General features: G+C 46.0%; 54 protein-coding genes (1 of these 54 cut by a window edge). 31 read left to right on the forward strand and 23 right to left on the reverse strand.

The window, feature by feature from the left end; all coding sequences use genetic code 11:
- The 3 genes from PIL01S_RS17115 to PIL01S_RS17125 all read right to left on the reverse strand — a co-directional run.
- Window positions 1-1,562, reverse strand: the 5' portion of a protein-coding gene (locus tag PIL01S_RS17115; protein ID WP_127538542.1) for an ABC transporter ATP-binding protein. 220 nt of this gene lie to the left of the window's left edge; 1,562 of the gene's 1,782 nt are visible here — the first part of the coding sequence; its start codon is at window positions 1,560-1,562; the stop codon falls past the left edge of the window.
- Between the two features lie 60 nt (window positions 1,563-1,622).
- Complete coding sequence (locus PIL01S_RS17120; RefSeq protein ID WP_127538543.1) at window positions 1,623-2,057, reverse strand: MarR family winged helix-turn-helix transcriptional regulator; 435 nt, start codon at window positions 2,055-2,057, stop codon at window positions 1,623-1,625.
- Between the two features lie 224 nt (window positions 2,058-2,281).
- Window positions 2,282-3,433: a DUF418 domain-containing protein gene (locus PIL01S_RS17125; RefSeq protein WP_127538544.1), complete on the reverse strand. Its 1,152-nt coding sequence runs from the start codon at window positions 3,431-3,433 to the stop codon at window positions 2,282-2,284.
- Between the two features lie 193 nt (window positions 3,434-3,626).
- Between PIL01S_RS17125 and PIL01S_RS17130 the strand changes: the two genes are divergently transcribed.
- From PIL01S_RS17130 to PIL01S_RS17145, 4 genes are read left to right on the forward strand one after another with little or no spacing between them, the layout of a single operon-like run.
- Window positions 3,627-4,556, forward strand: coding sequence for an NUDIX hydrolase (locus PIL01S_RS17130; protein ID WP_127538545.1), 930 nt, complete (start codon window positions 3,627-3,629; stop codon window positions 4,554-4,556).
- A gap of 34 nt (window positions 4,557-4,590) precedes the next feature.
- A complete protein-coding gene (locus PIL01S_RS17135) occupies window positions 4,591-5,067 on the forward strand; it encodes an NADAR family protein (RefSeq protein WP_127538546.1) in 477 nt (158 codons plus the stop codon).
- 1 nt (window position 5,068) lies between these two features.
- A complete protein-coding gene (locus PIL01S_RS17140; protein WP_127538547.1) occupies window positions 5,069-5,962 on the forward strand; it encodes a TIGR02452 family protein in 894 nt (297 codons plus the stop codon).
- Window positions 5,963-6,005: 43 nt separating this feature from the next.
- Entirely contained in the window at window positions 6,006-6,428 is a 423-nt protein-coding gene (locus PIL01S_RS17145) for a macro domain-containing protein (protein ID WP_127538548.1), read from the forward strand.
- A gap of 139 nt (window positions 6,429-6,567) precedes the next feature.
- Here PIL01S_RS17145 and PIL01S_RS17150 read toward each other — a convergent pair whose 3' ends face one another.
- The 6 genes from PIL01S_RS17150 to PIL01S_RS17175 form a co-directional block, all read right to left on the reverse strand.
- Complete coding sequence (locus PIL01S_RS17150) at window positions 6,568-7,521, reverse strand: iron-hydroxamate ABC transporter substrate-binding protein (RefSeq protein WP_127538549.1); 954 nt, start codon at window positions 7,519-7,521, stop codon at window positions 6,568-6,570.
- Between the two features lie 73 nt (window positions 7,522-7,594).
- A complete protein-coding gene (locus tag PIL01S_RS17155; protein ID WP_127538550.1) occupies window positions 7,595-8,611 on the reverse strand; it encodes a FecCD family ABC transporter permease in 1,017 nt (338 codons plus the stop codon).
- Window position 8,612: 1 nt separating this feature from the next.
- Complete coding sequence (locus PIL01S_RS17160; RefSeq protein WP_371859971.1) at window positions 8,613-9,635, reverse strand: FecCD family ABC transporter permease; 1,023 nt, start codon at window positions 9,633-9,635, stop codon at window positions 8,613-8,615.
- 153 nt (window positions 9,636-9,788) lie between these two features.
- Window positions 9,789-11,522 carry a helix-turn-helix domain-containing protein gene (locus PIL01S_RS17165; RefSeq protein ID WP_127538551.1) on the reverse strand — a complete coding sequence of 578 codons (1,734 nt, stop codon included), beginning with the start codon at window positions 11,520-11,522 and terminating at the stop codon, window positions 9,789-9,791.
- A gap of 50 nt (window positions 11,523-11,572) precedes the next feature.
- A complete protein-coding gene (locus PIL01S_RS17170) occupies window positions 11,573-12,322 on the reverse strand; it encodes an ABC transporter permease (protein WP_095288786.1) in 750 nt (249 codons plus the stop codon).
- The gene (locus PIL01S_RS17175; protein WP_127538552.1) at window positions 12,304-13,071 is read right to left on the reverse strand and encodes an ABC transporter ATP-binding protein; all 768 of its coding nucleotides are present in this window, start codon (window positions 13,069-13,071) and stop codon (window positions 12,304-12,306) included. The genes PIL01S_RS17170 and PIL01S_RS17175 overlap by 19 nt, the downstream gene beginning before the upstream one ends.
- A 192-nt stretch (window positions 13,072-13,263) precedes the next feature.
- Here PIL01S_RS17175 and PIL01S_RS17180 point away from each other — a divergent pair, with 192 nt between their 5' ends.
- Together PIL01S_RS17180 and PIL01S_RS17185 are read left to right on the forward strand one after the other, a co-directional pair.
- Window positions 13,264-14,268 (forward strand): Gfo/Idh/MocA family protein, encoded by a 1,005-nt coding sequence (locus PIL01S_RS17180; RefSeq protein WP_127538553.1) that lies wholly within the window; start codon window positions 13,264-13,266, stop codon window positions 14,266-14,268.
- A 94-nt stretch (window positions 14,269-14,362) separates the two neighbouring features.
- On the forward strand, window positions 14,363-14,983 hold the full coding sequence (locus PIL01S_RS17185) for a pyroglutamyl-peptidase I (protein ID WP_127538554.1): 621 nt from the start codon (window positions 14,363-14,365) through the stop codon (window positions 14,981-14,983).
- Window positions 14,984-15,542: 559 nt separating this feature from the next.
- Here PIL01S_RS17185 and PIL01S_RS17190 read toward each other — a convergent pair.
- Both PIL01S_RS17190 and PIL01S_RS17195 read right to left on the reverse strand, forming a co-directional pair.
- Window positions 15,543-16,376 carry a 1,4-dihydroxy-6-naphthoate synthase gene (locus PIL01S_RS17190; protein WP_095288790.1) on the reverse strand — a complete coding sequence of 278 codons (834 nt, stop codon included), beginning with the start codon at window positions 16,374-16,376 and terminating at the stop codon, window positions 15,543-15,545.
- The gene (locus PIL01S_RS17195; RefSeq protein ID WP_127538555.1) at window positions 16,373-17,203 is read right to left on the reverse strand and encodes a futalosine hydrolase; all 831 of its coding nucleotides are present in this window, start codon (window positions 17,201-17,203) and stop codon (window positions 16,373-16,375) included. Before PIL01S_RS17195 ends, PIL01S_RS17190 begins: the two co-directional genes overlap by 4 nt.
- 344 nt (window positions 17,204-17,547) lie before the next feature.
- Here PIL01S_RS17195 and PIL01S_RS17200 point away from each other — a divergent pair, with 344 nt between their 5' ends.
- From PIL01S_RS17200 to nikR, 6 genes are all read left to right on the forward strand, one after another.
- Window positions 17,548-17,937, forward strand: coding sequence for a GntR family transcriptional regulator (locus PIL01S_RS17200; RefSeq protein WP_095288792.1), 390 nt, complete (start codon window positions 17,548-17,550; stop codon window positions 17,935-17,937).
- Window positions 17,930-18,829: an ABC transporter ATP-binding protein gene (locus PIL01S_RS17205; protein WP_127538556.1), complete on the forward strand. Its 900-nt coding sequence runs from the start codon at window positions 17,930-17,932 to the stop codon at window positions 18,827-18,829. Before PIL01S_RS17200 ends, PIL01S_RS17205 begins: the two co-directional genes overlap by 8 nt.
- The gene (locus PIL01S_RS17210) at window positions 18,804-20,831 is read left to right on the forward strand and encodes a hypothetical protein (RefSeq protein ID WP_127538557.1); all 2,028 of its coding nucleotides are present in this window, start codon (window positions 18,804-18,806) and stop codon (window positions 20,829-20,831) included. The genes PIL01S_RS17205 and PIL01S_RS17210 overlap by 26 nt, the downstream gene beginning before the upstream one ends.
- A 292-nt stretch (window positions 20,832-21,123) precedes the next feature.
- On the forward strand, window positions 21,124-22,026 hold the full coding sequence (locus PIL01S_RS17215) for a hypothetical protein (protein ID WP_127538558.1): 903 nt from the start codon (window positions 21,124-21,126) through the stop codon (window positions 22,024-22,026).
- A gap of 43 nt (window positions 22,027-22,069) precedes the next feature.
- The gene (locus tag PIL01S_RS17220; RefSeq protein ID WP_127538559.1) at window positions 22,070-23,119 is read left to right on the forward strand and encodes an alpha/beta hydrolase; all 1,050 of its coding nucleotides are present in this window, start codon (window positions 22,070-22,072) and stop codon (window positions 23,117-23,119) included.
- Window positions 23,120-23,171: 52 nt separating this feature from the next.
- On the forward strand, window positions 23,172-23,651 hold the full coding sequence (gene nikR, locus PIL01S_RS17225; RefSeq protein WP_127538560.1) for a nickel-responsive transcriptional regulator NikR: 480 nt from the start codon (window positions 23,172-23,174) through the stop codon (window positions 23,649-23,651).
- 131 nt (window positions 23,652-23,782) lie between these two features.
- Here nikR and PIL01S_RS30135 read toward each other — a convergent pair whose 3' ends face one another.
- Both PIL01S_RS30135 and PIL01S_RS17235 read right to left on the reverse strand, forming a co-directional pair.
- Window positions 23,783-25,732, reverse strand: coding sequence for an ATP-binding protein (locus PIL01S_RS30135; protein ID WP_127538561.1), 1,950 nt, complete (start codon window positions 25,730-25,732; stop codon window positions 23,783-23,785).
- Window position 25,733: 1 nt separating this feature from the next.
- The gene (locus PIL01S_RS17235; RefSeq protein WP_127538562.1) at window positions 25,734-26,447 is read right to left on the reverse strand and encodes a response regulator transcription factor; all 714 of its coding nucleotides are present in this window, start codon (window positions 26,445-26,447) and stop codon (window positions 25,734-25,736) included.
- 203 nt (window positions 26,448-26,650) lie between these two features.
- Between PIL01S_RS17235 and PIL01S_RS17240 the strand changes: the two genes are divergently transcribed.
- Complete coding sequence (locus PIL01S_RS17240) at window positions 26,651-28,021, forward strand: ABC transporter substrate-binding protein (RefSeq protein ID WP_127538563.1); 1,371 nt, start codon at window positions 26,651-26,653, stop codon at window positions 28,019-28,021.
- 214 nt (window positions 28,022-28,235) lie between these two features.
- On the opposite strand, the gene PIL01S_RS17245 is transcribed toward PIL01S_RS17240, so the two are convergent.
- The 5 genes from PIL01S_RS17245 to PIL01S_RS17265 form a co-directional block, all read right to left on the reverse strand.
- On the reverse strand, window positions 28,236-28,592 hold the full coding sequence (locus PIL01S_RS17245) for a YxeA family protein (RefSeq protein WP_127538564.1): 357 nt from the start codon (window positions 28,590-28,592) through the stop codon (window positions 28,236-28,238).
- 26 nt (window positions 28,593-28,618) lie between these two features.
- Window positions 28,619-30,550: an FtsX-like permease family protein gene (locus tag PIL01S_RS17250; RefSeq protein ID WP_127538565.1), complete on the reverse strand. Its 1,932-nt coding sequence runs from the start codon at window positions 30,548-30,550 to the stop codon at window positions 28,619-28,621.
- Window positions 30,537-31,322 carry an ABC transporter ATP-binding protein gene (locus tag PIL01S_RS17255; protein ID WP_127538566.1) on the reverse strand — a complete coding sequence of 262 codons (786 nt, stop codon included), beginning with the start codon at window positions 31,320-31,322 and terminating at the stop codon, window positions 30,537-30,539. Before PIL01S_RS17255 ends, PIL01S_RS17250 begins: the two co-directional genes overlap by 14 nt.
- Window positions 31,323-31,461: 139 nt before the next feature.
- A complete protein-coding gene (locus tag PIL01S_RS17260; protein WP_127538567.1) occupies window positions 31,462-32,505 on the reverse strand; it encodes a sensor histidine kinase in 1,044 nt (347 codons plus the stop codon).
- A gap of 15 nt (window positions 32,506-32,520) precedes the next feature.
- Window positions 32,521-33,204, reverse strand: coding sequence for a response regulator transcription factor (locus PIL01S_RS17265; RefSeq protein ID WP_127538568.1), 684 nt, complete (start codon window positions 33,202-33,204; stop codon window positions 32,521-32,523).
- A gap of 348 nt (window positions 33,205-33,552) precedes the next feature.
- On the opposite strand from PIL01S_RS17265, the gene PIL01S_RS17270 reads away from it, so the two are divergent.
- Entirely contained in the window at window positions 33,553-34,089 is a 537-nt protein-coding gene (locus PIL01S_RS17270; protein WP_127538569.1) for a GNAT family N-acetyltransferase, read from the forward strand.
- Window positions 34,090-34,303: 214 nt separating this feature from the next.
- Here the strand turns inward: PIL01S_RS17270 and PIL01S_RS17275 are convergent, their stop codons facing one another.
- A complete protein-coding gene (locus tag PIL01S_RS17275) occupies window positions 34,304-35,338 on the reverse strand; it encodes a zinc-binding alcohol dehydrogenase family protein (protein ID WP_127538570.1) in 1,035 nt (344 codons plus the stop codon).
- A gap of 136 nt (window positions 35,339-35,474) precedes the next feature.
- Here PIL01S_RS17275 and PIL01S_RS17280 point away from each other — a divergent pair, with 136 nt between their 5' ends.
- Entirely contained in the window at window positions 35,475-35,873 is a 399-nt protein-coding gene (locus PIL01S_RS17280) for a winged helix-turn-helix transcriptional regulator (protein WP_127538571.1), read from the forward strand.
- A gap of 303 nt (window positions 35,874-36,176) precedes the next feature.
- A complete protein-coding gene (locus tag PIL01S_RS17285) occupies window positions 36,177-36,983 on the forward strand; it encodes an aminoglycoside phosphotransferase family protein (RefSeq protein ID WP_246058374.1) in 807 nt (268 codons plus the stop codon).
- Between the two features lie 177 nt (window positions 36,984-37,160).
- On the opposite strand, the gene PIL01S_RS17290 is transcribed toward PIL01S_RS17285, so the two are convergent.
- Window positions 37,161-38,123: a LacI family DNA-binding transcriptional regulator gene (locus tag PIL01S_RS17290; protein WP_127538572.1), complete on the reverse strand. Its 963-nt coding sequence runs from the start codon at window positions 38,121-38,123 to the stop codon at window positions 37,161-37,163.
- Between the two features lie 94 nt (window positions 38,124-38,217).
- On the opposite strand from PIL01S_RS17290, the gene PIL01S_RS29535 reads away from it, so the two are divergent.
- The 8 genes from PIL01S_RS29535 to PIL01S_RS17320 all read left to right on the forward strand — a co-directional run bounded on the left by PIL01S_RS29535 (window position 38,218) and on the right by PIL01S_RS17320 (window position 42,907).
- Window positions 38,218-38,373 (forward strand): hypothetical protein, encoded by a 156-nt coding sequence (locus PIL01S_RS29535; protein ID WP_164764261.1) that lies wholly within the window; start codon window positions 38,218-38,220, stop codon window positions 38,371-38,373.
- Between the two features lie 60 nt (window positions 38,374-38,433).
- Window positions 38,434-38,940 carry a GNAT family N-acetyltransferase gene (locus PIL01S_RS17295; protein ID WP_127538573.1) on the forward strand — a complete coding sequence of 169 codons (507 nt, stop codon included), beginning with the start codon at window positions 38,434-38,436 and terminating at the stop codon, window positions 38,938-38,940.
- Window positions 38,941-39,083: 143 nt separating this feature from the next.
- Entirely contained in the window at window positions 39,084-39,209 is a 126-nt protein-coding gene (locus PIL01S_RS30045; protein WP_281280806.1) for a hypothetical protein, read from the forward strand.
- Between the two features lie 261 nt (window positions 39,210-39,470).
- A complete protein-coding gene (locus PIL01S_RS17300; RefSeq protein ID WP_127538574.1) occupies window positions 39,471-40,037 on the forward strand; it encodes a sigma-70 family RNA polymerase sigma factor in 567 nt (188 codons plus the stop codon).
- Window positions 40,027-40,530, forward strand: a complete 504-nt coding sequence (locus PIL01S_RS17305) for a DUF3600 domain-containing protein (RefSeq protein ID WP_127538575.1) — start codon at window positions 40,027-40,029, stop codon at window positions 40,528-40,530. Before PIL01S_RS17300 ends, PIL01S_RS17305 begins: the two co-directional genes overlap by 11 nt.
- A gap of 240 nt (window positions 40,531-40,770) precedes the next feature.
- On the forward strand, window positions 40,771-41,280 hold the full coding sequence (locus PIL01S_RS17310; protein ID WP_127538576.1) for a pilus assembly protein: 510 nt from the start codon (window positions 40,771-40,773) through the stop codon (window positions 41,278-41,280).
- 156 nt (window positions 41,281-41,436) lie between these two features.
- Window positions 41,437-41,931, forward strand: coding sequence for an RNA polymerase sigma factor (locus tag PIL01S_RS17315; RefSeq protein ID WP_127538577.1), 495 nt, complete (start codon window positions 41,437-41,439; stop codon window positions 41,929-41,931).
- Window positions 41,924-42,907, forward strand: coding sequence for an anti sigma factor C-terminal domain-containing protein (locus tag PIL01S_RS17320; RefSeq protein ID WP_164764262.1), 984 nt, complete (start codon window positions 41,924-41,926; stop codon window positions 42,905-42,907). Before PIL01S_RS17315 ends, PIL01S_RS17320 begins: the two co-directional genes overlap by 8 nt.
- A gap of 341 nt (window positions 42,908-43,248) precedes the next feature.
- Here PIL01S_RS17320 and PIL01S_RS17325 read toward each other — a convergent pair whose 3' ends face one another.
- Window positions 43,249-44,895 (reverse strand): RNA polymerase sigma factor, encoded by a 1,647-nt coding sequence (locus PIL01S_RS17325; protein ID WP_164764263.1) that lies wholly within the window; start codon window positions 44,893-44,895, stop codon window positions 43,249-43,251.
- Between the two features lie 930 nt (window positions 44,896-45,825).
- On the opposite strand from PIL01S_RS17325, the gene PIL01S_RS17330 reads away from it, so the two are divergent.
- The 4 genes from PIL01S_RS17330 to PIL01S_RS17345 all read left to right on the forward strand — a co-directional run bounded on the left by PIL01S_RS17330 (window position 45,826) and on the right by PIL01S_RS17345 (window position 48,542).
- Window positions 45,826-46,092 carry a CD3324 family protein gene (locus tag PIL01S_RS17330; RefSeq protein ID WP_127538580.1) on the forward strand — a complete coding sequence of 89 codons (267 nt, stop codon included), beginning with the start codon at window positions 45,826-45,828 and terminating at the stop codon, window positions 46,090-46,092.
- A gap of 157 nt (window positions 46,093-46,249) precedes the next feature.
- Window positions 46,250-47,332, forward strand: a complete 1,083-nt coding sequence (locus tag PIL01S_RS17335; protein ID WP_127538581.1) for a nucleotidyltransferase domain-containing protein — start codon at window positions 46,250-46,252, stop codon at window positions 47,330-47,332.
- Between the two features lie 286 nt (window positions 47,333-47,618).
- Window positions 47,619-48,143, forward strand: coding sequence for a hypothetical protein (locus PIL01S_RS17340; RefSeq protein WP_127538582.1), 525 nt, complete (start codon window positions 47,619-47,621; stop codon window positions 48,141-48,143).
- Between the two features lie 192 nt (window positions 48,144-48,335).
- Window positions 48,336-48,542, forward strand: a complete 207-nt coding sequence (locus tag PIL01S_RS17345) for a DUF5316 family protein (protein ID WP_127538583.1) — start codon at window positions 48,336-48,338, stop codon at window positions 48,540-48,542.
- A gap of 129 nt (window positions 48,543-48,671) precedes the next feature.
- Here PIL01S_RS17345 and PIL01S_RS17350 read toward each other — a convergent pair whose 3' ends face one another.
- Complete coding sequence (locus PIL01S_RS17350; protein ID WP_127538584.1) at window positions 48,672-49,085, reverse strand: hypothetical protein; 414 nt, start codon at window positions 49,083-49,085, stop codon at window positions 48,672-48,674.
- 330 nt (window positions 49,086-49,415) lie between these two features.
- Here PIL01S_RS17350 and PIL01S_RS17355 point away from each other — a divergent pair, with 330 nt between their 5' ends.
- From PIL01S_RS17355 to PIL01S_RS17365, 3 genes are all read left to right on the forward strand, one after another.
- A complete protein-coding gene (locus PIL01S_RS17355; RefSeq protein ID WP_127538585.1) occupies window positions 49,416-50,636 on the forward strand; it encodes a leucine-rich repeat domain-containing protein in 1,221 nt (406 codons plus the stop codon).
- Window positions 50,637-51,027: 391 nt separating this feature from the next.
- Entirely contained in the window at window positions 51,028-51,915 is an 888-nt protein-coding gene (locus PIL01S_RS17360) for a LysR family transcriptional regulator (RefSeq protein ID WP_127538586.1), read from the forward strand.
- Window positions 51,916-52,009: 94 nt separating this feature from the next.
- Window positions 52,010-52,447 (forward strand): rhodanese-like domain-containing protein, encoded by a 438-nt coding sequence (locus PIL01S_RS17365; RefSeq protein ID WP_164764264.1) that lies wholly within the window; start codon window positions 52,010-52,012, stop codon window positions 52,445-52,447.
- 212 nt (window positions 52,448-52,659) lie between these two features.
- Here the strand turns inward: PIL01S_RS17365 and PIL01S_RS17370 are convergent.
- Window positions 52,660-53,324, reverse strand: a 665-nt coding sequence (locus PIL01S_RS17370) for an exosporium glycoprotein BclB-related protein (protein WP_281280807.1), incomplete at its 5' end; no start/stop codon positions are given.

The raw sequence follows: 53,324 nt of genomic DNA on the forward strand, positions 1-53,324 counted from the left end.
TCGGTCTGCAGATCGACTGCACTCGTACTGTCATCCAAAATAAGAACATCCGGCCGCATGAGCAGGGCACGCGCAATGGAAATACGCTGTTTCTGCCCGCCGGAGAGATTGACTCCCCGCTGTCCAAGCTCCGTGTCGTAACCATCTTTCAGCTTCATGATAAATTCATCCGCTGCCGCTGCCCGTGCCGCTGCACGGATCTCGGCATCCGTGGCATCCGGTCTGCCGAAGCCGATATTATCCCGAATGCTGCCGCTGAACAGAATGGATTCCTGCAATACAATGGACACTCTGCTGCGAAGCAGCTGAAGATCCCAGTTCCGTACATTAACGCCGCCAACAAGTACTTCACCGAGTGAGGCATCATATAGGCGGGGGATCAGCTGCACGAGTGATGTCTTGCCTGAACCGGTGGAACCGAGTAAAGCCACTTTTTCCCCTGCTCGCGCAGTAAGATTAACTCCCGTGAGGGCATTTTCGCCGTCATAACGGAACGAAACGTCCCGGAATTCCACCTCACCTGGTCGGCGATCAGCCCTGGATGCCGGATTGGAGCCAACCTGAGTGGCCTGATTCGGCAATGCATTCTCTCTCTGGGCTTCATGGCCTGACTGAATGTCCGGCTCTGTATGTAGAACCTCGTTGATCCGGGCAGCCGACACCTTGGCCCGGGAGTAACTCATCATCATCATGCCGATGGAGGTGAGGGAGGAGAGCACCACCGTTACATAGTTGATAAAAGCAATCAGATCCCCGGCTGCAATATCGCCTCCTACAACCTGAAACCCGCCAAACCATAATACGGCTACGATTGTCGCATTCAGCATCAGGCTGAGTACAGGTGCATTCAGCGTAACAATGCGCCAGGCTTTCACCGCTGTTCCCGTATAATCCTCATTGGATTGATTGAAACGCTTTTTCTCCGTGCCTGCACGTGCAAAAGCCTTGACGACACGAATCCCAGCGAGATTTTCCTGCAGAACGGCGTTGACTTGATCCAGCTTGTTCTGCACGCTGGCAAACAGCGGGTAGGAAGCGGATATGAGAATGTACAGAATGACAAAGAGAACAGGTACGGTCATCATGAGGATCAGCGCCAGCTTGATACTGATCGTAAATGCCATAATAATACTGCCGATGATCAACATCGGCGACCGGATGAACATTCGCAGAAGCATCTGTACAAAGGTCTGCATCTGCGTAATATCGCTCGTTAGACGCGTGATGAGCGATCCTTCCTGGAATGTGTCCAAATTACGGAAGGAAAAGGTTTGAATATGGTCGAACAGCTCCTGGCGCAGATCCGTACCATATCCAACAGACGCTTTGCTGGAAAAGAGTGTACAGCCTGCTCCGCCAACCCAGCCAATGAGGGCAAACAAAAGCATGAACAGCCCTGTGTGTACAATATGGGGCAGGTCACCGGCAAGCACGCCATCATCCACGATGCTGGACATCAGCTTCGGCTGAAGCAGGTCCATGGCTACCTCCAGCACCATAAGGAGTGGAGCGAGTATGGCGGCTGACTTATAAGGCGTCAAAAATCGTTTTAACGTCCACAATTGGGAAATCACCTCATTCAATGAAGTCTAAAATCATGCTGCTAAAATTCCATGCGTCATTCAGGATTCACGAAGGTTGTGAATCATGCGCTGTGCAAGCGCTGACATGAGTTGCGTTTCTTCTGGCGTAAATCCTTCCTGAGCCTGGAGCTCCAGTTCCTGAAATACCTCACTCAAATCCTTGAGCGCGCTGCGGCCCTGGTCGGTCAGATAGACACGCAGACTGCGCTGGTCATTCGGATCGGCTTCACGCCTTACATATCCCGATGTTTCCATGCGTTTCAGCATGACTGTAACGGTTGCAGGAGCACGGCGAAGCTTCTCGGCCAGACTTTTCTGGGTCTGACCATCTTCACGGTCAAGCTGGAACAGCAGTGGAGGTTGTCCGGGGTACAGCTCGGGGTGGTTAACCAGCTTCTCATGAACTTTATAGCGATGCAGCTTCACAAGTTCGGATAATTGTCCGAGCAGCCGTTCGTTGCGGGCTGAATGCATATGCTATCCTCCTATTAATTAGTCGACTAACTAAATCATAAGTTTGATCTTACATACCGTCAAGGCATTTGTAAGGTGGAATTTAAAAATGCGAGGGCAACGTATCCCCAGCGCGGAGCGATACAGGTTTTGCAACATAAGAAAAAGAGCTCCGGAACGGATCCGCAGCTCCAACTGAAGAGGGAGAAATACTGTGGTGCTCTTACAGGTAACCCTATTTCATATTACATCGGTTCAGCCCGTGACTGTGACTTGACTGCAGGAGAGATGGAGAGCTTGCGCCATAACCATTCGACCGGTCCCGATTTAAATTTGAGCAGCCATGCATGGGAGAATAACATCATTACAATACAGATGCCGGCCCACAGTAACAGGATCACAAGTGAGGACGGAGAACCACCGAGTCCCAGACCCCATCCATAAAAGATGGCGGAAGCCAGGATGTTTTGCATAATGTAAGAGCTTAGTGCCATCTTGCCAATCTCTCCGAACCGCCTGAAGAGACCGGCGAACCTATTCCTTTCCAGCATGTAAGCGATCAGCCCAAGATAGCCGAGCGTAAGGATCGGTGCACTGATGTACCGAACAAATAAGTCCATGCTGCCTCCCGGCACCAGCAGGAGCAGATTCAGAGGAATGCCAGCGGCAAGCCCGAAATTCATCCATTTGCGGCGTCTAAGACGCCCGGATGCCTCGTCTGAGAATAGGTTTGCACGCATGAGCATGGAACCCAGCAGGAACAGAAATATATTCAGCGGAATGATAACGATGGACTCTGTTCGAAAGAAAGCAAAGTTGTCCAGCCGGAATAGAACCTGCTCCCACCATGTTCCCGAGGCGTATAGCTTGGTAATCGTGTCCATGCCATTGAAGGTGGAACCACTCTCTGAAAGGGCCAGGAGTGCGGTAATTCCGCCCACTCCGATGAGGTGTATACCGCCCATGAGCCCCATCACAATCAGGATAAAGCGGCGGGAACGGTTAATGATGAAGGACACGATGACGCCTGTAATCGCATAACTCATCAGAACATCGTATTCCATGACCAACGTGTAGTGCAGCAATCCATCAATGAGCAGCAGCACACATGTCCATATGTAAACCCCTGGCCAGACATATCCTTCACGAAGTGCTTTTTGCCGCTTTAATTCCATGCCTGCCCCGAAGAGAAGAGTAAGCAGTCCGAGGAATTTTCCATTAACCAGCATAAGCATCAGTGTTTGCACTGCACGATCACCTGAGGACCACCAGGGCTGATGCGGATCTCCAAACATTTTGTTCAGATCGCCCAGATAAGCAAAAAGCCAAATATTCGTCCCCAGTGTACCGATAATCGCAAATCCTCTAAGAACATCCAATAATACGATCCTTTTCATTCCAGCGATACATCCTCCTTTAATAATACGAGTGAATTAAAATCAATATAACACAATTGTATTAAAATAAACAGCAAACGCAGTTCTTATTTTTTTAGATATGGGAAATATTGACGAAGGATAACAGATGTGTTAACTTCTTATTATCTAATTGTTAATAACATTATGTTAATAACAGAACGGGGTTTTAATTATGACAAATGAAGGTTATTCGGAGGGGCGACCATTGGACCATCTGAATCATGGAGATATTAGCGAGCAGCAGTTTCTGGAGACATATAATGCAGGCGATTATGAGCGTCCTTCAGTGACGGTAGATATGCTTGTCTTCACGATAAGGAGCGAGGCTCAGTCCAATTATCGCAAACTTGCTGAGCCGGCACTGCAGCTGCTGATGATTCGCCGCGGTGGTCATCCCTATATGGGCAAGTGGGCATTACCGGGTGGATTCGTGTCCATGCAGGAATCCCTGGAGGATGCAGCACGCCGCGAGCTGGTTACAGAGACCGGGCTGGATGATATCTATCTGGAGCAGTTGTACACGTGGGGCGATGTGCACCGTGATCCTCGTACAAGGGTGATCAGCTGCTCGTACATGGCGCTCGTTGATAGCAGCGAGCTTGAGCTGGAAGCAGGCGATGATGCGAGTGATGCAGACTGGTTCAGGGTAGAACAGCGGCTCCTTGAGGAGAAACGTCATATTCATGAACGAGGTCGTACGACGGAACGAAGGGTGCAGCTGACGTTGTCGAACGGAACAGAGGAGCTATCGGCTGTCATTGAGGTGAAGGAAGCTGTGGAAGGCAGCGTTCGAAGCAGCAGTATGACCATCTTGGAAGTGAAGGGCATAGCGTTTGACCATGCCAAGATTATGTATTATGCGCTGGAACGATTACGATCCAAAGTGGAATATACGGATATTGCTTTTAATCTGATGCCGGAGACATTTACGCTGACTGCCCTGCAGAAGGTCTATGAGATTATTGGTGGCAAAAAGCTGCTGGCTGCAGCCTTCCGGCGCAAAATCGCGGATTGGGTGATCGAAACCGGAGAGTTTACGGGCAATGCAGGACATCGTCCTTCTCGTCTATACAGACTGAACCCGGAGCGTATGACGACATAATTTTTTTTGTATTGAAAGGAGGGCATCTGGAATTATGGAGAAGTTTACTTTCTTTTGGCGTACCGCATCACCCTTTTCCCAGTGGCATCCGGCAGATTTTACGGTGAACGGAATCGGTTATACGAGTGCCGAACAATACATGATGCATCAAAAAGCACTGCTGTTTGGCGATCAGGCCATGGCGGACAAGATTTTGAAGGCAACCTCAGCTTCAGTGCAAAAGAAGCTGGGCAGACAGGTAACCGGATTCGACCAGACGATATGGGAAGCGAGCTGCAAACGCATTGTTTATGAAGGTAACCAGGCCAAATTCATGCAAAATGAAGACCTGCTTGCCGCATTGCTCGACACCCGTGGCACGACCCTTGTGGAAGCAAGCCCGGATGACCGGATCTGGGGCGTTGGGCTGGCAGAGGAAGATCCACGTATCCGCCATCGCAGAACATGGCGAGGAACCAACTGGCTCGGTGAGATTCTGACCCGGCTAAGAGATGAGATAGGAAGTGATTAGAATGAATGCTAACCAGCATAAGAAAAATAACCAGCTAAAAAGCACGAATCAGCGCTCGGGCCGTGCTCGAATTGCCCAGGAAACACTGGCCATCCTGGAAGAGGGGCAGTACATCAACGGATATGACCGCAGGGTATCGATTGATGAAGATTTGAAACGAGCGATTCAGGGTTCCGTTTTATACCGTCCGGATGAGCTTCCGGCACTTCGGGAGCAGGTGCGCCAATTACAGCCAACGCCTAAGTCTGCAGCTGCCAAGATTGAAGTCACCGGTGAGACGACGCTTGCCGCAGCTTCACGTCTTGTGGTAGATGAGGGGAGAACGGATGTCGTTTGCCTGAACTTTGCCTCAGCGAAAAATCCGGGTGGAGGTTTCCTGGGTGGAAGTCAGGCACAGGAAGAGAGTCTCGCCCGGGCTTCCGGGTTATATCCTTGTATTTCTCAAATGAATGAAATGTATGATCATAATCGTAAGCTGCGCACCTGTCTGTATTCAGACTATATGATCTATTCACCGGATGTACCGGTCATACGTGATGATGAGGACCGGCTGCTAGCCCAATATTACACGACCGCCTTTATTTCGGCTCCTGCCGTCAATGCTGGCGTTGTGAAGGAACGGGAGCAGGCAGATGACCAGCAGATCGAATCGGTCATGAAGGAGCGGATTCGGTATATTTTGGACGTGGCGGCGATGAATGGTCATCGTACCCTTGTTCTGGGTGCTTATGGTTGCGGGGTGTTCCGGAATGACCCGGTGGATGTGGCGAGGTATTTCCATGATGTCCTGGTACAGGAGAATTTCAGGCAGTCCTTTGAGCGGATTGTATTTGCTGTGTTGGATAGATCAGCTGGACAGAGAATAATCAAGGCGTTTCAAGAACAATTGCTTTGAACAGCAAGTAAGTCATTTTAATATGTGAAGAAGGAGGATTAAGATGCAATTTCGTGAGATCCAACAGGATTTGTTTGCAATGGATGAAGCTTATACGCTCGCTCATTGTATTTCCGCTGATGCCCGCATGGGGGCGGGAATTGCAGTACAGTTTCGGGAAAGATTCGGGCTTCAGGTTTTACAAGAGCAGGCGAAGCAGGAAGCGCTTGAGATTGGACGGTGTTACCCGGTAGGGCGTACGTTGAATCTCGTAACCAAGGCGAAGTTTTCGAATAAACCAACCTATTCATCGTTTACCCGCGCGGTGCAATCGATGCGAGACGTCTGTGTAGAACAAGAAATCAGTAAGCTGGCCATGCCGCAGATTGGTTGCGGGCTCGACAGACTGAAGTGGGACAAAGTAAGCGGTATTATTCAGGATACGTTTGCTGACACGGATGTTGAGATTGTCGTTTGTACCTTATGAGGATGAGGAATGACAGGCTTTTATTGAAATATAGAAAAAACCTCTGCTTCGGACGGAGGAGAACAGGACAGCAAGTCTGCCGTTCCCTCTCCAGTTCGTAAGCGAGGTTTTTTGGTGATTTCTCCAGTGTGCTACTGGTTTATTTTTGGGTAAACATCTCTTTGGCCTCATCCAGTGCCATTTTATTGCCGATTGCGGAATAGTCCAGCCAAGGCTGCGCGCCGATGGTGTACACGTGACCGGCTTTAACGGCTTTTAGCCCTTGCCAGATCGGGTTGTTTTGCAGTTCTTTGAACATGTTCTCCGCTTCCTCATCCGAGTTCACCACTACGAAGATGGCATCTGCATCGAAATCAGGCAGTACTTCACGAGAGATCACCTGGTAAGGCTTGGTGGAATCAATATCCGTTATGTCTTTGGCCGGGGTCAGTCCAAGATCATCATACAAGATCGGCCCCATAGGGCGGCGTGTGCTGAATACACGCAATTCTTTGGCAGTTACACGGATGGCCATCACGCTACCATCACCGATCTCGTCGTGGATTAATGATTTTACCTCTTCGGTCTCTGCTGCATAATCCTGAATATATTGCTCTGCTTCCTTCTCGCGATGGACCAGCTTGCCAATGTCCTTGAGGTGATCACGCCATGTACCGTCATCCAGATTAAATACATGCACAGGAGCGATTTTCTCAAACTTGGCAATGTCCTCACCGGAATATTCTTCATCGAGATAGATCACATCAGGCTTCAGGGCAAGCAGGGTTTCCATGTCGGGATCTTTCACCGGACCAAGCGGTGTCGTGTTTTGCAGGCGATCTGCAACATGGGACAGGAATGCTTTGGCCTCGCCGCCAATAACGGAACCAACGGGTGTGATGCCAAGCGCCAGCAAGTCATTCGTCAGGTGGATGGACATTGACGCGATGCGTTGTTCTCCGGAAGCCGGACTGCTATCCTGCTGCTCGGAAGTGCTGTCCGTGGAAGTGCTGCCAGCAGCGGATGAAGAGCCAGAATTGCTGGCAGTTCCGCAAGCGGCAAGCACAAATATCAGGCAAATGCTCAGGGCGAGCAATACATTTTTCTTTAACATGAATATTCACATTCTCCTTGAACATCACTTGGATGTTAATAATTAGATGAATAAAGTAGATCACCGGCTTCGATCATTTGGTTCGCACCAGTAGATATAAAAAGTAAGGTGCACCAATGGCAGCCACCACAATGCCTGCGGGGATGGCATTCGGTTGGAAAATCGTTCGTCCCATCGTATCGGCAGTAACCAGGATGACCATGCCAATGAGACCCGCCGCCGGAATCAGGTGGCGATGCATCGGACCGACAAGTATGCGGGCGAGGTGCGGCGCGGCCAGTCCGATGAATCCGATCCCTCCGGCCATGGATACACTTATGGCTGACAGCGCCACAGTACATAAGAGAAGCCATATGCGCTGGGATCGGACGGGTGTACCAATCCCCGTGGCGGCTGCATCTCCAAGACCGAAAGCGTCCAGCGTTTTGGAACGGCTCCAGATGTAGGGAACACAGACTGCAATCCATGGAAGCAGAGCCTGCACGTGAATCCAGTCCCGACCCCACACACTGCCGGCGAGCCAGCGGGCAGCGAAGGAATACGTATCTTCATCCAGCCGAAGAGACAGATATAACGTTAGCGCATGAAACCCTGCGGCGACAGCGATACCGACCAGGATCAGCTTGATGGGAGATACCCCGTTATGCCGATCATAGGCGAGCAGCATAATGATCAGTGCTGAGATGACTCCGCCTGCAAAAGTAAACAAGGGGATCAGCAGGGCAATCGAGCCATCCATGGAATAGGACAGACTTACGAAAACCATCAGCCCCAATGCGGCTCCTGCATGAAGGCCAAGAATGCCGGGATCGGCAAGCGGGTTGCGCGTAATGCCTTGAAGGGCCGCTCCCGAGATGCCAAGACCTGCTCCAGCCAGGACTGTAATGAGAATGCGAGGCAAACGGTAATCGAACAACACAATCTGATCGTCCGCAGTACCATTACCAAGCAGGGTTTGCAGTACAGCGAGCGGAGAGAGACGAATCGTACCCGTATTCAGGCTAATCACGATAACCGTGCATGCAATACAGATCAGCGTAACGCTGACTGCGATGGATCGTTTTCCCCGTGAAGGCATCATGGATCTCATGTTACAATGCCCTCCTTTCCTTGCGGGCCAGATAGAGGAAGAACGGTACACCGACAAAAGCAACCATGATGCCTACCGCCAGCTCCTCCGGTGGATTTACGATGCGTGATCCCAGATCGGCCAATACCAGAAGGATGGCTCCGAGCAGGGAGGACATGGGAATGATCAGACGATAATTGACACCGACGAGTTTACGGGAAATATGCGGAATGACTAACCCGACGAATCCGATCGAGCCAACGGCGGATACGGACACGCCTGCCAGTATGACCACAGCCGTGAGGGCAAGGAATCGGGTCATGCGAATATGAATCCCCAGGCCCAGGGCAACTTCCTCTCCAAGCGACATGAGGGATACTCTCCGGGCAAGAGGCATGGTCAGCAGCAACGTGATCAGAAGCACAGGAACAATGAGTCTCAGATGCCGCCATTCAATACCGCCAAAGCCACCGGCATACCAAAAGGCGAGATCCTGACTCAGGTCAAAATAAATCGCGACACCTGTACTTAGCGAGCTAAGCATGGCTGCAACGACAGCACCTGCAACCGTCAGCCGCATGGATGTCAGTCCCCCCGGCGCAGCCGACCCCAGCAGGAAAATAAATAGGGTGCTCAGTACGGCACCAACGAAAGAAAGGCTCATGAGCCAGGCATAAGGCAGTCCCGGCCAGATGGCAAAGCTCAACGCCACCATGAAGGTGGCGCCTGCGTTGATGCCCAGCACTCCCGTATCCGCCAGCGGATTGCGCGTAATTCCTTGCATCAGCGCTCCTGCAACTGCAAAGGCTGCGCCTACGACAGCGGCAGCAACTACGCGGGGGAGACGGAGCTCATGGATGATCTGATGCGGTGTCAGAGCCGGATTGTACTGAAATATGGCAGCCCACACCGTTTCGAGTGTTAACGATTTGGCACCAAGCGATATGGCGACAAACAGACTAATCAGCAGAATGGCGATGGCTGACAAAAACATTAGACTAATTGTCACCGGGGATTTTCTTGAATTGGACGGACGATGTGGCAGTCCCGGATGTTGAATGGGGGTCACTCCTTTTGTTGCCAGCAAGATCAGCTCTGCTGTTATTGATTATCATTATCAATTAGAGTTCATTATAAAATCTTAATTCAGGCCCGTACATGGCATAAATTAAGATTCGGGTGATGGACATTTTTTAGATTACAAAAAGGAACATTTGTTCGTCAATAACATAACGGCCTCATCCAGCTGGATGTTGATGGAATAGGGTGCGTATACAACCCACGAATTCCAATCAATGACATGAACATGCCCGTTCCGGACGGCCGGATACTGATTCCAACGCGGATCAGCATGGATTTGATGCAGCAGGGAGGCGCGTTCTTTCACCGAGGTTACAGCCAGCAGCAGAACATCAGCCTCCAGTCCATCCCATTCTCCTGGAGTGATGGACATCCAGTTGAAACCTACACCTGGAGGTTTGCCAGCGAGCTCGGATTGAATGCGTGCAGGTGGAGTCAGCTGCAGGCTGCGGTAGAACACATGACCGAAGTTACGGGTGCTGTACATACGCGGCCCCTTCGCAGTTAATGTGCATACCGCAACCGTTACCTGTCCAATCGAATCCCTGATCTTTTTGCGTGCACGCTCAACCTTGCGTTCGTGCCGTTCCAGCCAGTCATTCGCTGCCTGGGTGCGATCCACAATGGATGCAATCGTATGAAGATGACAGAACATGTCGGTCTGATTCCAGGGGATGGTGATGATCGGAGCGATATCCCCGATATGTTCCATCGCTTTTGCGGCTGCATTGTCCTTGGTCAGAATCAGGTCGGGGTTCACATCCAGGAATGCCTGACGTCCTTGCTCCCAGGGCTCATAGGCATGAAAGGGCAGACGGAGTGATTTCGGGATATGGGGTAGATGTCCCTGGATCTGAGCCGCACAAGGCGTTATGCCGAGCGTCATCAGATGATCGGTGTAGGGGTATGAAAGCGAAACAATATTGCGGTGCACCTGCTTCGCATAGGACGTTGGCGCGTAGCCGGCATGGTTTCGAAAACGCCGGCTGAAATAAAATTCGTCCCGGTAACCTACACTTCGAGCCACATCGCGAATGCGCATGTCCGAGGTCATCAGCAGTTCCTTGGCACGGTTCATGCGCAGATGGGTTACGTATTCAATTGGATTTTTGTACATCCGGCTCTTGAAAAGCTGCGAATAATACGATGGATGCATGCCTGCCAGTTCGGCCAGTTTCTCCAGTTTGATCTCATGCATATAGTTGTCGCGCATATATTGCGTCGTTACCTGGAGCCACTGGTTCGGGTCTTCCTCTGAGCTATCGTTATTTATCTGCTCTTCCTGAGGCCAGAGCATGTGCAGCAGCTCGGTCATGAGCATTTTCTTTTTATGAGAGGTTGGTCCGTCATCCAAAGTCAGCTGTGCTGCAATGCGCTGTATGCCGTAATAAGGGCCCTGAATCCAGCCCTGTACCGGGAAGCTTGATTCACGCTCATAAATCATTCGTGTTTTGCTTTTCACCGCTGCCCGGAACAGATCATAATTGATGATATACAGCTCGGTCTCATGGCCTGCGTCAGTGAATAATTCCAAGGCAGTGCCTGGATTGCAGAGGAAGGCTGATTTGCGGCTAACAAGGTGCTCGGTACCATTCACTATCAGTTTACCCGTAAATTTATGCATGTATATAAAGGTATGGTGGTCAATATCGGGTTTACTCCAAGTCCATTCCTTGCTCGTGAACCTGATCAGGTCTGTTTGGTGAAGTTCGAGCAGGGTATCTTCTAGGAACAGCCCCAGATCACTCGGTGATCCAGCTTCCTTGCCCGTGGCCGTAATGGTACGGTTCATGTTGTCGGACGCAGAGGGATGGGCGTTCGGATGATGAACCATATCTGATTTGCTTATCATGGAGGGGCCTCCTTTCGTTCTATAGATTCAATAAATGAATTCAATTCTTTCTATAATGAGCGTAGACGCATATCTGAGGTAAACCATTGTCTGTACGTCAGCAGACTCAGTATGATGCTGGTTATGGCAGCCGAACTGGTGAAGGCAAACACAATCAGAATCTGGTAACGGACAGCTTCGACGGGGTCGGCGCCTGCGATAATCATGCCGGTCATCATGCCTGGAAGCTGAACGAGGCCTACCGTTTTCATGCCATCAATGGTCGGAATCATGCTGGATTTGACAGAGCGTTTCAATACATCCTGAAATGCACGTCTGGGCGCAGCGCCCAGAGAGAGCAGTGTCTCAATTTCCCCTTTGGAAGCTTCAACCTCACGTTTCATCTGATTCAGGAAGAGCCCCGAGACAACCATTGCATTGCCAATCGTCATTCCGCTGAGTGGAATAATGTATTGCGGAGTTGGCTCGACAATGTGAAGACCCAGCAGGAGTCCCATCATCAATAATTCGGTCACCGTAATGGCTGCTGCGATATATAGGGTGATTCGGCGTAGTCCCTTGCCTCGCTTGCCCGCGTTGAAGGATGCCACGGTTATCATAAAACCTACAATCGCAATGATAAGTGCAGGGTGGTCCGAGTTGAAGATAAATTGAAGTACATATCCGACCAGCAGCAGCTGAACCGCCGAACGAACGGTACCTACAGCAATATCTCTCTCCAGACCAAGCTTCTGCCATACAGAAATAAGCATGGTCAGCATAATAAATATGATGGTGAAACTCAGTGCGAGGATGGACATGTGTTCTCCTTATCTGCCTTAGGGGCAGGACGCAGAATGTATTGACGGGCCAGTTCCGAATGCGGATGGGCAAAGAAAAGGGAGGTGGGCTGGCGTTCCAGCAGGGTCTGTTCACCCATGAACCATGTCGTTGTGCTGAACGAGCGTGCCTGATCCTGATCATGGGTGACCCATACGAGTGAAATGCCCTCTTGCTTGCTCCATTCGGTCAATTGCTGTTCGACAAGCTTGGCATTGGTCCGGTCCAGAGAAGCGGTGACTTCATCCAGCAGCAATACCTTGGGACGAAGCATGATGGAACGGATCAGCGCTATGCGCTGCTTTTCTCCGCCAGAAAGATCACTGGCCCGCTTATGTATATCCAGTTCTTCCAGCCCCACTCCGGCCAGCAGACGGCCAGCCAGATTCGAATCATAGGGTGTTCGGTGGAGGTAATGAACGGTTTTCAAATTATCTTCAACGCTGCCTGCAAGCATAATGGGTTGTTGTGCAACATAGGACATGCGCATGCGCCAGATCCTGGGATCGGAATTGAGGTAAGAGGTGCCTTGCCACAGAATATCTCCGCCATCAGGCACATCCAATAAGGACAGGATACGGAGCAGCGTGCTTTTGCCCTGACCGGACGCACCCAGTACGGCAATTCGCTCTCCTTCATCGACAGAGGCATCCACTTTCTCGAATAAGAGACGCTGCTCGGCCGCTCCAATATGTTTGGTGAGTTGTTGAATGGTTACGAGAGTAGACACAGCGGGATCTTCCTTTCATCCGTGATCTGCTGATAATCTTAGCAAAAATGCTCGAGAATTGAAATGAAAGCAGCTCTGTACAAGCATGCGGGGCAGGAGGTGAAACCAACGTCTGACGCCAGAGGTTCTTTTTGGTAATATAGAGGAGAGTCAGAATTGGTTCTACCAATAGGGTACAAGGGAGGCTTTCATATGACAGGAGTTACGGGACGACAGGACAAGGTAAAGTGGGGCATTATGGGCACAGGATGGATCGCATCCCAGTTTGCCAGAGATCTGGAGCATGCCGGCAATGCCGTGAAGGCAGCTGTTGGTTCGCGTACACGGGAAAGTGCGGAGAAATTTGCAGCTGAATATGGTTTTGCAAGCGGATACGGATCGTATGAAGAGCTGCTGCAGGATCCAGAGGTGGACATTATTTATGTTGCTACGCCGCATCCTTTTCATAAAGAAAATGTAATGGCTTGTCTGGAAGCAGGAAAAGCAGTGCTGTGTGAGAAGCCGTTCACGATGAACGGACGTCAGCTGGAGCAGCTGGTGGAGACTGCTCGCAGCCGCAAGCTCTTCCTGATGGAAGGCATGTGGACACGTTTTTTGCCTCCGATTGTTCAGGCGCGGAAGTGGATTGCCGAAGGAAGAATCGGTGAAGTGCGGCTTGTCAAAGGAGACTTTGGTTTCCGTATCGGCTGGGAGCCTGAAGGAAGGCTGCTGAACCCGGATCTGGGCGGGGGTGCTCTGCTGGATGCTGGCGTGTATCCTGTCTCATTCGCGTCCATGATCTTTGGTGAGCAGCCGCAGCATGTCTGGAGCACAGCGAACATCGGGGAGACCGGTGTAGATGAACAGTTCTCCGTACTGCTCTCTTACTCGGAAGGACGCTCGGCATCATTGAACGGGGCAGTCCGTCTGAACCTGAGCAACGAAGCTGTCGTGTATGGTACAGAGGGGTATATCCGTTTGCCGCTGTTCCTCGCCGGGAAAGAAGCTTATCTGCATGTGAATGGTCAGGACGAGCCCGAGAAGTTTACGGATGATCGGACAAGCATCGGCTATGCATTTGAGGCTGAAGAAGCCGGGCGCTGCATCATGGAAGGCAAAACAGAAAGTTCGATTATCCCGCTGGACGAGTCCCTTGAGATCATGAAGCTGATGGATACCATTCGAGGACAGTGGGGCTTGCGATATAAATTTGAGTAATGATATCCAACCATAACCGGACGGTTCTATGTAGGTACGTGTACAGAGAAATCATACTGGAGATATGAAATGATTGGATGGGAGTGGGACTAGGATGAAAATTCTGATTTCGGGGTTTGAGCCTTTTGGCGGGGATGCCGTGAACCCCACGGGAGAACTGATGGAGGCTCTCGCAAGGGAAGTGGTGGAAGGTGCAGAACTGAAAACCGTGCTGCTGCCGGTACATTTCGATGAATGTGCGGATCTGCTGATTGCCGAGATGGAAGCATACGGCCCGGATGTCGTGATTGCCTGCGGGTTAGCCAAAGGCCGGACAGCCGTAACGACTGAGCGCATCGCCGTGAATGTAAAAGACATTCCGCCTGGCTCCTATGCGGATAACCAGGGACAGCGTCCTGTGGACGAGCCCATAACCGAAGGCAGTCCGGACGGCCTGTTCTCGACATTGCCCATCCGCGCGATGGTGAATCATATGACTGCGGCAGGCATTCCGGCAGCGGTGTCCAATACCGCCGGAACGTATATTTGCAACAATACGATGTATCGAGTGCTGGATTACATTCGATTGCAGCAGCTGCCGATCCGGGCAGGATTTGTCCATTTCCCGGCTTCAACGGAGATGTCATTGCTGCAGCCGTCGGTGCCTTCGCTGCCGATAAGCACAATGCTTGATGCCTTGCGGGTAATGATACGCACCGTAGTGGCGGAAGCGTAAATCATGTTCTTCTTGTATGTAAGGTAGTAGCTAAGTTAAGGGTAACTTTGACTGTACCTAGTGAGTAACCTTCGTTGCAATAGGGACTGAATGGGGTAACTAAAACGTTTTCCGGAATATGTATTGTTCTAACTTGTAATGTGCTGGGTTGAATTGTAAGTTACGAAAATCAGATAGAAGGGGCTGTCCCATGAAGTCATGTTGATGACTATGGGACAGCCCCTTTTGTGATGCATAATTAGTGCCGCCATACAGGCAACCAGTATTGCTGCTTAGATGAGTAGATCTGATGAGTAGCTAACGAACTCAGTATCTCTTATTGGAAGAGGTACCAGAGGTTCATTGATTGTAAAGCATCGTAGATGGCTTATTTCATCGGTTCACTTGGTCAGTCCCAGGTTTCTGTCCGAATAACGTGTCTAATGTTCATCAACCTGTCCATTACGTCTGAATTCTCCGAATAGGTTGCGACAGGTTCGTTAGCGGCTAAAATAACTAAAAACCAAGGTAAGCAGGCTCCGTTCATCCTAACGAACGGCTTGCTGTTTGCTGGCTCAGATCAGATCCGCAGCAGATTCAGGTCGAATTCAGGAACAAGGCCCTCTTTCATCGCTCGTCCAAGCAGGGCTGTGATTGCCCCATAGCCGTCATCGCCCAGATGGGCACTGAACTCGTTCACGTACAGATCAATATGCTGTGCTGCAACATCCGGGTCCATTTCCTGTGCATGCGCCATGACGTATTCTTTGGATTCATCCGGGTGTGCCCAAGCGTATTCCACGGATGCACGTGCCCATCCAGCGAGTGCATGAGCGTCCAGGTTGCGGCGTGCAATGATTGCTCCGAGCGGGATCGGCAGGCCGGTATCGCTTTCCCACCAGCTGCCGAGGTCGGTCATCAGCTTCAGATCGTAGTTTTGGTACGTGAAACGTGCTTCATGGATGACCAGACCTGCATCGATTTTGCCATCCCGCACCGCCGGCATGATCTGATCGAACGGCATCACAACAATCTCGCCCACGCCTCCTGGAACATTCTGCGCTGCCCACAGACGGAACAGCAGATAAGCTGTTGAGCGTTCACTTGGCACGGCAACCCGGCGTCCGGACAGATATGCCGGATCGGTGGTGCCGTTAGCCGTAAGAACGAGTGGTCCGCATCCTCTTCCCAGCGCTCCGCCGGAAGGCAGCAGGGCATACTCGTTCAGCACGTAAGGCAATGCTGCATAGGAGATTTTCAACACATCCGGTCCGCCGGGATTGGCAGCCAGGCCATTCGTAATATCGATATCCGCATAGCGGACATCCAGTTCCGGAGCACCCGGAATCCGTCCGTGTACCCAGGCGTGAAAGATAAATGTATCGTTAGGACAAGGGGAAAATGCAATTTTCATGATGTAAGTACCTCCCGTAAAATGGAACTTGCCGCCTGGAGCGCATCCAGGGCATCCTTGATGCGCCAGGCATCGCGGTCGCGTGGACCGACCGCGTTGGATATGGCCCGCAGTTCGAGCGCAGGTACGCCGAACTGCTTGGCCGCTGTTGCCACGCCGAAGCCTTCCATGCCTTCGGCGGTGGCATCAGGCACGCGGCGCAGCAGCTCCGCGGCCGTTTCGGCTGTTCCGGTCGCCGTGGACACGGTGACCGCTGTGCCTCCGCTGACAGCGTGCCCGGCCCGCTGCAGCTCATGGCGCAGGCGAGCGGCAAGCGCTGCGTCCGCCGCCACACGGGACGAGCCGAATCCGAGCTCGTCCACAGAGAGGAAGCCGTCTGGCGTCTGCGAGCCCAGATCGGCAGCCACCATGGCGTCGGCCACCACGAGTGAGCCGACGTCCGCCCGGCCGGGGAACCCGCCGCCGATGCCGGCGCTGATCACCAGCGTGTACGCTGGGGTCAGGCCTGCTCCGGCAAGGGGCCCCGTGGATGCGGCAGATGCCTGCGCCGCATCCGATCCAGCTGGCGCGGTGGAGTCCTGCGCCAGCGCCTTCCCGCCAGCCGCTGCGGCGAATGCCAGCTTGGCTGCCGTGCTGACTGCAACCGCTGCCGGGCCCACCCCGCCAGCGATCACGTCAAACATTTCCGCGGCTTGGTCACCCAGACCGCGAAGTACGGCATCTTTTTCTGCATCCACAGCGGTTACGATTAATACGCGTGGAACTGCTTGGTTCGATGCCGAGCCGTCTGACTCTGTATGATTTAAAGCCTGATTTTGTTTGTTCATCGGAGTTCTCCCTTATAAGGTGTAAGATTCAACGCTATATTTGGTCATCTCCATCATAACGGAATGGGAAAGAGAGGAACAACCTTTCCGTGTATTTGTCTGAACATGATCCACTTACGTGTGCTGCCTCGTTAACCGGGCTTGGATGGCATATATGTCACTTCATATATATAAAGGTATCGCGTATGAAGAGTGAAGTCAAAGTTACCGTTGACAATCCAATTCAACTGTATTAATAATAATAGTACAGTTAATACACCTAATGTTTAGAAAGCATACACTTCATATACAGTCATTCAATTCGCTTATGGGGTATTACATCAATTGGGGAGAGGAGGTGCGGGATGTTCGAATTAGATGTACGCAGCCGTAAGGCGATCTACGAACAGCTAGTGGACAAAATCAAGGAAATGATCGTATACGGTGTTCTCCAACCTGATGAGCAGCTTCCTTCGGTGCGCACACTGTCAGCGCAGCTGACCGTCAATCCGAATACGATTCAGAAGGCATATCGGGAGCTTGAACGCGAAGGGTATATCTACTCTTTGCAGGGAAAAGGGAGCTTCGTATCATCGTCTGTGGAACATCCGAATGCAGCCATGAGAGATGAGATTAGAGCGGCACTGGTGAAGCTGATTGCAGAAGCGACGTATTCCGGTCTGACCAAGGCGGATATGACGCTTTTGTTCCAGGAAGCGATGGCCCGTATCGAAAAGGGGGAGCCGAATGATTGAGCTGAATCAGGTCATTAAAGCGTTTGAACATGAAAAAGCGGTGGATGGCGTTACGATGCACATACATAAGGGATCGATCTACGGGTTGCTCGGTTCCAACGGGGCAGGCAAGACTTCGCTGCTCAAAATCATCGCAGGCATCTATCGTCAGGACAGCGGGTCCGTTCGCATTGACGGGGCTGAAATCTATGAAAATATGGACCTTAAGGGCCGCACGATTTTTATGGCGGATGCGCCTTACTTTTTCCCGCAATCCTCCATTGCCCAGATGGCTGCCTTTTATCGTTCGGTATATCCGCGCTGGAATGAAGAGCGATTCGCGCAGCTGGCCACTGTATTCAAGCTGGATGTAAAACGCAAGCTGCATCGCATGTCCAAAGGCATGCGCAGGCAGGCAGCTGTATGGCTTGGGCTGAGCTGCATGCCGGAAGTGCTGCTCATGGATGAGCCGATTGACGGCCTTGATCCGGTGATGCGGCAGCAGATCAAAAATTTGCTGTTCCAGGAAGCCGCTGAGCGTCAGGTGACCATTATTATTTCGTCCCATAACTTGCGCGAAATCGAAGATCTGTGTGACCACGTCGCCATTATGCACAAGGGCCGCATTATTGTAGAGAAGGATCTTGATGATCTGAAGGCCGATACTCATAAGATTCAGGTGGCTTTCCGTCATCCTGACGATGCCAAGGCGATGGATGAGCTGAATATTTTACATGAAGAGATGCGGGGAAGTGTCTCGCTGTACATTGTCAAAGGCAGTCGCGAGGAAGTGACGGAACGGTTCCGGGCCTTGAATCCTTATCTGCTGGACGTGCTGCCGCTGACGCTGGAAGAAATATTTATTTATGAAATGGAGGATGCAGGGTATGATATTCAACCGATTATTCTGTAACCGGGGCATCCTGTTCCAAAATTTCAGGCAGCACGGTTGGCTCGGAATACTATTTCTGCTCACATTGCTATTTTCGCTTCCGCTCTACATTGCAACAGAGCGAAGAGGTGGTGTAACGCAGCAGATTACCAGCTTGTTTCAGGCAAATGGGGAAACCCATATTTTGTTTGCGATCACGTTCCCGGTCGCGATGGGCATTTTTCTATTCCGTTATATGCAATCCGGAGCGCCGTCGGACTTGTTCCACGGTTTGCCACTGAAGCGCAAACATCTGTTAACGGTCAATCTGCTTTCCGGCTTTGGAATGATCCTGATCCCGATCTGGCTGACCACGGCGATTACAGGTTGGGTGTGGGCTGTGCAGGATCATATGGCCTTCATCTTTGACGGTAGTGAGATCTGGATGTGGGGCCTCAGCATGAGCATTTATTCGCTGTTTATGTTTATGCTGACTGTAGCTGTGGGCGTGTGCATCGGCCAATCTGTACTGCAGGGACTAACGGTTTATGCAATCCTGTTATTGCCTGTTGTGTTTTGGTTTATCTTTACACTGCACCTGCAGCATTATCTGTTTGGATATCCATATGGTGATATGAACAGCTACGCAGAGAAAATATCCCTTGTCCTTCGGATGGCTTCAATTAGGAACTATCCAGTGATCGGCACGGAACTCGTAATATATGCAGCTTTGGCCATCTTGTTCATCCCACTAGCTTATGTCTTATATGCCAAGCGTAAAGTGGAATCAGCTACCCAGGCGATTACGTTTACCCTTGTAAAACCCATATTCCGCTTTGGCTTGATGTTTACGCTGGTTTTGATTGGCGGAGCCTACTTCACTATGATTGCACCGCCAGGATCCACCGGGTGGACCATCTTCGGATATGTTCTAGGCGGCATTGTCGGTTACATTGTGGCCGAGATGATTATTCGCAAAACGTGGCTGATCTGGAACGTCAGATTACTGCCTAAGCTGGCTCTATATGGCCTTTTGTCCGGGTTAATTCTGTACGTGCCTGTCGCCGACTGGAACGGTTATGCTAGCAGAGTACCGGAAGTGAATGATTTCAAAAGCATTAAGCTTGGAGGAGATCGTTACACTTACGTAAACGGAGTGAATCAGAAAATCGATGATCATCCATTTTACTCGGATAATCCTGAATTTGTGGGGGCAGTCCTTGCTCTTCATCAGAAAATTATTGATTCCGATCTGCCCTTGCAAGACCCAGTAAATCCGAATGATGATTATGACGAGTATGTGTATATCAGCTATAAGCTTAATAACGGCAAGGTCATGAAGCGGAAATACCAAATTCCTGAAACGGAATTCCGGCAGGAATTAATGGCCTTGAAACAGTTGGAGGATTATAAAAAGGTAGCCTATGATACGTACAAACTGGATGAGGATATCCTCAGTATTGGTATCCGTTCCACCATCAGTTCGTATCGCAAAATATACATTGGCAGTCCTGACCAGGTTCGGGAGTTCAAGGAACTGCTGAAGCAGGATATTCTTGACCAGACCTATGAGGAACAGCGTTCCCCTTGGCAGTCGTTTGCATATGCAGAATTAAATCAGGAATCCTCCTCCAATGATCCGTATCAACCGAGAGATATGTGGAGTTACGAAATCAAACCGAGCTATGACCGGGTGATTGGATGGTTAAAAGAGAACAAATTATATGATCAACTGCTTGTCACGGCAGACGAAATTGCTTCGGCGCAGTTCGTGAAGCAGGAGATCGACAGTCCGGGTAATCCTCAGTGGGTATATGCTCAGCCGGAATATATTGATGGAAGCCTAAGCGGCAACAAGCAGGTTGCGACTAAAAACAAAAAAATAATTAGCGACCTGCTAGAACGTCAGCGATCAGGAGAGCGGACAGAGAAAGCAACCGTTTATCACATCAAGCTGAATGCCGTTCGTGGAGAAAACATCTATATGATGCTGAAGGAAGAAGATTTAACCGAAGAGATGAAAGCTATTTTGTCCGAAAAGTAGATCAAATGGTGAGCGGGAAGGGTTCTCCTGCTGCCGAATGTTTAGCCCGTAAGGCTTGCTTGACGAAATGATTGTGTTGGAATATATTAGAAAAGGTTGAGATTCGCGCTAAAAATAAGATATAACCGCGAATCATATAGGGGAACGGTTAATAAGGGAAGCACCCGTAGAATCAGGCAATAGTCTGATTTTGCGGGTGCTTTTTTTGTGTTTTTTTCGGCCGATTCACCTTGGATCAAGTGGAGAACGAAGAAGCTGCACTACATTTTGAGTAAACGAGGAGGATGGTTCAATGAACACGGTGGAAGATCACCAGACCATGGATGGTACTGCGAGTTCCGGCAGCGTAAGTGGCAGAATGGGGAGAGGCTTATTCGCTCGATTATGCATCGCACTGCTTCTGGTAGCCAGCATGGGTTCCATGCATCTTTTTACGTCGGCTGCCGAGGCGGCTGGCCCGGATCTTGGCGTAACTGCTCAGAAGTCGTGGGAAGCTCTGCTTAAGAAGGCGGATGCCCAGACGAAAGCTTCTCTTCAACAAACGTATCAAAAAGTGGGCACATGGACGACGCAGGAGCAGAGCTGGGAGCAGAAAACCAAAACCCTTCATACAGCGAATACGGCTGAGTTAGCCAGGCTTCGTCAGGAAATACGAAAAACGGATGAAGCGAAACTGGCTGCACTGGCCGATACGCTGAAGCGTGCCCAAACCCGGTATGAGCCGATGTTTACATTGTACACGGCGGTCAACAAGCAGCTCGCTGCAGCCAGAGCAGCCAAAAACAAGGATTGGACTGCCGCGCTCCGTGCTCAGGCAGACACGCTGAAACCTGCTGTACAGCTGGCGAAGGCAGACATTCGCATCAAGAAACAGCAGTTGGCCGATGCCCGCAAACGCAAAAGTACAGAGGATAAGCATCTGCGCACCATGCTTGCGGCTGCAGACCCGTTCAAGAAACAGATTCAAACCGCCAAAAAACAGGCAAGCCTGTCCAAAGAGCGATATACGAACGCATTGAAATTGTTCAAGCAGAATATCAAAGACGGCCAGCCTTCACGTGTATTAAGTTCACTGAATCAGCTCTCTTCTGCTACGGAGAAGTGGGCTGGATCCAAACAAAATATCTACACATTGGAGCAAAAAGTTGCGGATACCTACCTGAAAGTGAAAAAAGAACTGGCCAAGAAGTCGTAATAAATGGAAACCCTGCCAGTACCCCAGGCGTACACCACTTTAGATGCAGACAGACGAAGGATCAGAGGTGACCCTGTTGCAGTTAAATTTAAACACCGAAGGTACGGCGAGGCCGTGGTACAGACGCAAGCCATATTGGATTCCGGGCGTGATCGTAATGGTAACTATACTTACTCTTTATATCGGCGCACAGATTACACCCAAAATTCCTATTTTCTTTTTGAAAACACTAATCAAGCTTGCTCCATCTGATTCAGATGTCGTTATGGCTGAAGGGGTAAGCCATCTAAAGGACGTCGCCTATATTGATGGGGGACGCAGCAACAGTACGATGGATATCTACTATCCGTCAGCAGCGACTGAATTGCTGCCTGTTGTCTTGTGGGTGCATGGGGGCGGTTGGGTCTTGGGTGACAAAAAAGACATAGCCGACTATGCGATGCAGTTGGCTGAGCGGGGGTTCGTGGTCGTCAGTATGAACTATGCACTTGCACCAGATGCCACATATCCGACGCCTGTATTCCAAACCAATCAGGCTCTGACTTATATCCAGAATCATGCCACCGAATTTAAGGGAGATCCCCATAATATTTTTCTCGCAGGCAATTCCGCGGGTGCTCAGATTGCCAGTCAGACCGCAGCAGTGGTAACCAATCAGGCCCTTGCTCAGATAATGAACATACAACCCTCGATTCAACCGGAAGCGCTGCGAGGTGTCCTTCTATACTGTGGCCCTTATAACATGAGTACCGTTGGTGAAAGCGGGTTTCCTCTTATCCGGACATTCCTCTGGTCTTATACGGGGATCAAGGCTTTTGAGGAATTTCCCCGTCTGGATGAGATGTCGACCGTGCTGCAGGTTACGCCGAATTATCCGCCTTCATTTATTACTTCAGGCAATCATGACCCGTTAACCGGGCAATCGGTTGAACTGGCACAGACCCTGAAACGACTGGATGTTGAAACGGAAACGTTGTTTTTTACCGCTTCTGCGGAAAAGCTGGGACATGATTATCAATTTCAACTTCAGACCGATGGCGGGAAAAGGGCGCTGGAGGAGGCTGTCCGATTTTTGCAGAAGCATCGTCGATGAAGCAGCCGGACTATGGTACACTCAGGTGTAAACGATGTGCAGGAGGCTATGAATGGCTGATAAAGAAGATTTGACCCGATTCGGCGTGGCATTCCCTACTCCGCTGATTGAACAGTTTGATGAATATATCGAAGAGCGTGGGTACAAAAATCGGTCCGAGGCGTTTCGTGATCTGGTTCGCAAAACTTTACTGGAGCCTTCCCGTCTACGGTCCGAGCAGGATGTGGCAGGAACGATTGTCATGGTCTATGACCACCATATCAGCGATCTGCCTGTCCGTTTAATGGAACTGCAGCATCATGCACATCATGACATTATCTCCAACATGCACGTTCATCTGAACCACGACCAATGCCTGGAGGTTATCGCCGTAAGGGGGAACCTCGGACGCTTGCGACATCTGCATCAACAGATTCAGGTGCAAAAAGGAGTGCTCTATGCCGAGCTCTCTGTTACATATGTGGATGAGCTGAACGAACTCGCAAGCCGCCACAGCCATGATCACCATCACGGCGAACATCATCATGAATGAGATCAGGGACTAAGCTAATGGAAAACGCTTTTCAATAGAATCAAGAAAACAGCCGATAGAAGTGATCGGCTGTTTTTGTTTAATTAACTGGCAGTATAAGTTGAATTTTGGGGTTTCAATAAATGGGTCTGCTACAATGCTGTTGAATTGGATAAGGGCTCGCTTTGGCCGTTCGCTTTTCGTTTATAATTTTTCTCCACAGGGATTTGGAAGCTCCAGTCTCCGATGAGCAGATCCTGCTGAGCCTGGTCATCGGACAGGACTAACTGGTTTACATTGACACTCAACAGGAAATGGTCTGGAGGAGGCGAGGATTCAATAAAATAATATTTAATGGTCCCGTTTTTGGCTAACGTTACACCTGAATCCGTGGCGATGCCGGGAACAGCTTTTATCGTTGAAACATCCAGAGTAAAATTAGGCTTGACCGATTGTTTCACCCACTGCGACTCTGATATCTGGTTAGTATGTTTCATGGAGTATTGGATGTTAAGACTCTGACCGTCGAAATAGTAATTATGAATGAGAAGTGTATAGCCTTTGTCTGTTTTACCGGTTATTAAAGCCATCTCGTTATTTCCGCTTCTTGACGTCATCGCTGAATCACCAGCTTCATTGAAGAGGGAAGGCAGCTTTAGCACGAGAGCGGAGGTGAATGAATTGTTAACGCTGAATAGTACCACCGCACATACGAGTAACACCATCATCGGTAACGCAGCAATCCTGAAGTGTAAAAAACGTCGCTGCTGCATAAATAATCTTTGTTTCTGAGCCTGACCTTGTTTGGGGAGCTCAGTGGGGAACCTCTCGATTTCATTCTCATTATGAATTCCTTCTAATGCTGTTGCATGTGCCCGATTGGGGCCGTAAATCGAGAACCGCGTCTCAAATAGGGTAGCTTTCCTGCTGCTGCGCGCGGTGATGTATCCTCCGTGTACCTCAATAATACTTTTCGTAATGGCTAGACCAAGACCGGTGCCCCCGGTCTGCTTTGACCTAGAGTTCTCTACCCGATAAAAACGGTCGAAAATATAAGGCAAATCCCTTTCCGGAATGGGGGGGCCATAATTTTGAATCCGCACAATCAACACATCTTCATCCTGTTCGATATCAATATCGATATATTTTCCTGTTTGCCCATACTGGATGGCATTAGCGATTATATTCTCGAACGCCCGTACCAACAATCCTCCGTCCGCTTGGGTCTTGAATTCGCCTTCTTGTATATTCAGTCTGATTTCCATACCTGCTTTCTCCGTGATCGGCACGAATTCCTCGGCAAGCTGACCGATTAACCCGGCGATATCAAGCTCTCCGAGCTCCAGAGGCATGCCGTTGTTAATACGCGTATATTCGAACAGTTCGTCGATTAATCGACGAAGCGACAGAGATTTCTCATAGGCAATGTTAACAAAATAACGCATCTCCACTTCATCTTGATACCGATCCTTTTCGATCACTTCGAGGAAACCGAGAATTGAGGTGAGTGGAGTACGCAGATCATGGGAGACACCGGTAATCAAATCGTTTTTAGTCTTTTCTGCCTTCCGTTCCTCCGCTATAGAATGCTTCAATTGCATACTCATCTGGTTAATGCTGCGCGCGACCTCACCCAATTTATTACCGGCAATTTCCGGAATTTGATGGTCGAACTGGCCGCTCGCAATTTCCTCCAAACCACATGTGATCTCCGCCAAGTAATGATCCCATTCGGTGCTCAAATGATTCATACTCTCAGCGATCACGCTTAGTTCATCCTTGCTTTTGATCGTTACCACATTTCCGAAACGACCTGCCGATATTTCCTGCAACCCTGCATTGATCGCGCGCAAATCTCGAACCAAACGTAGGCTGGCAAGGAAAAAAGTGACGGGAAACAGAATTATACCGGTTATGATCATCACGCGAATGGACCCGGCTTGCTCGATGAACCAATTGATCGGGACAGCCGCGTAATCCATTTTTTGCAGTGCACCTGCCATGACATACCCCAAAAAAATAGCTGCGCCTGTTAAAGCCAGGCTTGCAACCATGATCAGCATTAATCTCCAACGAATCGTATATAGCCACTGTGGTTGCATATTACTCACCCCTTACTTTTTCATCACTTTCTATTTTGTATCCAATTCCCCATACGGTTTTGATGATTCGCGGTTCGCGTGGGTTAGATTCTATCTTCTCACGGAGCTTTCGGATATGTACCATAACGCTATTTTTTGACTCCATAAAGGGCTCGTTCCAGACCTCTTCGTAGATACGATCCATACTAAGCACCGTCCCTCTATTAACTGCCAACATATGAAGGAGTGCGAACTGGCGGGGAGTTAACTTAATTTCCTGCTGATCGACCTTTACCGTATGGGACGCAATATTAATGGTAACATTTTCGATGTGTATTTCGTTCGCATTAGCCGCAATGGCGTTGAACTGGTTCATCCTTCGAAGCTGTGACTTGATACGTGCGATCAGCTCGAGTGGGTTGAATGGTTTGGTTACGTAATCGTCAGCGCCGATGCTGAGACCTGATATTTTATCGATATCTTGGCCTTTAGCCGACAGCATGATGATGGGTATAGGATTCGTTTCTCGTATTTTCATACATGCTTGCAACCCGTCCATCTCGGGCATCATGAGATCAAGTACAATTAAATCGATTTGTTGCGAATTCAGAATCTTCAGTGCCTCCACGCCATTCGACGCTTGCAGGAGCTTGTAGCCTTCGTTATTGAAATAGATACTCATTAATTGGATGATTTCCGCTTCGTCATCCACCATCAAAATCGTACTTTCCGCCATAGGTCCTCCTTGATTCTGTATCTACCTTACATTGGAAGGCAGCAAGATAATTATAAGCGATTTTTTTTATGCATTGAGTAACGTCAGTATTAATTAAGGAAATGATAAGAAGTACGGTAGTTCGATGATAAGCTTTCACCTCTATACTTAGTTCAACACAAGCGAATAATCGTTTGAACAAAAATGGAGTGGAGGTTTTATTTTTGAAGCACAATTTTTTACAGAAGGCCATGCTTGTTAGTCTTAGTGTTATGTTAATCGGTATTTCAGCAGGCCTTGGTACAGGTAAACAAGCTTCTGCAAATTCAGACAATGAGGCAGATACGAAACGTACTTTAAAAGTGTTGTACTGGAACGAAGACGACTTCAACCAGACGTATGGAAATTTGTTTAGTCAGAAGTACCCTAATACAGACATCGAAGTGGTTGCACCTGCAGGTATGGAAGCGATTAAGGATTATAATGGGGCTATCCAAAAGTACTCACCGGATCTTGTTATGCTGCCCCCATACCATTACAAACAACTGTCTACAGATAAGAAGCTGGTCGATTTAGAACCGTTAATTAAGCGAGATAAGTATGACACGACAACGATATACCCTGGCTTGCTTGATGAACTGAAAAAACAAGGCGGTGGCCAACTTTACGGGTTAAGCCCAAAAGCAGATTCGTACGCTCTTCTGTATAATGCTGATTTATTTAAAAAGTACAATGTTAAAGTACCAAGTGATGGAATGACATGGAAAGAGATATTGAATCTTGCTCAAAAATTCCCTATTAAAGGGGATAAGAACTCCCGGATCTGGGGCTTAAGCTCCTTTGGATCCAGCAACTTGGTTATGGATATCGCCAGAACAGAAGGGTTAACGTATATGAATCCGAATACTCTAAAGGCTAGCGCGAATACCGCTGCGTGGAAAAATGCTTATCATCTGGCGAGCGAGGCAACGAAGTCCGGAGTGCTTGACGAAAGGATCAGTCTGTCGGGCAAAAGTTACTTGGAAAGCAGCTCGTTTATTATGGGACGATCAGCCATGATCGTAGCACCGATTAGCCAGTTGCAGTCCTTAGAGGCAGCAAAAAGTGGTGTGAAGAATTATAAACCTTTTAAGCTCGGTATTGCTGCCGGTCCTGCGGCTTCTAAGAATCAAGAGTCAACAGGGAATGTTTCCATTAATGAGATATTTGCGATTCCAGCGGGAGCAGCTCATGTCGATGCCGCTTGGGATTTCATTAAATACTTCAATGGAGATGACTATGCTGCCGAATACTATAAACCCAAGAGTTCTAATAATAGTATTGGTGCTCCTCTATCTCGCATGATGAAGGAGTACTCCGGTTACAAGTTGGATGCTTTCTATAAATTAAGACCTAATCTGGATTCAGCGATAACAAGCTATGCTCTCATGGAAAAGTCACCCAATTTTGAATTAAAATTTCGTTCGATTCTATTAAAAGAACTGACACAGGTAGTAAACGGGAAGAAATCACTAGCCAAAGCAACTGCTGCTATTCAATCAGGTACTCAAGCTGCTGCTGATAAACTGAAAAAGGCTCAGACGACAAAGAAGTAAAATAGTAAGGCCTGTCTTTCTTATGAAGGGCGGGTCGTATTTTTTTGTGCGCAAGGGAACCATTTAACCGGATCTCGCAACCATGCTGCTTAAGAATAGAGTGGAACACCCCAAATACCTATCTGCCAGTGGCCAGCTCATCTCACAATTGAAAAAAGAGCAACTCAAAAGCAGCATCACTTGCTGTCTTTGGAGTTGCTGTTCAGGCATGTGCTCAATGGGAGCGTAACTGGTTCAAAACGTTCCCGGGAATCATTTTCTCCTCTATTAAACTCCACTCTTTGGTATAGGCTCCCTTGGCAAGCACCTTGACATAGCCTTCCGGTTTCTGTTCTTTGCTTGAGGAGAAAGTGATCTTTTTCTTTTCTCCCTTGCCTGTGTACCCTGTCAGATTATATCTGTAGCGAATCCATTCATTTTTACCTTCCTTCTTGGCTGGTTCATTGATTACTGCGTATACATATTGTTCCTCGTAGAATGGATTGAACTGATCAAAATCCCGTTTGAATGTTAAATACAAGGCTGAGCAAACAATCATTGCGGTCAGAATAAAAATAACGGTTTTTTTCATGCTACATTACCTCCCCGTAGTCGTTGTTATAACATAGCGTTCTGGACGATTTTTTTGTAATACCCAAGCGTGAAGAAAGCGAACAGGAAGTAGATGGAGGCATAAGCTCCCATCGAAATCATCGCAGGGATGGTATCATCCGAAAGAGTTATGAAGTAACTTGCCTTGACTGCATAGACTGAATGCAGTATCCCAATGAACAGCGGTAGCAAAAACACCAGCATTTGCTTTCGCAAGATGCCTTTCATGATCATCTTTTCATCAAAACCAAGCTGACGCAAAGTTCTAAAGCTCTGTTTTTCCTGTTCGGCTTCGCTCATCTGTTTAAAGTAGAGAATACTGCCGGTTGAAGCAAGAAAGGCAAGTCCCAGAAAGGCAGCTATAAAAATTAATAATCCGGATTGCTGGAGCAAACTTGTGTAGCGGGAATAAAAGTCTGCCGAATAATATTCGTCCGTATTATATTTCTGATAGAGAGAGGAAGCCAGTGCAAGTTCCTTATTGTCCGGGACTAGAAATGTATCTATCTCAACCCGTTCAAAGCCGTCCATATTGGACATTCTCCTCTCAATCTCTTCAAGGGTGGCTTCAGATACTAACATTTGTCTTCCTGATATTCCGGCGTTCACGATATTCTCCAGCAATATTTCATTCAAGGGATAACTTTTGGTCTGTGTTTCTGAGCGCAGTTCAATCATAGTTGGATAACGTTTGGTGAGATCAATGTCATCATATGCGCTCAGAGCAGAAGCATTATATTCTATTGCCTCGCCATAGTCAGGTACAGAGACATCTCTGCCGGATTTTTGCAACTGTTCTGCCGACAGCCATAATAGCATGCCTTCTCTAAACCCGGATTCAGTTAAAGGATCCAAAACAACACCGTTAGTCCTGAACGTATTGATGGTATAGTGGTTGTAGTTAATCCCTTTGCTCTCCAGCTCGGCTGTAAACGCATCTGAATCCCGCTGGTTATTCTCAATTGCGAAATCATATGGATAATCATTGCGGGTAACTTGCTCAACGGAGTAGTAGATAGAATACGCCATGGTAACAAGTGTAAGGGTTAAAGCCGACAGCACAGTAATTATTGTAAGCGAGTTGGCATTGGCTTTCATGCGGTGCATTAGCGGGGCAAGCGACAGACTGTTGTACAAGCCCAGATGTCCTTTTTTACGTTTGCGGAACCAGTAGAGACACAATCTGATCGTCACCCTGAATAAGATATAGGTTCCTATTATGGTAGATGCCATTACCAGCATTGCATTAAACACTAATTGTTCATCTACCATACGGCCCGATAACTGATACCCGTAGCCAATTAATATAACACCAAGTACAGCGATTATAGCCGTAAAAATAGAGGGCCGCTTGCTGATAAGATCAGGCTGCTTATCTGCCTGGAATAGGCCGAGCAGGGTTCTGCGATTGATCATTACTATGATCTGAATAGAAGTAATAACGATGACAAGAATAAACACTACGGCTGTTTCTAACGCTGCCAGTACAGAAAAGTCTATCGAAGGCAGACCGTTCAAGTTGAGCAGATTCATTAAAATCAGGACAAACAAACGGGATACGAGTGCTCCGCAGATGATCCCTGTGATTAGAGCTCCTAAACCTAGCAAGATATTCTCAAGGAGCAAATAACGGATAATCCAACCTTTGGAAAGCCCTATGAGCTGATATAATCCAAATTCCCGGCTGCGTCTTCGTAGGAATATGCTGTTAGAGGAAACAGCGAAGACCCCTATGATTACCATGAGCAGGACCGCTGCAGACTGAAAGGCTGTAGTGAAGTTCACACTTGAATCCAGCATATTCTGTACCTGCTGATCATACTTGAGGGATGCAAAGATGAAGAACAGGCTCATGCTGAAAATGAGTGCGAAGAAATACAGATAGTAATGCTTCACATTTTGCCGCATACTTCGGAATGCCAGATCAAATACCGTCAATATTATCGCCCCCTAGTACAGCCTGCACATCAATGATTTCCTTAAAAAACGACTGTCTGGATTTCTCCCCCCGGTACAGTTCGGAATAAATCTTCCCGTCTTTTAGAAAGACCACGCGGTTACAATAGCTGGACGCCACCGGATCGTGTGTGACCATGATAATGGTGACCTCTCTGGTTCGGTTCACCTCATCCATTACGGACAACAGCGATGACGCTGACTTGGAATCTAGGGCCCCCGTCGGTTCGTCTGCAAAGATGATAGAAGGCTGATGGATCAATGCCCGTCCGGCTGCAGTGCGCTGTTTTTGCCCTCCTGATATTTCGAATGGGTATTTCTCCGACAATTCCCGAATGCCCAGTACGTCTGCAATCGCTGCAAATTCTCTCTCCGCCTGCTTCTTGCTTAGCTTGCTAAATGATACTGGCAGAAGGATATTTTCCTTTACCGTCAACGTATCAAGAAGATTGTAATCCTGGAAGATGAAGCCAAGCTTGTTACGGCGGAACGCGGAAAGGGCAGCGTTTGTCATGGCGGATATATCTTCATTATCAATTAAAATTGTACCGTCAGTCGTTCGATCAATTGTCGCAAGTACATTTAGCAGAGTGGTTTTACCGGAACCAGAGGGACCCATGATACCGACGAACTCTTTACGCAGTACGCGTAAATCAATGCCTTTCAAAACATGTTGGGTACTGCCCCTCGAGCCATACGCTTTTTGAACATTGCGGGCGTGCAAGACTGTATCTTGTTCATTTATTTCATTCATGATGAACCTCCCATATGTGTTTATAGGTTAAGTTTACGTGCAAATATCCCTGGTGTCGCACGCTTTGGGTGACGAGTTGAAGCGGAAGGTGACGAATTCGTCAGGTTAACAAAAAAACAACCAAGTTTACCTTGGCTGTTCATAACGGGATATGGTCCACTTGTCCTCTTCTAACAGTCTCAAATGCATTAGAATCTGTAAAAGTCAACCGCATTGTTGTACCTTGCGACTGGCTGGAGTGGACTTGAAGTGTAATTCCTATTTTGGCTGCAACAGTTTGGGCAAGATAGAGGCCGAGTCCAGTAGCGGCATTATGAATCCTTCCATTCCCGCCGGTAAAACCTTTATCAAATATACGCGGCAAGTCATGCGGCTGAATACCCGGGCCCTCATCAATGATGTCCAGATAGACATTTTCTTGTTCCGTAACCGCTGTTCTGAACGTGAGTGACGTATCGGAAGGACTATATTTGATGGCATTGGTCAGGATCTGTCTGATGATGAAGCGGCACCATTTACGGTCTGTAACAACAGCGGCATCATTGCCTTCCATATTGACTGCCAGATTTTTCTCCATACACCAGGGAGCCAACTCCTGGATTTCTTCTATGGCGAGACGTTGTACAGACAGCCGTTCAAGGACGTAGTCCGATTCCAGCGCAGGTAGGCGTGTCATGTACAGCTGCCGTTCAACAAGCAGATGAATCCGCAGCCACTCTGTTTCAATTTTACTTATATCCGGGTTAGCTTGCGCGTCCATAATTAGCTTCATAGCGGTAAGAGGAGTCTTGATTTCATGAATCCAGGAGGCGGTAAAATCATTCTCAATCAGTTGGGCTTCTTTCACTTGAGAAAGCGTTTGTTTGAAATGGGATGAGGCCTCTCTTAATACGTTGTCCGTTATCTGATCTAATTCATTATCAGGTTGAGGGAGACTCTCAAACCAGTTAGTTTGCATGTCTTTCTGTAGTTTAGCAACTGCTTCCAGATACCTGGTTTCTTTCCTGTACCGCCAAATGAAAAATACAACAAACACAATAATATAAAGCGCATTTAAATATATGAAAGAGGTGGGTGTAACACTTACTCCCTGATCGAAAATGATAAGCAGATCAGTCACACCAAGCAAGCTGATGAACAGCAGAATCCAGCTTTTTTTTGAACTAACGTAACGTACTAACATATCATGTATTTCCTCCTATAAAGTCACTGCCATATAACCCATCCCTTTCTTTGTCACAATAGCGTCTGAAAGTCCAAGCGGGTCTAACTTCTGTCGCAAACGGGTGATATTGGTTGTAAGTGTATTATCATTTACAAACTGTTCATCCTCCCATAGCTTACGAATCAGATCATGACGTGAAATGACGGAATTGTTGGACTTCACCAGCGAAATCAGCAAAAATAATTCGTTTTTGGTCAAATCTGCTTCCGCGGCTGATTTTCGGATAACCCCTCGTTTTAAATCAATTAAGGCACCGTTCCATTCGAGTGTATCCGCCTGGGTTTCACCGTAAGCATACGTCCGTCGAAGAACCGCTTGAATCTTGGCATATAGTACATTCGTATGAAAGGGTTTCTGGATAAAATCATCCGCACCCATATTAAGCGCCATTACCATATCTAACGGGTGATCGCGGGAGGATAAGAAAATGATGGGTACTTCGGATACAGAACGAATTTCCCTACACCAATGAAAACCGTCAAATTTAGGCAGCGTGATATCCATAATTACCAGATGAGGCTCTTGATCAAGAAACGAACGCATGACCTCATTAAAATCATCCGGTTTCGTAACCCGAAACGCCCATGCTTCCAGTCCTGTTTGTAGCGCTTCAAATAATGCCGGATCATCTTCAACTATAAATATATTAAATTCCATAGAGTGAACGTTCTCCCTTTTGTAATGTATATAGTTCATACTACTACATTATATGGATGGAGTGGAGTAAGCAGCGTTTGTTGGTGCATGGGGGACATAACTAGCGTTTGCTTTGGTGGAAGCGAAGAAAAAGGCATTAGCTCGATACAACCAACAAGGGCAACCGGTCAAGAGGATCATTAGTTTTTATTCAACTAACGGGCAGAATCGTTTTTGATTCGACGAGGTTACATTTTTGAGTTTGAAAAGTACATATGCTATCATTTACATTACTTTTATTGCTAGATTAACAGCGGAGCTCAAGCGCTCAATCATTTACACTAATATTTATAAGAGGAGTGGCTTACATTGAGAAGCGTCAACATACATATTAGGGAAATTTCCGTAGATGATGCTGCTGGACTACTCCAGTTGCAGATAGAAAATCGTGATTTTTTTGAAAGCTACGCACCGACACGCGCCGACGAATTTTATACGATGGAAGGACAGCTTAAGCGTATCCAAAAGCAGGCAGAAGATCGAAAAAATGACCAAGCATATAATTTTGGAATCTTTACAAACACCGATAATATGTTAGTGGGGACGGTAAGCCTTTTCCACGTGATGCGGGGCCCTCTTCAAAGTGCATATATCGGATACGACTTAGATCAAAAAAGTAACGGTAGAGGCTACACGACTGAGGCTGTTCGGTTAGTCGTTGACTATGGCTTCAATACATTGAAATTACATAGACTTGAAGCAGGGGCCATGACGCATAATATCGCTTCAATTCGAGTGCTGGAGAAGGCTGGTTTTCAAAAAGAAGGCATTGCTCGACAGAATGTTCATATTAATGGAAAATGGGAGGATCATCAGATTCTCGCGATTCTTAACCCAGACAGTTAGTTCTGTAGAATATGAGTAGTACTGCGTCTAAATCGAGAAGCAGCCGACCATAGTGATCGGCTGCTTTTGTTTTACCAACGGACGGAACAGCCAATATCGCAAATAATAATATACATAAACTGACTCTTCCTATGGTTCGTTTACGGAGACGTTTTAAGCAGTACTTTCGTTTCGAGTACAAACGTTCCTGCCTTGGCGTTTAGCAATCGATTAGTTACTCGAAGTTCTCAATCACGATTTTACCTGTCATACGTCCTTCTTCCAGTATGGCATGGGCTTTACGCAAATTGGCTGCATTGATGGGAGAGAGGATCTGGGCAACCGTAGTTCGTAAGCGTCCTTCATCGATCATACGGGAAACTTCGTTTAACAGGTTGTGCTGTTCAATCATATCCGAAGTCTGGAATAATGGTCTGGTGAACATCAGCTCCCAGGCAAAAGTGACGCTTTTGTTTTTCAGTAAGGTCAGATCGAGCAGCTCATCCGTCTCCACAATGGAGCAGATTTTCCCTTGGGGAGCAATGGCTTCAGCCATATTGACCCAATGCTTCTCCGTACTGTTCAAGCAGAAAATATAGTCAACATATTCTAAACCTAGTGCTTTGAGCTGAGGGAGAAATGCTTCGTAATGATTGATGATGTGGTCGGCTCCCATGCTTTTAGCCCACTCAGCAGATTCCGGACGTGAAGCTGTGCCGATGACAGTCAAACCAGCGTGTTTGGCCAGTTGTGTCGCAATAGAACCAACACCACCCGCTGCCCCGATGATCAAAATGGTTTTACCTTCGTTGCGCTCGGTGGCAGCAGGCACACCCAAACGATCAAATAATCCTTCCCAAGCGGTGATGGCGGTTAACGGCAGAGCGGCAGCATGCGCAAATTCCAGTGTTGCTGGTTTAAAACCGACGATTCTCTCATCAACGAGGTGATATTCACTATTCCCACCAGGACGGTCAATGCTGCCGGCATAATATACTTCATCGCCGGGTTTAAACAGTGAAGATTCCGGTCCGGCTTGTTCAACGACACCTGCAACATCCCAACCGAGAACCTTTGGCGTGTTTTCGGTCCGATTTTTGGGAGCGCGCACTTTAACGTCGACGGGATTAACAGAAATGGCTTTGACTCGGATCAGCAAGTCTCTCCCTGTAGGTTCAGGTACATCCATCATAACGTCCAGCAAGCTCTCAGGTTGATTAATGGGTAAATACTTCAGCAAGCCGATGGCTTTCATTTGTCGGTTTGACATGGTCGTTTCCTCCTTGAATGTACATCACTTATTGCTTTCTGGTTGTAATATAACGTATATTAACTATCGTGAATAGTACGCACAATAGTGTGATGTAGTATCAATTTGTATACTGTTAATAGAGGAGGATAAATACATGCGTGACCGCAAATCGGGATATGGCCATTGCCCGAATGAAGAAGGTTGTCCCGTCGAGTATACGTTGGATGTCATTGGCGGCAAGTGGAAGGGTGTACTTTTGTATCATATGATTGAAGGCCCTGTACGATTTAACGAGTTTCGCAGAATATGTCCGACCATTACGCAGAGAATGCTGACGCTACAGCTTCGAGAGCTTGAAGAAGACGGGATCGTGCACCGTGAGGTGTACCCGCAAGTTCCTCCCAAAGTGGAATACTCGCTATCGGAATTCGGACGCACATTAGTGCCGATCATTATGGAAATGAAAATCTGGGGAGAAAAACACAAAAATTTATCAAATGCTGCTTCTAGACAGACAGAAAACGTGGTTGAATCCGTAGTGGATTCGATGTGACCTTCGATGGTCAATTTGATAAGTACCTTATAGTGTTACTATTTAAAGTGTTTAATTAATTACAATCTTCGTTATAGTTCATTGAACTAACGGGTAATGATAGCTCAATAATAACCATGAAAGCAGCTGATCCATGTGATCGGCTGCTTTTGTTCAGTTTACGTGCAAAATATTACTCAAAACAAGAAGTACTCGGCCTATATAAAAGGTTCCTTAAAAGATATAAAGAATAAAAAGATATTCAACCAAATCTCATCTAAGTGTGGTGGCTTTGAAAAAAAATAATAAAAAGGGGGAGACAAAGTGACTCAGGAAGAAGTATTGAAGGGTGGAAATGTGAACCACATTATACGAAAGGAGAATATGGTTCTCCGTCCCACTGGTTATTGGAGTCCGAGTGTTCATGAGCTCCTCAAACATTTAGAGAAGCAAGGATTTGAGGGAGCACCAAGATTTCTCGGAATCGACGACTCTGACCGTGAAATATTATCATTTATTCCAGGAGAAGTCCCAGGAAACGAGTACCCTGAGCTTGAACCCTACATGTGGTCAGATGAAACGCTTGTGGGTTTAGCATGTCTTTTACGCCGTTTTCATGATGCGACTGAAGGATCAACTCTCTTGGCTAATGGCGAGTGGCAGCTTAGTTATGTCGACGAGCGTGAGCACGAAGTGATATGCCATAATGACGCTGCGTTGTATAACGTTGTCTTTCAAAATGAGAATCCTGCAGCGCTGATTGATTTTGACATGGCTGGCCCCGGTCCCCGCATGTGGGACATTGCGTATACCCTTTATACATCGGTTCCACTTGCCAGCTTCCAGCCTAACCATACCTCGGAAAAAACGGTAGTATACCAAACGGATTTGCACTCTAGAGAGCGAAGTCGACGAATCCATCTGTTTTTCGAATCATATGGAATTCCCATCCCTAATGAACTGTGTCAGTGGATTATTCAACGATTGACAACGATGTGTGATACGTTAAGGAATGGTGCTGCCGAAGGGAATTTGGCCTTTCAAAAAATGGTGGATGAAGGACACTTGGCTCACTATGAGAGCGAGATTGGATTTGTAACAGATCATTTCAATGATTGGATGAAGAATTAAGTATTCTACTAACGGGAAACTTTAGTTGAAAAGCTACGAGTAGTCTGCGAATTAGCAGGCTGCTTATTTTTTTGCGGTAATAAAAGTTAGTTTTGAAGCATTTTGAGTTGGTGTATTTGTTGATTGCTTGGAAATAGCCACAAAAGCAGGTTGGAGGGAACTGCCAAAGTTTTTTAACTATACTGTGAGTCGTTCAACTAATTTAACTGCTATTTCTTCGCATGAAAGAACTTCATCACTAATTGCCCGAAGTAATAACTTTCTTCCCATTTCCACTAGAGGTATTTCAATTGTAGTAATATTCATAATTTTAGCTATTGGTTGATTGTCAAACCCTATAACTGCCAGGTCATCTGGTATTGAAATTCCCTTTTCCTTACTGCATGTAACTATTCCTGCAGCTACTTGGTCGTTTGAAACTAATAAAGCTGAGGGAGGATTATTCATATTTATTAATTTTTCAACAATCTCCTGCCCATTCTCGAAATCATAGTTGTCTGAGAAAATATATTCACTTTCAAATGGTTCGTTGAGCTTTTTAAAAAAGTCCCTATAGGCTGTTATCCTTTGCACACCGTTCGTTCCCGCTTTTCTCCCCACGCAAATGCCTATCTTTCTATGACCTTTAGAATACAAATACTCTAAACCCTTGGAGAAACTTTTATAGTGATCCATATATACTGAAGAAACTTTTCTGTCTCCCGTATTTTCACAAAAGATGATTGGACCATAATCTAAATAGGTATCTATAACATCCCATTTGCAAATTCTGGAACATATGATCAAAGCGTCGATTTGCTTTTGTTTTAACATATCTAATGCTTCAATTTCCCTATTTTCTTCATAATTAGTCTGGAACAAAACCATCTTATAGTTAGAATTCAATGCCTCGTTTGCGATACCCTCGACGATTAAAGCAAAAAATGGATGATTAAAAAATGGGATTGCAACACCGATTAGAAAGGTTTTTCCTTTACTTAAATGGACGGCATTTATGTTTTTTTCATATTTGCTTGTCTCAATAGCTCGTCTAACCGCTTCTATTTTTTCTAAGCTTACATACGGCTGATTATTAATTACACGGGATACGGTTGTAATTGAGACGCCTGCCATTTTTGCGATATCTCTTATGTTTGCCATTTGTTCTCCTTTTAAATTTTTTGCGCTTGCTCTGAAACGCTTTCCATAATCTAAACTTTTATCAATATGTATATAAAGTTTAGGAGGTACTTGTATGGTTATCGTGTTGGGCTTATTGAGTTTAATCTCTATGTGTGCTTGTATCTTAATTTTAGCATCATTAGCTATATCACTACATGAAAGAAAGCAGGAAACAGATAACAAGAATGAACCTTTCAGTTATTTATTTGAAGTATATAATGAAAAATAATTACTTGAATAATGTCAATTTATATTTACTAAAAATATTTTTATGAAAAGAGGAAGAATAATGAGCGATAAACAAGTAACTCTACATGCTTTTGAAACAGAATACATTAAAGAACTGCATCACTGGTTGAATGACTCCGTTTCTATTTCCATGGTTGGAAGAACTCCATTGACCTATGAACAAACTGTGAATCATGTGGAGAAAAAACGTCAGGACGGAGATCTTTTATTAGCTATAAAAAATGAAGAAAAGCGTCTAATTGGATGGGTTTTTCTTCAAAATATAGAACTTGAACATGGTAGAGCAAGTATTGGTATCTTGTTAGCTCCAGAAGCACGTGGACAAGGTTATGGAGAACCTGCTATGAAGCAAATGATTGACATTGGCTTTAAGCAGCTACGTTTAAATAAAATTTACTTAACAACTAGAGGTGTTAATAAACAAGCTATTCGTTTGTATAAGAAAGTGGGATTTATTGTGGAAGGGGAGTTAAGGAAACATGCTTTTTTTGAGGGGGAATTTCACGATACATATATTATGGGGGTTTTAGCGTCTGAATGGGATTGAGTTTTTTGTGTTCAGACATGGGTACTTTAAGCACATATCCAATAGTTGAGTTACTCGTTAAAAGTGGACTGTATCCCAATTGATAGACGCCATCTAGCAATTAAGGTGGTTCATTGAAGCTCTAGAAGCTGGATTAGAGGGTTATGCTTGAAAAACGCCTACTAAAAAGGTTGAATACCTTACGCTGCATTCATCTGCAAAAACAGTTTATCGAAGCTATGGATGGTGCTGCCGAAGGAAATTTGGCCTTTCAAAAAAATGGTGGATGAAGGACACTTGGCCCACTATGAGAGCAAACTTTAGATTAATATAAATAGAGCGACAGTTGGTCTTTAGGATCGACTGTTTTTTGTTGAGAATCCATTTACACAGCCTAGCTATGTTTCTTCCATATACACCTTGTTACTGCAGAGGAACAGCTTTGACGAAGAAAAGCTAATATTAAGGGCTATTGAAAAAGTTTTTTTCTACTGAACCTTTTCCCGCACGGGAGCGAATTAAGATTTGTATCACGTTCAGGAGGGGCCCCCATGAATGATAAAGAGTTAATTCAATCGCTTGAAAAAGCAATACTTGGTGATGAGTCAGCTTTCCAGCTGGTCTATCAGGCGACTCACCAAGATGTCTATCGGACCGTTGCTTTTCTCGTCTACAACAAACAGGACATTGAGGAAATTGTGAATGAAGTATACATGCACATGTGGCGGTCATATCAGAAATACGACCCTAATCGACCGTTCCGGTTTTGGTTGCACGGGATCACAGTCCATCTTGTACAGGATTGGAAAAGAAAGACCTGGAGACGAATTCGCCTTTTTGAACGAAATCGCCAGATGACTTGTGAACAACAGTTCGACTGGACGGACAAAGTAGTCTTGCAGTCCGAAACGCAGCATGAGCTCTTTAGCCTTGTCCGCCAGTTATCGTACAAACTACGTGTGGTCGTCATCCTGCGCTATTTTCACGATTATACCTTGGAAGAAATTGCGGACATGTTGCAGATCCCCGTTGGCACAGTTAAATCCAGGCATCATCTAGCCCGGAAAGAACTCCGGAAACGATTTACAATGACAGGAGGAGACGTGTATGTCCATTGACAAAGAGTTGAGTGATGAACTTCGCCAAGTGGCGGATTCGATGCAATGCCCACCGGAGTTGTATGGACGTGTACGACAGTCCTATCAACACTATGTTAAAGAGAAGAGAGGTAGATCTCCTATGAAAAAACGCATAATCGCCGGTATTGCTGCAGTAGCAATCCTCATTCCGTCAGCCGCATTTGCTGCTTCCTATTTGGCCGATGATATTTTTGGTTCTTCTTCGACCATTGAACAGAAAGGTGGTACAGAAGAAGACTATCAAGAAATTGAAGGGATGCTTCAGGCAGCAAAAGGCAAGCTTACCGAAGATGAGTTTAAAGAATATATGGAACTGACAAAGCAGTTGATGGTATTAAAGCTGAAGATCACTGATGAAAATGGGGTCAGTCATGAGGAGAAATTGACCCAAAAAGAGCAGCAGCAATTTGAGCAACTAGCCTCCAAGTTGTCCCCGTATTTCGAGAAGATTAACGAAACGGTCAAGCCGTAATAATGAAAGCAGGAACCCGTTTGTATTTAGCATTCAACTAACGTAGAAACGAGAGCTCATAAGACCAAGGAAGCAGCTGATCAATATGATTGGCTGCTTTTGTTCAACTAACGGGCAGGTTAGCTCAATGCCATATTGTAAAAACTGATGTAACTTTTGTTGACTGTGAGGCGTTGTTAATAACGAGAAACATTTTATAGGTTTTACAATAACTAATTAAGGGATACGAGGGATTAAACTGTGAATAAAAAGGGTCATATTTTTGCTGTTTTATCTTTAACTTTAATAATAGCGACCGTAACTGCCTGTGATTCATCAAGTCCAGCTCAAGAGAATACATCTAATCCAAAGTCTGGTGAACTATCAAGTAAGTCGGCAAGTACAACCCTTACTAATTCTTTAAGCGAAGAAGAGAATAAACCCTCCCACTACATTGCTTCTGGAGGAGCAACTGTACAGCAACCTTTTTCAGTAGATCCGGGATTTGTACATATAAGACTTCTAATGAAGAACAATAGTAGCCATGAAGTCAATGTTAGTTTAACGCACTTAGATACCAGTAATCTGTATTTCGCTAGAACAATTGCTGCCGGGGAATCCCTTGATTGGATAAATTTTAATGAAGGTTTCGAACAAGGCATGCTTAATGGAGGTTATGTACTCCAATGGAGTGGTGGTGGTTATAGTGTTGATGGAGAAGTATGGGGATCAGCTGGTTCAGAATCGGAATTTGTTCATCTATCTTATTGACCTAACGGGATATTAGCAAAATAAATAATAAGAAGGGCAGCTGGTCTTAGTGATCGGCTGCCTTGTTCAGCTAACGGGCAGTGTACTCAATAGATTGATGACTCTTGTATACATATGACCCTTCAGAACGTTGTAAAGATTGAAGGGAGGTTGGAAGTGGATAATGAGCGGATGTTGCAGCTAATGCAGAATAAAATGAAGCATATTCAGCAGTACTTGATTCGCTTGGGAGCGAGCAGGGCTGACGCCGAAGATATTATTCAGGACACGGTATATAAAGGGCTCCTTTATCTTGATTCCATCGTGCCAGAAAAGTTCTCAGCCTGGCTATACCGGGTAGCGCTCAATCGATATTATGATATGCTTCGCAAGCGAAAAAGAATTGAGTGGTTAGATCAAGAGCCAACCGTGGAAGGTAATGAAATCCCGGAGGAAATCCTGTTGCGTAAGGAACGGAGAGAAGAGATCGAGCATGTGATGGATGCACTGAATCCAATCTATAAGCAGTTGCTCATTATGAAATACGAGCTTAATTTCAGTTATCGAGAAATCTCCGATCTGGTAGGTATGCGAGAGGAGATGGTAAAGACATATTTATTTCGGGCGCGCAAGCAATTTCAGAAAAAGTATGGAGGATTATACGATGAATGATGAAAAGTCAAACTTTGATGATGGAGCTGAGCTGTCGTTACTAGTTAGAAGGGCACGACGTCGAACGATTTTAAGAAACATTAGTATTTCGTTTGCAATTACGCTATTTATTCTTACCGGAGGGTGGTTTTTAAATTTACAATTGCAGTACAGAAGTTCAGACAATGCACTGCGTGACATTGAGAAGCTCAAAGCAATCAGTGGTCCCAACCAGTATGTTTTAGGTTCTCAATTTGACTACGGCTTTCTTCATGGAACCCTTGACTATCGAACGTATAAGCTTGTAGAGGGAGTACCGGTCATCTGGGGTGAGGAAACATACGAATTTAGTTCATGGGGTAGTTTTTCACGCCCACCTGGAGATTATTCTTACTTGCAACTTCCAGACCCGGTCATGAAAGAAAAGGGATTTAAATATGAAAGACCCTTTAATCGCTACAATGGTGAACGGGAGATGATGTTCTACCTTCCACTTGTGAAGTACGAGAACTATCTTAACGAGCTTCCAAAGCTTAATGAGATGAGTGAACAGAAGTTGGTTGAGTTGGGTATCTCCCTCGACACGAATTATACTGTAAAGCAGATTGAGTCTATGCTACCAAATGGTGTGCATCCAGTGTGGTATTGGGTAGATACTTATTCAACTTTAGAACCATATACTGGCGATCGGATGCTCGATGGAACCATGCCACAAAGGGCAAGTAGCGTCTATGGATTCGGAATTCATCCAAAAGATAATGATGTCTCTGAAAAGAATTTTCTTGAGGGACTGGAAGACGGAATACAAACCAATGGAAAATACCAACATGAGTTTGAGCGCATTTACGATTATTTGCGTAAAGACAAGGAGAAACCAGATACAAGTGACGTACGAATATTAGGCGTCGTAGTAACAGGGACGGCTGACAGCCTGAAGGCACTGCAGGCGCAAAAATATGTGAAAGCAGCCGTACTAGGGGCAATTGTCGATAAGTGACGTAATGACTATGTCATGAATAGCAATATTTATTACGCTAACGGGCAGTTTTGCTAAATAGATCTGCTGAGTAGTGGAGCATCTGGCCTCTCACGGTTGGTTGCAGACAAGAAAGATTAAAAATTGTAAGGTAAAGGAGAAATCCGGCAGATACGATTGCGATTAAAAACTACCCATGACGCACATGCGTCATGGGTAGTTTTTAATCATTTTCATACGTTCAGGAGGGGGATGTGGTGAAATAGCAATGTCCTAATCACTTCGTAGGACAGACAGAGTTTTGTGTAAAAATGTCCACCGCCCGGGAACGGCCATTCTTCGTATACATTTCTCGAACCGACTTACTTGACCGGCCCCATCCAGGTTGAAATCGTCTTCTGCTGGTGCGGCAACGGCGGTTTCAACTTCCCGTTATCGATCAAATGCTTCAAAATATAAGCGACCAGCCGGCCTCCGCCGGTGTTGCCTCTCACCATGTAAGCAAGCTGCGGCTCCAAATGCTTCGGCTGATTTTGCAGGAACAGGTTGAGCATTTTGTCGTAGAGCTTGCCGACAGCAGGCGCATACAGAGCGGACAAATCCGGCATTGCCTTGTTCAACCGATCCAACGTTTGCGGAGAGTCGATCCAAACCGCATTGAACTTGTACCCCTCTTCGGTCTTGCGGATGTACCCCTTCTCCAGCAGGAACGAATATTGCTCGGCGTTCTCTTCGTTGTCGGGCAGTTCCCCTTGTTGGAACGCATGACAAATCTCGACATTCCGGTATTCCAGGAAACGCCAATCCATCTCGCGGTCGCTCCAGTACGTACTGAATTGCCACAAATATAAGGGAGTGTCTTCGACGTAGCGGAGCGACGGACCGAAGGTGACGTAACTACTCATATCAAAACCTGGATCGGTATAGTGGCTCCGATTTAACGCTGCATAGGCAATATATTGACCTCCATCCTTTCGTATTGGTGCGACTGCGTCGAAGTTTTCGCCCGCTGGCATGCTCCGCCAAGATTGCTCCTCGATGTTCTTGGGCAGCAAGGTCCAGAGCAGGAAGTTATAGTCGCCGTCCGGAACGTACACCCCGCTATCCTCAACTTGCCGGCGAGCTTCCATTAACGCGTCAAAATGAACATCGGCCACTTCGGCAGCGCAATCTTGCCAAAATTGATGACCGGCTACGGCCAATTCGAAGAGGTCCCAGATGATGGTGTTGCTTTGATATTTGCCGGGAGAGGTTTGGATGAGAAAATTGTAATCGGCCAGGTGCCGGACTTCGTCTTCCAACAAAGACGGCGGCATACCCAGTTCCTCCGCGATTTGATGTACGGTCCGCGCCTTGTGATAAGCCGCGTAAACGATATTTTGCGCCAAGGCGCGTCCAAGAAAATCGTTGGTTTCGCCCAGTTTGCCGGCCGAACCGGTATGGCCCATTTCCCCCATGCTGACCGGATTGACACTTAAAGTTCCTGTTGTACGCATACGTTTCATCCCTTTCCGTAACTTCTTTTTAGCCTCGCTCAAATGCCACTTCACCGTGCCTACAGGAATGTTCAGAGCAATCGCGATATCGCCGATTTTAAGCTCGTCGTAGTAATGCATGACCACGATTCGGCGATGGATGTCGGACAGAAACACGACTTCTCGGCGGAGCTCGTGGTAAGCTTCGGTTACCAGCAGCCGGTCAAGCGGTTCCCGGGAAGGGGAAGCAGACAGTTCAGACATGCCGTTGATTTCGATCGCTTGGGGAGCATGCGCACGCTTTTTCAACCAATTTACCCAAGTGTATCGGGCAACCGTCCAGACGTAAGCGTCAAGGCTTCTAATGTCCCGCACCCCGGAGAAGGATTTCAACAACTGCAGCATAATCTCCTGAGCCAGATCCTCTGCCTCGGCCCGGTGCTTGACCCGGTTTAACGCAAAACCGAAAATCGGTTTGACATAGCTCCGAATCGCTTCCGCGGCTTCTTTTCCGTTTTTACTAATTGAATCCATTTTTTCCTCCATATTTGCATCTGTAATTCCTGACAATTATATAGTGTGCCAGGCGAAATAAAGGTTGGGATTATTTTTTTATAAAATTGGACGTCCTACTGAATCACTTATACATATGTAATTACAAACTTCATGAATAGGTCATTTAAATGGTTGAAGAGACGTTATGAACTTTTTGTTAAACAAGATGAAGATTACTTTAGATGTAAAGGTCTCACTTCTAGTATATAAAGATACTTCTTTTCCGTTCAACTATGGGAGGATACAAACTAGGAGCACGAGCCGAAGTTCTTCTACGGGTACTTGGTGTGCTCTTTCGTTCCGTAGTTAACCAGGGGTGGTCTCGATTAATTATTTAAATGCACAACAGAGGTTCATTAAAGTAACGAGAAACGTTAGCTCATAACAACAAGAAAGCAGCTGATCAAAGTGATCGGCTGCTTTTGTTCAACTAACGGGGAGGTTAGTTTAATTTTTTGGAGAATAATTAAAATAGTAATTCGTTCCAAACGTCATCAAAGGTATCTGTCTACAAGTGTATATCTTAACGCTGTTACTCCACCGAACCCGTCCAACAACTGGCGACTCATCTGAAGCTCTTGAAGACTCGGTTCAAGCACCTCTCTCAGGAAAAAAACGGCTGGTAATTCAATGTAAACGAACAATCGTGTTAGTCCAAAGACATGGTAAAACACTTGAACAACAAGCTTTGATATAATATCAGATAGCAACAATCTGTTTTATTGGAGGTGAGGCTATTGAAAACAATTGGGGTAGGATTCTTACATGCATCTCTCTATGCAAAGCCAGTGAAGAATATGGCAATGCTTTGCATAGAGTTTAGAAACAATTACATTGCCAACGACGAATCGTAATATTCTACTAACTGGCTTTGCACCTTATTGATTTATTTAATAAGGAGTGAGGTCCATGAAATATTCAAAAGCCGAGTCTATTTTTCCGGAAGAATTGCTACGTGTCATTCAAGAGTACGTTCAAGGCGAATTGGTTTATATCCCAAAACCCAAAGAGGCACACTTAAAATGGGGCGAGAAAACCCTAAGCAAGGATAGGGTCTCTGCTCGAAACGCGGAGATTAAATCCTTATTTTGTAATGGCGTCAGCATAGAGGAATTGGCGGGACGATACTTCTTGTCCTGCGAAAGTATAAAGAAAATTGTCTATAAAAAGAACTAACGAATTCCGCTAACTCGTCATATAGACGGTTTAGCGGATTTTGTTCAAAGATGAATTAAATCAACTTATACCTAGTTACCGCACCTCTAAATCGATAGACTCAAGTTAAGGTTGTTGGAATGAAGAACGGCCGGATCATACGAAGGCGGTGTAACGAATGGATGAAAACATAAAGGAGAAGCTGCTGAGCAAAAATGAATTGCTCATTAACATGGTGATTGAACGGGTGAAAAGAGATTTTCTAGACGATATCGCAATTATTGGGCTTACGGGTTCATTTAGCACGGGGGACTTTCATGAGAAGAGCGATCTTGATTTAGTTATCATTAATAATACAGAACGGGGATGGGAAATATCCGATTGTTTCATCTTGGATGACGTTGGATATGACATCTACTGCACGCCATGGGATTCAAAAATACAAGAGCAATCCACCTTGGAGAGCCCCAATGTTTCGAGTCTAACCGAACTCAAAATACTCTACTATGCAAAGCCTGAGGATTTGGAGAAATTGAACGACTTCAGGCAAAAAGCTCTAAATGCACTTGCGAACCCAATAGGAGAAGCATGTCTTAATCGAGCAAAAAAATGGATCGACTTGGCTAAGCAGGCATACAGCGATACGATGCTGGGGGAAGATATCGGTTCAGTGCGACTTGCATCTGCTGGCGTTCTGTACAATCTAGTCAATGCCTTGGTCAACATGAATAACACGTGCATCAAACGAGGAATCAAGCGATATTTGGAAGAGATACGCTCGCTTCGCTATATTCCAGATGATCTCGAATCCTCATACATGTCCATCATCGAAGCTCATACCATTGAAGATGTCCGAATCGCATCTTTTAATATGTTGAATAGCGTTACGAGGTTACATAGCACGATGTGTGATAACTTCATGGTTAAACCTGCTCCGACCTTTAATAATCTGAGGGGAACATACGAAGAATTGTGGTGTAACTACCGCAATAAAATCTTGAACAGTGTTATAACGAATGATGCCTCCTACGTCTTTCTTTCGGCCTATGGAGCACAAGGGTATCTTGATGAGATGACTGTGGCCAAAGGAACCAAGAAATTTGATCTTATGCAGTACTTTGATGCAAGTGATTTATCAGTGATGAAAGAGAAGTTCCTTGAAGTGATGGATGAATATCTAGACGAGTATGATAAAGTCGGCAGAAAAGTCGAATGTTTTACAACCTTCGAGCAACTATATGCCCATCATATGAGTCTTTGACCCTAGATATCCCAGTCCGTAGGATGTCCGTAGAAACGGGACTGTAGACAATCTATCTGATAAAATAGGATTTCTTAAAGGGCCCTGAAGAATTAGTTTCTTTACGGTCTTTTTTATTTGGAGGTTTGCACTATGATGGGTATATGGATTACACTTTGATGGCAAATGATTTGTCTACAAATATAGATAAATTGCAAAAGCGAATTATTAAGGTGATTGCAATAGCTTATGAAAATTTATCGTCTAAAGAAGCCTGTCTAATCTCAGGTAAAAGACTTTCAGGTAGGTGAATAATATTCAAACAATATATGTCCAAGTCCGACATTCGTCATTCTGGTATGGGGTTTACGGATTCTGCAGCAAGAGTCGAAATGATGAGATTACGCTTTATTCAGATCAAGATCAAAATAACTTTTTAGGTTATTTTGAACTTACAACTGCTATAGCTCTAACTAATCTTTTGAAATATGATATAGATATTATTGGTGACGATAAAGAATATTGTAATGAAATTAACCGTTTCATAAACGGTGAAGAGGATATTTATTATAGTTACACATACCCAAGAGATTTAGAAGATGTATCTTCTCAAGTTACTCATTCTGCTCCGACGAATATAGATGGGTATAAACCTATCTATATTGATATGTGGTCAAAATTATCTCAATCTTGGGACTTGGATGAGATAAAGAAAAGTGTGAGAATCCTTGCAAAAGATTTTTTAGGCTTGCATACTGAAAATATTGAATTTATAGAGATTCCAACGTTTGAAGAAACAAAAGTGTCGTACGAACAAGATTATAAACCTTAAGTAAACGAAAATTGAACAAACGGAAGGGAAGAAATGGCACAATAAGAACAGAGAAGAAGCCTATCATTGTGATCGGCTTTTTGTTTAACTAACGGGCAGGTTAACGTAAATAGGACTTCACTTTTTCGCATGCAACCTTTCCTATAATATACGTTTTATTAAGAACTTGGGTAATGGGAAGGAAGATGAAATATGAATTTTTTTATTTATCTAGGGATCATTCTAATTTTTGTTTCTGGAATTTGTATTGGAGCATGGACGACTGGTAACCAACAAAGAGGTAATTTTTATTCAGAGTCTAATGAAGACCGTAAAATAAAGAAGAAAGTTGCTACATGGTCTGCTTTAGCTGGTGTATGCTCGTTTACAGTTGCTGGATTGATTTATTTGTTAAACTAACGGGCAGGTTAGTTGAAAAAAATAAGATAGCTACTGATACATTCTGAATATAATTGTTGAGATATTATGTTACTTATTTTTGGGGAATTAATAAAAAAAGCCCTTATAAAAACTAAGGACTTTTTTGCTTCAGTTACCAATAGTGTAGGTATATGTTGCAGAAGATTCGTTATCAGAATCTTCTAAATGAACTCTCCACGATGTGTTTGCTCCCTGGGCCCAAGATCCTGGCCTCTGGCCCTTTTCATCAAAATTATCCGCCCAAACTTGTTGGGTTACATACTTACCATTAACAAGTTTTTGCCATGTTACAGTAAAATTATGTCCTGGCTCCCCATAAAAATCATAATAAACAGAGCTCCGACTTGTCTCTATAACGGAAGAAATATTATCAGTTACGGGAATCTTACTGTTTGTTTTGTCAACAAGTTCGACTGAGTTTGCAGTTGCATTCGGTACTTTGGTAGCGGTGGGTTCGGCATTGGCTGTTGAACTAATAAGCAGAATTAAAATAACAATTGAAGCATTGAATATCTTTTTCATAAGCACCATTCCTCTCCTATAATTAGAGACTATTTATTAGTAATAGGATGATCCTAAACCCTCTTTTGTATACCTCTTTTTTAATTAGGAGCATAGAAGAGTACTATAATTTGTTTATATTAAAGTAACGAAAAAGGCTCACTTGAAATTTTCAAATCATTAAACTAACGGAAAACGTTAGCTCATAACAACAAGAAAGCAGCTGATCATGTGATTGGCTGCTTTTATTCAACTATTTACATTACTCTTCAATACAACTTTTCTTTGGAAACTGCGTCTTAATTCAAGCAACTATTGGCTAGTTACAGTGATTAGAGAGGAATGGTCAGAATGAAGAAATACCTTGCTGGATTATTAATTATTTTTGTCCTATGTTTGGGCTTACCGGGACAGGCCTACATGGAGGCATCTAACCAACAGCCTTTGGCTTTTGAGGATTCCAATCTAGAACAAGCGATTAAGTCATTATTGAATAAAAACGACGATGAATCCCTAACCAAAGAGGATCTAGAGTCACTGACCGACGTTCCTTTAGCGGGTAAAGGAATTAAGAGTTTGCAGGGTTTGGAGTATGCAGTCAATATGACGAGGCTCTCTTTAAGCAGAAATCAAATTGCTGATATTTCACCTCTATCCGATGCTGTGAATTTGACGACTTTGGATTTGAGCGACAATCAAATTGAGGATATTAAGCCCCTTGGGAAGTTAACGAAGTTGACAGATTTATCTCTAGCTAGCAACCAAATCAATGATCTTTCACCGCTAGCGGGACTAGTTAATCTGAATACGTTGTCCATAAGTTCTAACAAGATCACAGATCTAAAGCCGCTAGCAGGATTGGTTAATCTTTGGAGACTCGATGCTGCGAATAATAACATCAAAGATCTTGCTCCGTTATCTAAATTAACTAACTTACTTTCTCTGGATTTATCATCTAACCAGATTTATGATTTGGAGCCGTTGAGAAATCTTCAAATGTTGGCTTACCTCTATTTGAAAAACAATCGAGTCTGGGATTTAGAGCCGCTCCAACAACGTGGTTTTTTACCGTATTATGATACGGGTGCATTCATTGAACCACTTGCACTGCAAAATAACTATTTAGATTTAAGCAAGGGATCGAAAACAACTAAATTATTTGTGAAAATGGCAGGAAATGAGTTGCCTGGCGGTCAGCGTAAGACACAGCGCTTGGTGATCGGCAGCACGACTGCTTATGTTGGAGACAGTGCTTATCGTATTACCGCAGCGCCATTTATTCAGACGGGACGTACCTATGTGCCGATCCGTTTCATCTCCGAGAAGCTTGGGGCAGCCGTGAATTGGAAACAGAGCACCAAAGAGGTAACGATTCAGAAGGATGGTAAAACGATTCGTTGGGCGGTAGGGAACAGGCAGGTAAAAGTAAACCAGCAAACGGTGATGCAAGATGCTCCTTTACTTCTGAAGAACGGCAGTGCGTTCGTTCCTGTTCGTTTTGTGGCGGAGCAGTTAAATACTTCCGTTGAATATATGGGAAGCAAGCATATGGTCGTAATTTTCAAAAATTAATCAGCATAATGGAATTACAGAATAATCTCTGAAGATAAGGACGCAATGACCATGCTTCAAAACAAGAGTAAAGTTAGACCGTCATTAAACTAACGGGCAGGTTAGTTTAATAAAAGTTAAAGGTTTTTAAAGCTTTGGGTTACTCAGATTGTTGTTATACTTATCGACTAATTTTTGCAAAGTTGTTACAGCACTTCAAGCTCCCTATCCGCGTTCGCTCTACATCTGTATTTCTCAACATTGCACCAATCATACAATGCTGATTACCATCAAAGTTATCGATATTATCGATAGTTATATCTAGGTAATATCATTAATTTTGATGATTCAATTGTCATAACCGAGAGTTCATGATAAAGTATCGGGAACTTGCAAAAGGTGAGGGATGCTCGTGGAACTAACTTATTTGAAAACCTTTCGGGAAGTGGCAAAGTGGGGAAGCTATACGCGAGCCGCGGAAACACTTGGATATGCACAGTCCAGCATCACGACTCAGATTCAGAAGCTGGAGGAAGCTTACGGCGTCGTTCTCTTAGAACGTTTTGGCAGGGGAATGAAACTAACGTTGGCTGGCGAAACGCTGTTGCAATATGCCAACGATATACACAGACTGCATGAAGAGTCCAAAGAAGTCGTATCCAAACAATCCAAGGGAAAACTGTCCATAGGAACTATCGAGACTTTGGCTGCCTTCTGCCTTCCGCCATATCTTCAAAAGTATCGTGGAGAATATCCTGGTATCAATGTGATCATCCAGCCTGGTAACGAACCTTATATTATTGAGTCAGTCAAAAGTGGCGAACTAGACATAGGGATCATTTTGGATCCTCCATTTAAGGATCCCGATCTTCACTGCCGCATTTTGAGAGAAGAGCCGTTAGTTTTTATCACGAATCCTGATCATAAACTTGCTTGTCAAAGTGAAGTCCACATTGAAGATCTTGAGGGTGAATCGTTGATTATGACAGAAGATGGCTGTACTTACCGGGCCATGCTTCTCAATGTTTTGAAAAGGAATCAAGTGAATTACAGTCTTTCCTACGAATTCGGCAATTTGGAAGCAATCAAGCAGTGCGTTATTTATGATCTTGGAATTGCCTTGCTGCCGCGTATAGCGGTTGCCGAGGAAATCTGTAAGGGCCAAATTGTCGCGGTTCCTTTCGTCCATCCGGAGTGTAGATTTTATACGCAACTCATTTATTCTAAAAAAAAGTGGAAGTCCAAAGCTTTTCAAGGTTTCGTGGATTTAATCAGTGGAACCAATTATCAATATGATTGAAGTATCTTATAGATTTCTATCGATAACTCCATGGTTAGAGGCTGTGTTACATTGATTGCAAGAAATCAAATCAGCCCCCTTGGAGGTAACCCAAATGACAAATCAGATCCGATATTCCCTCGTCTTAGAGACGCCTGCTCCTTCGCCTGAGTACATTCATCAGCATTTCATGAACAAGCTTGCCGTAGAAACGGACGTCTCAGATGTAAAACATGATATGACGCATGGTCTCAATGACTTTGTACTTATCGACGTAAGAAGCGCTATTGCTTATGGAGAATGCCATATCCCGGGAGCTCTTAGTCTTCCTTCCAACACGATCAGCGAAGCAACAACGGCGTCTTTGCCCAGAGATAAAGTCATCGTCGTCTACTGCTGGGGGCCAGCATGCAACGGCGCTAGCAAAGGAGCAGCCCGCTTATCCCGTCTTGGTTTTCAGGTGAAAGAAATGCTTGGAGGCATGGAGTACTGGCGTAAGGAAGGAAACGAGGTAGAGGGTACGCTTGGCACTTCAGCATGCATGATCGGGTAAGCTCATGAACAAACGATCAAAATGGAAAAGTTCAATTAACGGGAAACGATAACTGAATATATGTAGTAAGCAGCTGATCCATGTGATCGGCTGCTTTTGTTCAGCAAGCGGGCAAAATAGACCACTTGTGTGCTTATAGATAGATAGAGACCCCCCGCCATGATCGGCGAAGGGTCTGTGTATCTCAATTTAATATGAAACTGAACTTCACGTTAAGTGATGCTAAGTCCGCCGCTTGCATATCCGGCCAAAGTTGTAGCCACATCAATTCCCGCTGTTACTGATGCCGAGAACACCATAAGCAGGCGGTCACCGGCAGTTACCGGAATGCTCAATCCTGTTGTCAATCCGCTGGATATTGTTCCGAGTGCCAAGACACCGGTCAATGAAGGCGTCAAGGTTACTACAGCACCCGGTACAGCCGTAAAGGAGTTATTTGGTGTAGTAGATCTGAATAGTTGTGCAGTTATGGTTATGGTAGATCCAACCAAGCTTAGTCCAGCTGTCGTACTGAAATAAGCGGCCAGTGAAGTAATCGTTCCTGAACGTGATGCGGAGAAAGCAAAGTTTAGCAAGGTGCCGGCAGCGCCTGTGAGATCAATGATTCCTCCGTTGACACTTACACCTGAAGCACTGTTGCCAAATCCAACTAAACTGGAGGTATTCAAAAGTCCCCCTAATACGGTAGTCAGTGCAACTGGAAGTCCGGATGCATAAGGAATGATAGCTCCGGCACCTGCCGCTCCAGTAGCCCCGGTAGAACCTGGAGCACCTGTCGCTCCGGTGACTCCGGTTGTGCCTGGAGCCCCCGTCTCACCGGTAGAACCTGGGGAGCCCGTCGCACCTGTGACACCAGTAGCCCCCGGAGCCCCCGTTT

The sequence above is a fragment of the Paenibacillus illinoisensis NBRC 15959 genome (assembly GCF_004000925.1).
Classification (GTDB): Bacteria; Bacillota; Bacilli; order Paenibacillales; family Paenibacillaceae; genus Paenibacillus; species Paenibacillus illinoisensis.

Coding starts and splice junctions, on each gene's coding strand:
- PIL01S_RS17245 (WP_127538564.1), bottom strand. CDS start 28,592: ATGAAAAAAACCGTTATTTTTATTCTGACCGCAATGATTGTTTGCTCA.
- PIL01S_RS17135 (WP_127538546.1), top strand. CDS start 4,591: ATGGAGAAGTTTACTTTCTTTTGGCGTACCGCATCACCCTTTTCCCAG.
- PIL01S_RS17190 (WP_095288790.1), bottom strand. CDS start 16,376: ATGAAAATTGCATTTTCCCCTTGTCCTAACGATACATTTATCTTTCAC.
- PIL01S_RS17140 (WP_127538547.1), top strand. CDS start 5,069: ATGAATGCTAACCAGCATAAGAAAAATAACCAGCTAAAAAGCACGAAT.
- PIL01S_RS17235 (WP_127538562.1), bottom strand. CDS start 26,447: ATGGCGGAAAGTACGATTTTGATGGTGGATGACGAAGCGGAAATCATC.
- PIL01S_RS17170 (WP_095288786.1), bottom strand. CDS start 12,322: ATGTCCATCCTCGCACTGAGTTTCACCATCATATTTATTATGCTGACC.
- PIL01S_RS17185 (WP_127538554.1), top strand. CDS start 14,363: ATGAAAATTCTGATTTCGGGGTTTGAGCCTTTTGGCGGGGATGCCGTG.
- PIL01S_RS17280 (WP_127538571.1), top strand. CDS start 35,475: ATGCGTGACCGCAAATCGGGATATGGCCATTGCCCGAATGAAGAAGGT.
- PIL01S_RS17130 (WP_127538545.1), top strand. CDS start 3,627: ATGACAAATGAAGGTTATTCGGAGGGGCGACCATTGGACCATCTGAAT.
- PIL01S_RS17180 (WP_127538553.1), top strand. CDS start 13,264: ATGACAGGAGTTACGGGACGACAGGACAAGGTAAAGTGGGGCATTATG.
- PIL01S_RS17365 (WP_164764264.1), top strand. CDS start 52,010: ATGACAAATCAGATCCGATATTCCCTCGTCTTAGAGACGCCTGCTCCT.
- PIL01S_RS17195 (WP_127538555.1), bottom strand. CDS start 17,203: ATGAACAAACAAAATCAGGCTTTAAATCATACAGAGTCAGACGGCTCG.
- PIL01S_RS17355 (WP_127538585.1), top strand. CDS start 49,416: ATGAAGAAATACCTTGCTGGATTATTAATTATTTTTGTCCTATGTTTG.
- PIL01S_RS17345 (WP_127538583.1), top strand. CDS start 48,336: ATGAATTTTTTTATTTATCTAGGGATCATTCTAATTTTTGTTTCTGGA.
- PIL01S_RS17305 (WP_127538575.1), top strand. CDS start 40,027: ATGTCCATTGACAAAGAGTTGAGTGATGAACTTCGCCAAGTGGCGGAT.
- PIL01S_RS17220 (WP_127538559.1), top strand. CDS start 22,070: ATGCAGACAGACGAAGGATCAGAGGTGACCCTGTTGCAGTTAAATTTA.
- PIL01S_RS17320 (WP_164764262.1), top strand. CDS start 41,924: ATGAATGATGAAAAGTCAAACTTTGATGATGGAGCTGAGCTGTCGTTA.
- PIL01S_RS17120 (WP_127538543.1), bottom strand. CDS start 2,057: ATGCATTCAGCCCGCAACGAACGGCTGCTCGGACAATTATCCGAACTT.
- PIL01S_RS17350 (WP_127538584.1), bottom strand. CDS start 49,085: ATGAAAAAGATATTCAATGCTTCAATTGTTATTTTAATTCTGCTTATT.
- PIL01S_RS30135 (WP_127538561.1), bottom strand. CDS start 25,732: ATGCAACCACAGTGGCTATATACGATTCGTTGGAGATTAATGCTGATC.
- PIL01S_RS17325 (WP_164764263.1), bottom strand. CDS start 44,895: ATGGATTCAATTAGTAAAAACGGAAAAGAAGCCGCGGAAGCGATTCGG.
- PIL01S_RS17275 (WP_127538570.1), bottom strand. CDS start 35,338: ATGTCAAACCGACAAATGAAAGCCATCGGCTTGCTGAAGTATTTACCC.
- PIL01S_RS17330 (WP_127538580.1), top strand. CDS start 45,826: ATGAAATATTCAAAAGCCGAGTCTATTTTTCCGGAAGAATTGCTACGT.
- PIL01S_RS17300 (WP_127538574.1), top strand. CDS start 39,471: ATGAATGATAAAGAGTTAATTCAATCGCTTGAAAAAGCAATACTTGGT.
- PIL01S_RS17215 (WP_127538558.1), top strand. CDS start 21,124: ATGAACACGGTGGAAGATCACCAGACCATGGATGGTACTGCGAGTTCC.
- PIL01S_RS17200 (WP_095288792.1), top strand. CDS start 17,548: ATGTTCGAATTAGATGTACGCAGCCGTAAGGCGATCTACGAACAGCTA.
- PIL01S_RS17150 (WP_127538549.1), bottom strand. CDS start 7,521: ATGTTAAAGAAAAATGTATTGCTCGCCCTGAGCATTTGCCTGATATTT.
- PIL01S_RS17145 (WP_127538548.1), top strand. CDS start 6,006: ATGCAATTTCGTGAGATCCAACAGGATTTGTTTGCAATGGATGAAGCT.
- PIL01S_RS17205 (WP_127538556.1), top strand. CDS start 17,930: ATGATTGAGCTGAATCAGGTCATTAAAGCGTTTGAACATGAAAAAGCG.
- PIL01S_RS17295 (WP_127538573.1), top strand. CDS start 38,434: ATGAGCGATAAACAAGTAACTCTACATGCTTTTGAAACAGAATACATT.
- PIL01S_RS17335 (WP_127538581.1), top strand. CDS start 46,250: ATGGATGAAAACATAAAGGAGAAGCTGCTGAGCAAAAATGAATTGCTC.
- PIL01S_RS30045 (WP_281280806.1), top strand. CDS start 39,084: ATGCTTGAAAAACGCCTACTAAAAAGGTTGAATACCTTACGCTGCATT.
- nikR (WP_127538560.1), top strand. CDS start 23,172: ATGGCTGATAAAGAAGATTTGACCCGATTCGGCGTGGCATTCCCTACT.
- PIL01S_RS17255 (WP_127538566.1), bottom strand. CDS start 31,322: ATGAATGAAATAAATGAACAAGATACAGTCTTGCACGCCCGCAATGTT.
- PIL01S_RS17165 (WP_127538551.1), bottom strand. CDS start 11,522: ATGATAAGCAAATCAGATATGGTTCATCATCCGAACGCCCATCCCTCT.
- PIL01S_RS17125 (WP_127538544.1), bottom strand. CDS start 3,433: ATGAAAAGGATCGTATTATTGGATGTTCTTAGAGGATTTGCGATTATC.
- PIL01S_RS17265 (WP_127538568.1), bottom strand. CDS start 33,204: ATGGAATTTAATATATTTATAGTTGAAGATGATCCGGCATTATTTGAA.
- PIL01S_RS29535 (WP_164764261.1), top strand. CDS start 38,218: ATGGTTATCGTGTTGGGCTTATTGAGTTTAATCTCTATGTGTGCTTGT.
- PIL01S_RS17155 (WP_127538550.1), bottom strand. CDS start 8,611: ATGAGATCCATGATGCCTTCACGGGGAAAACGATCCATCGCAGTCAGC.
- PIL01S_RS17260 (WP_127538567.1), bottom strand. CDS start 32,505: ATGTTAGTACGTTACGTTAGTTCAAAAAAAAGCTGGATTCTGCTGTTC.
- PIL01S_RS17290 (WP_127538572.1), bottom strand. CDS start 38,123: ATGGCAAACATAAGAGATATCGCAAAAATGGCAGGCGTCTCAATTACA.
- PIL01S_RS17210 (WP_127538557.1), top strand. CDS start 18,804: ATGATATTCAACCGATTATTCTGTAACCGGGGCATCCTGTTCCAAAAT.